The organism is Geomicrobium sp. JCM 19038, assembly GCF_000698125.1.
In the GTDB taxonomy this organism is placed as follows: domain Bacteria; phylum Bacillota; class Bacilli; order Bacillales; family Marinococcaceae; genus Geomicrobium_A.
The window spans coordinates 1-57,671 of record NZ_BAXA01000015.1 but is presented as its reverse complement, the minus strand read 5'-3'; the positions used below and the strand labels follow the sequence as shown (position 1 = coordinate 57,671).

The window sequence follows — 57,671 nt, the reverse complement described above, 5'->3', positions numbered from 1 at the left end:
GTCGTTCTTTGGAACTTCTCATGCAAATAAGACACTGTATAGCGCTCATTAAATGGCTCTGGTCCTACTTTATTCAACGGTGCTCGGTCAAATTCTGTTCCTTTTACGAAGAGATGCATCGTACCGAACTTACGCACATCCCGATAACGAAGTTCAGTTTCATCTGTAAAGAAAAACCGCACATGCGTATGTTTATCAACTTCATCATTAGACGTGTTGTACTTGCCTTCCATTCGTAAATGGGAAACGAGAACATAGTCCGTCAAAATAAACCGTAAAAACTTCCCTGTCCGTTCAATGTCTACGATCGTTTGACCGATCACTTGATCGCGAAATACGCTCACATCGTCTGGCTCTTTAATCATCTTAGGCCAGCCGATTTCTATATCAGCAATCGTCTTACCAACAACTAATGATGAGAGTGTTTTGCGTACCGTCTCAACTTCTGGTAATTCCGGCATTCTCGTTTCTCCTTACTTCGCTTCGTACCATGTCTTTCCGAATTCTACATCAACGACAAGCGGTACATCTAAAGAGATCGTCTGGCTCATCAAATCACTAACGAGCCGCTTCATCGTTTCGAGCTCTGACTCTGGTACTTCGAAGATCAATTCATCGTGTACTTGTAGAAGCAAGCGACTTTTTAATGATTGATCATTAAGCGTATTCGCGACATCTACCATGCTTTTTTTATAATATCAGCGGCTGTACCTTGAATCGGTGTGTTCATTGCAGTCCGCTCTGCGAAGCTACGCAAATTAAAGTTGCGGTTGTTAATATCATGTAAATAGCGACGGCGTTTTAATAACGTCGTTACGTAACCGTGCTCTTTCGCATACGCAATCGATTCATCCATATATCGCTTAACGTTCGGATACGTTTCGAAGTATTTGTCGATGAATGATTGCGCTTCTTTTCTCGTAATACCGAGGTTTTGCGACAATCCATAGTCACTAATACCATAAACGATTCCGAAGTTCACTGCTTTTGCATTGCGACGCATCGTATCGGTGACGTCATCCTTTGAGACATCAAAAACATCCATCGCTGTTTTCGTATGAACGTCTTGCCCTTCATGGAATGCTTCCATTAATTTCTCGTCGCCAGACATGTGCGCTAACACACGAAGTTCAATTTGTGAGTAATCAGCAGCAAGAATGTACCAGTTCTCTTCACTTGGTACGAACACTTTACGGATTTTACGTCCTTCTTCAAGTCGAATGGGGATGTTTTGTAAGTTCGGATCTTGAGAACTTAACCTTCCTGTTTGTGTTAAGGCTTGGTTAAACCGCGTATGAATCTTATTGCTCTTTCCGTGAATGACTTTTAACAAACCTTCCACGTATGTGGAGCGTAGTTCGAGATTTGACGATAATGAAGCAAGTTCGGAATGATGTCATGCTCGCCTTCTAACTTCTCTAAAACGTCTGCTGCTGTTGAATATCCTGTTTTCGTCTTTTTAATGACAGGGAGGTCCAGTTTTTCAAACAAAATCGGTCCTAACTGCTTTGGAGAATTAATGTTAAAATCCTCACCTGCAAGCTCGTGAATATCGCGCTCAAGCTGACCTAAACGCTCGTCTAATTCCACGCCCATTTGCTTTAATTGTTCTTGGTCCACCTTTACACCTTCGAGTTCCATTTCTGAAAGCACGAGAGCTAACGGTAACTCTAACGTTTCAAAGAGTTGCCATTGATCGTTTGTCGTTAACTCTTCTTTTAATAAAGGTTGTAGTTTCCAAATCGTAGCTGTCTTTCTAGCAATGTGATCATTTAGGGCATCTGCCTCTGGCTTTTGCTGTTTTGCCCCTTTCCCATATACTTCTTCATCAAGCAACACACTAGTCATTTCTCTACGCTCCGCAATGTTTGCAAGATCATGGCTCGATAATGACGGGTCAATTAAGTAAGAAGCGATCAAAGTATCAAACACAATGCCCCGTACGTCAAAACTTTCCCAGCCTAACATTACTGTGAGTTTCTTACCGTCAAACACATATTTTTCTTTCGTTTCATCGGCTAACCAAACTTTGAAATCGTCAGATTGTAAGGCAACGTCTATTGGAACGGTATACGAACCGTTTTCATTAACAATTCCTAGTCCCCAAATTTCAGCATGATGATAGTTTTCAGTTGGTGACTCGATGACGATCGCTGCTGGTGATTGCAGCATATCGTCTGTAATTTCTTTCTCGTGGTAAAATGTGAATTCTTCTAGTGCCTGTTCTTTCGCTTCAATTTGTTCTTCATCGTCAACACCAATGTGTTTCATTAGAGAATTAAATCCGTATTCCGTGAAAAGCTTACGTACATCATTCGTTTCGTAACCCGTGTATTCAAGGTCTGACAACGACTCTTCCACCGGTGATTCACGGTGAATAACCGCTAACTCCTTGCTCATCAATGCTTGGTCACGGAATTCCTTCAAACGTTCACGTAACTTCGGTCCAGAAACTTGTTCGGATGAATTGAGAACCTCTTCAATGTTTCCAAATTCTTTAAGTAGCTTAAGTGCCGTTTTCTCACCGACTTTAGGAATACCAGGGATATTATCTGAAGAATCTCCAGCAAGACCTTTCATGTCTGGAATATGAGAAGCTGGGATTCCATAAACCTCTTCCATATGCGCCTCATCAAACCATTCGACATTTGTAATCCCTTTTTTCGTAATGGCAACGTGCGTGCGCTCACTTACGAGTTGAAGTAAGTCTTTATCTCCTGTATAAATGCGAACGTCAAAGCCTTCATCTTCTCCTCGCTTTGAAAGGGTTCCGATAATATCATCCGCTTCATACAGTTCAATGCGTGTTTCTTTAATTTGAAAGGCTTGCAATACCTCTTTTATTATTGGCATTTGCTCTGAAAGCTCAGGTGGTGTTTTTTCACGATCGCTTTTATAGCTTTCAAATTGCTCATGACGAAATGTCGTCTTACCTGCATCAAAAGCAATTAAAATATGGCTAGGTTCTTGGTCTTCTAAAATCTTCATTAACATATTCGTAAATCCATACACCGCATTCGTGTAAACACCTTGGTCGTTAGTAAGTAACGGCAAAGCAAAAAATGCGCGGTATGCAATACTGTTTCCATCGACTAATACTAATTTTTTATTCACTTGGAAACCCCTTTCGTACCGATCAATACACCTAGTTTATCATACCTTATCCAATGATTCTTCTCGTTCGCCTGTATAGTTTTTATGAGTATTGCGAACGGTACTCATATGAAACCAATGATTATGAGCTTCATCTTACTGTTACTATTATTCCCACTTTCACAAGACGTCTATGCGACCCCAAGCATTATCGAATTTCAAGCTGAAATTGTCACGGATACAGAAGACTATGAAATTTGCTATGATGCGTTTCAAGAGCAATATAGTTGTCAAGAAGCAGATAACGACAAAAAAAAGCAATCCACAGAACGCTTCATCTTTCACTTAGGAATCTACCCTGGTGCTAGTAAGGAAGATGTTCAGCTTCGACTAGCAAACGCTTTAGGGATCGATGTTTCTGAGGTCAAACATTGGAATGTTGCTATCACGTTTGATGGAGGCGAGACCATTGAAGTGAAAGAAAAGGGAAAAAGATCACTCTGATCTTTTTCCCTTTTTTAATTTGGTTTTTTTGGAAGCGTGATAGTAAAGCTCGTTCCTTTACCAACTATGCTATTCACGTCAATTCTTCCATGTTGTGCTTCAACTAAGTGTTTAACGATAGCAAGTCCAAGTCCTGTTCCACCTGAGTTGCGACTTCTCGCACGATCAACACGATAGAAACGTTCAAAGATTCGCGGTAACGATTCTTCATCAATTCCAATGCCATTATCTTGAACGACAATGGCTACTTCTTCTGCTTTTTCAATCGTCTTAACACAAACCTTTCCACCTTGTTGTGTATATACGATCGCATTCGTAATCAGATTAATGAGCACTTGCTTAATACGAGCAATATCGCCATCCATCATCGTTGATCCTTCAGAGGACAAGTGGATTGTAATTTCCTTATCATTCGCCTTCTCTTCTAGTAAATGTACAACTTCATTCGTCACCTCACTAAGTTCAAGAGGCATCACGTTTAATTCGAAGCTGTGGTGCTCGATTCGAGAGAGCTCTAAAAGATCTTCAATTAATTCTTGCAATCGACTACTTTCTTTCTCAATAATATGCAAAAACTGAAGCCGGATCGCTTCCTCCTCATGAGAGCCATCCAACAGTGTTTCGGCAAACCCTTTTAAAGATGTAACTGGTGTTTTTAGTTCATGAGAAACGTTAGCCACAAAGTCTTTTCGTGCTTGTTCAAGCCGCTTCAGGTTCGTTATATCATGCAATACGATCACAACGCCTTGCAGTTCACCATGGCTATTCGTAATTGGCGTTCCATACACTTCGTAATATTGCTGAGGACTTCGTTGAGTAAAGCTTATTTGAGAACGCTGATGTTCTTCACTCATAAACACATCTTGAATGAAGGCAACAAGCGTAGGCTCAGCAATTTTCTCATAATATAACCCTTCATAATCTTTTTGATCTTTATAAATGGCCATCCCCATTTTATTCGTTAAGTTAATTTGTCCATGACCATTAATAAAAACGAGACCACTACCCATATGATCGATGAGCGCTTCAAGTCGATCTTGTTGGCGCTTGTAGCGTCGAGTCATTTTATCTAAGTTGTAGGCAAGTACGTTTACCGAGCGGGCAAGCTGACCAAGCTCATCACTCGTGTCATCGTAAGCGCGAGCTTTGTAATTCCCTCTCGCTAGTTGCCTAGACATTTCAGTTAATTCATAGATCGGACGGGTCAATTGTTGTGACACTCGGTAGACGAGAATCATAATGATAATCATTGCTGCTGTGAAACTTAATCCTAAAAACAACCATAATTGCATAGACGCTTCACGCAAATGATCAATGTTTAAGGATGTTCGTACGTATCCTTCTACTTCTCCAGATATAGGAAGTGCGTAATAGAGCATTTCTTCATTTAACGTTTCACTTATTCGTACCGCTGAATGTGTAAAATCTTCAGCGTGAACGATCTCTTCTCGCGATAAATAGTTATCGTCTTGTTCTGATACTTGTTCAATATTACTTTCAGCGAGTACAGATCCGGTCTCATCAATAACCGTTACTCGTAAATTCAACTCACCACTCACTTGATCAACATATTGTTCAATTGAACCTGAATCTGATAACTCATTGATTTGTGAAACCATAAGAGACGTTTCATTTTGGATTCGTTCAATCGTTTGCTCCATATTAATGTCGTTCACTAGTGAGCCAACGAGAAGTCCAAGTGCACTAAGTACGACAAGAATAATGAGACTAAGAGCAAACATAAGCCGTGTTCTAAATGTATTCATCGTAGAGCTGGGTTCTCCATCTTATACCCTAGACCACGTACGGTCTTTATGTACGTCGGCTTTTTCGTGTTTGGCTCAATCTTCTCTCTTAAGTGGCTAATGTGCACATCAACAATCCGCGTATCACCAACAAACTCATAGTTCCAAATAGCTTTAAGTAACTGATCCCTCGTTAGCACTCTTCCTTTGTGGTTAACGAGATATAATAACAATTCAAATTCTTTCGGTGTCAGTTCAAGTGCTTCTTCTTGAAGGTATGCTTCGTGGTAATCAGGATAGATCGTTAAGTCTCCAAGGCTCACATTCACCTTCTCATTTTCTTCTTCTTCGTCGACTTTTCCTGCTTGTTCTACTCTTCTTAAAATCGCTCTAACTCGAGCTATTAATTCTCTAGGACTAAAAGGCTTCGTTAAGTAATCATCTGCGCCAAGCTCTAAACCGAGCACTTTATCAAACTCTTCATCTTTTGCAGTTAGCATAACGATTGGGGTCGTGATTCCACGCTCTCGAAGCTTTCGACAAACTTCTAAACCATCGTAAACAGGCAACATTAAATCTAGAATAATCATGTCGTAATCATTGTTCAAACCAAGTTCTAACGCTTGTTCTCCGTCTGTAGCACTTTCTACAACATATCCTGACTGCTCTAAATTGTAAGTAAGTAATGTTACAATTGACGCTTCATCGTCAACAACTAGCATTTTTAAGCCCATCGAATAACCCCTTTAATTCTTATAATCAGACTGACCACTCTATCTTAATCGTAATCGAACAACATAACCTTCACAAGCTTCTCTCTAATACCTTTACATATTCTTTACAACCTTTGCAAAGAAAACACAAAAAAAGACCAACACATCCGGTGTTAGTCTTCCCTCTTATCAATATTATGCTTGTTTATTTGTCTCAGTTGTTGACGGTTGCTCAATAACGTCCTTCTTATCCGAATCATCATCCATCATGTTGCTTGTGGATTTCTTGAACTCTGTTAGCGTCTTACCAAATGCGCCACCAATCTCTGGAAGCTTCTTCGGTCCGAAAATGAGTAAAGCGAGCAAGAGAATAAGAATTAAGCTTGGGACACCGATATTTAAAGGGCTCATGATGTTTCCTCCTTCAGAACTTGTCTGAATTTCTAAGTATTAACCACAGAAATGTGACTTGTCTACATCAACTACGCGTTCATCATATCACACCCAAAGCTCATGTACAACTATAGAAAAAACCAGCCAAAATTGGCTGGTTTTTCATTTAAAATTCATCAGGAAGTGCATTCATAACGCTCTGAACAGAGGTGACAGAAGTAGCAAATTGATCACGCTCTTCATCTGTAAGATCAAGTTCAATGATTTTCTCAATACCACTTCCACCAAGCACTGTCGGAACACCGACATAAACACCTTCATAGCCGTACTCACCTTCGAGATAGGCAATTGCAGGCAATAAGCGTTTTTTGTCTTTTATGATGGCTTCTACCATTTGCGTAAGCGAAGCGGCTGGAGCGTAGTATGCACTACCATTTCCAAGTAAAGAAACGATCTCCCACCGCCTTTTCGTGTACGTTCCACGATGGCATCAATGCGATCTTGTGATAACAACTTCGTTAATGGCACGCCTCCGACACTTGAGTATCGAATAAGTGGCACCATGTCATCACCATGACCGCCAAGTACAAAACCTTGTACATCTTCTACAGAAAGCTCAAGTTCTTGTGCGATAAAGGTACGAAAACGTGACGTATCAAGTACACCTGATTGTCCAATAACACGATTCTTCGGTAACCCTGACGATTTATAAACAGCATAAGTCATTGCATCCGCAGGATTCGTCAAAACGATGATGTGCGTATTCGGTGAATACTTTACCACTTGCTCTGTCACTGACTTCATGATATTCGCATTGGTATGAACAAGATCGTCTCGACTCATTCCTGGCTTTCTTGCAATTCCAGCCGTAATAACAACGACATCCGAGTCTTTCGTTAAAGCATAATCAGACGTACCAACAACATTTACGTCTACACCTTGTACAGGAGTTGCTTCTAACATATCTAAAGCTTTCCCTTGCACGGGTCCTTCTTGGTCAGGAATGTCGACGAGTACAACATCAGCAAGTTCCTTTTGTGCGACCATCAGTGCTGTCGTAGCACCTGTGAACCCACCGCCAATGACGGAAACTTTTCTGCGCGTGATTGCCATAGCCTAGCCCTCCCAGCAAAATCAATTACATGTTTTTGATAAGTTCATCAGCAAACTCAGAGCACTTCACTTCTCTGGCGTTGTCCATAAGACGAGCGAAGTCATACGTGACAACTTTGCTTCCAATTGTCTTGTCCATTGATTGAAGAACAAGTTCAGCTGCTTCGAACCATCCTAAGTGACGTAACATAAGCTCACCAGAAAGAATAACAGATGATGGGTTTACTTTATCAAGACCTGCATATTTCGGTGCAGTTCCGTGAGTTGCTTCAAAGATTGCATGTCCAGTCGCATAGTTAATGTTTGCACCTGGTGCAATACCGATTCCACCAACTTGTGCTGCAAGAGCATCAGAGATGTAGTCACCGTTAAGGTTCATTGTAGCGACAACGTCAAACTCTTTTGGACGAGTAAGGATTTGTTGTAAGAAGATATCAGCGATCGAATCTTTAACGATAATCTTACCAGCTGCTTCAGCTTCGTCTTGCGCTTTGTTCGCAGCATCTTTACCTTCTTTTTCAACGATAGCATCGTATTGGTTCCAAGTGAAGACTTTGTCTCCGAATTCACGCTCAGCAAGATCATAACCCCAAGACTTAAAGGCACCTTCAGTAAACTTCATGATGTTACCTTTATGAACGAGTGTTAGGCTCTTACGACCCTCAGCGAGTGCATATTCAATTGCTGAACGAACGATTCGCTCTGTACCTTCTTTAGATACTGGCTTAATACCAATACCAGATGTTTCAGGGAAACGGATGTTTTCAGAACCCATTTCGTTACGAATAAAGTCGATCACTTTCTTCGCATCAGCAGTTCCTTCTTGGAACTCAATTCCTGCGTAGATATCTTCAGTGTTTTCACGGAAAATCACCATATCTACTTCTTCAGGACGCTTAACTGGTGATGGTACCCCAGTAAAGTGACGTACTGGACGAAGACACGTGTAAAGGTCAAGTTTTTGACGAAGTGCAACGTTTAATGAACGAATTCCGCCACCGATTGGTGTCGTAAGTGGTCCTTTAATTGCAATCAAGTATTCACGAATTGCGTCAAGGGAATCTTCTGGTAACCATTCACCTGTTTTGTCGTGTGCTTTTCCACCGACAAGGATTTCTTTCCAATCGATTTTCTTTTCGCCGTTGTATGCTTTTTCAACTGCTGCATCAAGAACGCGAGAAGCTGCAGCCCAAATGTCAGGACCGATTCCGTCACCTTCGATATATGGAATAACTGGGTTGTTAGGTACGTTTAGTACACCGTTGTTTACTGTAATTTTTTCAGCCATAGTAAAAACCTCCTGTAAAAAATGATGGATTAGCGATTCTCAATCGAAACGTATTGTTGCTTTCCTGGACCTACGTACTCTGCACGTGGACGGATTAAACGATTATCGCTATATTGCTCTAGGATGTGTGCATTCCAACCAGAAACACGACTAACCGCGAAGATTGGCGTGAATAAGTCATGATCAATGCCTAAACTATGATACATTGATGCAGAGTAGAAATCGACATTCGGAAGAAGTCCTTTCTCTTCTGTTACGATCTTCTCAATTTGAAGACTCATCTCATACCACTTGTCTTCACCCGTAATACCACCGAGTTTCTTGGACATTTCACGAAGGTGTTTCGCACGTGGATCACCGTTTTTATATACACGGTGTCCGAATCCCATGATTTTTTCTTTTTTGTCGAACATGCCTTGAACGTAGCTGTCTACGTTTTCAGGTTGCTCAATCTCACTTAGCATTTGCATAACACGTTCGTTCGCTCCACCGTGCAACGGTCCCTTTAAAGCACCAATCGCCGCTGTAATACCAGAATAAATATCTGATAACGTAGCGACACAAACACGTGCAGTAAACGTCGAAGCATTTAGCTCATGATCTGCATGCAATACGAGTGCTTTATTAAATGCATCTTCTGCAACCTCATTAGGCTCTTCACCGTTTAACATGTACAAGAAGTTCGCAGCAAAGCTCAAGCCTTCTTTAGGTTGTATAGCTCTTTGCCATTACGAATACGCGCAAAACCAGTAACCACTGTTGCAACTTTTGCTTGCAGTTTAATTGCTGATTTCTTTGCTGTTTCCACGTCATTCTTGTCTGCATCTTTGTCGTATAGACCGAGCTGCGAAATTGCTGTGCGTAGCGCCGCCATTGGATGTACATCAGCAATCGGATACGCTTTCATGTAATTGAAAATCTCGTCTGGAACTTGCATGTTTGCAAATAACTCTTTAGAAAAAGCGTCTAGCTCTTGCTTCGTCGGTAATTTGCCATTCCATAATAGGTACACGACCTCTTCAAACGAAGATTGTTCTGCTAAATCATCAATATGGTAACCTTGGTACGTTAACACATCATCAATAATTGAGCTAACACTTGAAGTCGTCGCAACGACTCCTTCTAAACCTCTTGTTTGACTCATTACAATCTCTCCCCTTTGTAACAAGAATCCGATTCTTCATAAATAACAAGGATAACTTGTCTTAACCTTGTCCACATTATGCGTTTTCCATCATGCAGAAATGAAAAACGTATGACTGCTGTTACCAGATAAAACCGTCGCGCGCACCATAATTTCTACAAGATCAACGTGAAGTGAACACGATCATCCTACTATATTGTATTCAATTGTTCCCTCGTCCAATTTGACAAAATTAGACAGTTCTTACCGTATGTTACTATGGTGGTCGTGATTTCTCCAGTTTTTTCAACATCCTCTATTATAAACGTGATTCGTCTTTTTGTGAACGAAAACGCACAAATCTTTTTTCCAATGTTTTTTTGTATACAATGAAAGATCGTTGGAAAACCCTTATGAAATCAAGGCTTTCCCTTTTACATATACATAATTCTCTTAAAAATTACCAAAAAAACACCCCTCTTAGAACACCATCTAAGAGGGGGAACTTTATCTTCGTATAACGATGAATCGGCCACTCGCCACCATCTTTTGAAAAAAATGTCGTAAAAACCCTTTAATGTAAGCTCTTGTAAATGGGATGAGAAGAATAAATCCTATAAGGTCAGTCAAAAACCCTGGAGCTAATAACAACAACCCTGCGAGTAAGATACAAACCCCGTCGATTGCTGAACTTGTCGGAACTTCATGATTGTTCAGCTGCAGGTTAAATACTTGCCAAGCTTGTCTTCCTTCTCTCTAGCCATCCATAAGCCGATTAAACTCGTTAGTAACATTAAACCGAGAGTTGGCCAAAATCCGAGCCAGCGACCAACAAGCCAAATTCCAGCGATCTCTATGATTGGTACGAGTAGCAAACCGACAAGCAGGAATCGTGCCATAATCACTCCCAACCCCTTCCATCAATTACAATACTCGAGCGTGACCTTTGTAGATGTCGCCTCTTGAACTGTCAACGGTTAGTTCTTCACCATCTTTAAAGATCTTAACCGCATCATGAACACCGACAATGACTGGAACGCTAAGCGAAATTCCTACCACTGCAGCATGACATGTTAAGCCACCTTCTTCGGTGATGACAGCCGCTGCTTTTTCAAATGCAGGCATCATCTCTTTGTCTGTTCCTGTCGTAATTAGAATGTTGCCTTCTTCCATCCTAGCATTTGCTTCTGCAGCATCTTTAACAACGACCGCTTTACCACTTGCAGTTGTGCGACCAATTCCTTGACCTTTAGCTGCTACTTCACCGATCACATGGACTTTCATCATGTTCGTTGTACCAATCTCACCGACCGGTACCCCTGCTGTTATAACAACAAGATCGCCGTGCTTCACTTGATTACTCTTGAGTGCAGCACTCACCGTTTCATCGAACATTTCATCTGTCGTCTCGACAGTGTTTCCAAGTAGCGGATGCACACCCCAAACGAGAGTCAAACGTCGTTGCGCACGAATGTTACTCGTCACGGCAACAATGGTCGCTTTCGGACGATATTTTGATACGAGTCTAGCTGTATAGCCACTTTCTGTAGCCGTCAATATCGCAGGTGTATTTAACGTTAGCGCTGTTCTAGCTACTGCTTGACTGATCGAATTCGTAATCGTCGTCTGGCTTTCTTCTGTACGGATGTTAAGCAAACGATCGAAATCTAGTGCAGATTCGGCACGCTTTGCAATGTTACTCATCGTCTCAACAGCTTCAAACGGATAATCACCTGCTGCTGTTTCACCTGAAAGCATAATTGCATCTGTACCATCAAAAATCGCATTAGCAACGTCACTAGCTTCTGCACGAGTAGGTCTAGGGTTACGCTGCATGCTATCTAACATTTGCGTTGCTGTAATGACCGGTTTAGCAAGATCATTACAACGTTGAATGAGTTTCTTTTGAACGAGCGGAACTTCTTCAGGTGGAATTTCTACACCTAAGTCTCCCCGTGCAACCATAAGCCCGTCAGACACTTCGAGAATTTCTGCGATATTCTCGACCCCTTCTTCGTTTTCGATCTTAGGAATAATATAAGTATCGCCTGCGCCATGCGCTTCTAAAAGTTCGCGAATTTCGAGAACATCTGAAGCACGACGAACGAATGAAGCTGCAATAAAATCAACTTCTTCTTCAATTCCAAAACGAATATCGGCTGCATCTTTGTCTGTCATGCCTGGTAGATTTACTTTTACTTTCGGAAGGTTAACTCCCTTTTTGTTCTTTAACACACCATTATTCATTACGGTCGTAACGACGTCTTTGCCTTCAATACGATCAACATGAAGCCCAATAAGACCGTCATCTAACAAAATCGTATTACCGACTGAGAGGTCTTCTGACAAATTCTGATACGTTACACCGATTCGATCCGTCGTACCGACTACTTCTTCACCAGTTACGATGAGTGGCTGACCTTTTTCAAGTGTAATCGCGTCATTTTCCATTGTATACGTGCGAATTTCTGGACCTTTCGTATCTAATAGAATTGAGACGGTCGTTTCAAGTTCTGCTGCTGCTTCTCGAATCGTTTTAATACGACTGCGATGTTCTTCATGTGACCCGTGCGAGAAGTTAAGGCGTGCCACGTTCATCCCTGCTGAAATCAGGCGTTTTAGCATGTCTTTTTCTTCAGATGCAGGTCCGATCGTCGCGACTATTTTAGTTTTTCTCATCGAAAGATTCCTCCTTGTGTTGACTAAATGGACAGCTCTTGAGAGAGCTTGTACATGTTTTGATCTATCTTGTGTTTCTCTTCAAGTGCTGTTTGAATCGGCTTATGGACGACTTGATTGTTTACGAGTCCTACCATCTTGCCTGATTCACCTTCCAATAGAAGTTCAACAGCTCTTGATGCAAGTCGACTTGCCAACACACGATCAAAGGCCGTAGGAGAACCCCCTCTTTGAATATGACCAAGGACTGTCACTCTCGTCTCAAGTCCTGTTTCATCTTGGATTTCCCGAGAGACATCAACACCGCTACCGACACCTTCTGCAACAATGATAATACTATGCTTCTTCCTCTGCGATGACCTCTTAATAAACGTTCAACGATGTCATCAGTCTCTTGAGGTTGCTCTGGGATCATGATTGTTTCGGCTCCATCAGCAAGACCAGACCAAAGCGCTAAATCGCCTGCATCTCTACCCATGACTTCAATGACATACGTTCGTTCATGCGAAGTAGCTGTATCTCGGATTTTGTCAATGGCATTAATGACTGTGTTTAATGCGGTGTCAAAACCAATCGTAAAATCGGTACCTGGTACATCGTTATCAATCGTTCCTGGCACACCGATTGTTGGGTACCCGAGTGACGTCAATGCTTCTGCGCCGCGGAATGAACCATCCCCACCTACGACAACGAGCCCTTCAATGCCCGCTTTGTTGAGGTTTTCAATGGCTTGTTGTTGACCTTCTTTTGTTTTAAACTCTTCACAGCGCGCCGTATAGAGCATCGTTCCCCCACGGTGAATGATGTCGCCAACGTCGCCAACTTCCATTTTCTCTATATGGTTGTTAATGAGTCCCGAATAGCCGTAGTAAATCCCGTAAACCTCAACGTCGTGATAGATCGCCTTACGTACAACTGCTCGGATCGCGGCATTCATCCCAGGGGAATCTCCACCGCTCGTAAGTACTCCGATTCGCTTCATGTTGATCACTCCTACCCTATAACCTGCATGTCTTACATACCAATTTTACTAAACTTTTCGTAGCGTTGGTTTCTTATCTCTTCTTTGGATAGTTGCGTTAATTCGTCCATTTGTTGCTTTAAAACCGAGTCAATATACTCAGCTTGTTGCTTCACATTATGATGTGCTCCGCCTCGAACTTCACGAATCACGCCTTCAATAACACCTAATTCATGCAAATCAGGTGCCGTAATTTTCATCGTCTCCGCTGCACGCTGAGCCTGTGTTGCATCTTTCCAGAGAATTGCGGCTGCGCCTTCTGGTGAAATTACAGAGTATGTGGAGTTCTCAAGCATAAACATGCGATTAACGACGCCAAGAGCCAATGCTCCACCACTTCCTCCTTCACCGATGACAATACCAATTGACGGCACAGTAAAGCTTGCCATTTCTAACAAGTTGCGCGCAATTGCTTCACTTTGTCCGCGCTCTTCTGCCGCTTTACCAGGGAATGCACCTTTTGTATCAATGAGCGTAATAATTGGGCGATTAAACTTATTTGCTTGATGCATCAAGCGTAACGCTTTACGATACCCTTCTGGATGCGGCATCCCGAAGTTCCGTTGAATATTCTCTTTCGTATTCCGTCCACGTTGATGACCAATAACCGTGACCGGTTGTCCTTTATAAAACGCAATTCCACCGACAATTGCATCATCATCTCCATAATAACGATCACCATGAAGTTCAATGAAATCGGTGAATAAATGCTCAATGTAGTCCAACGTTGTCGGTCGCTCTGCGTGTCTTGCGATTTGCACACGCTCCCAAGGCTTTAAATTATCGTAGATTTGAGATTCAACTTGTTGTAAACGTCCCTCAAGATGAGCGATTTCTTCTTCAAGATTAATATCTTTGTCTTGTGTGAAGTTTTTCAATTCATCTATTTTATTTTGGAGTTCTACAACAGGCTTTTCGAATGGTAACTTATGGGTCATGACGAAAGCTCGCCTCCTCGTTGATGCGAAGCTTGATGCATCTTCAAGATCGTTGTTAGTGTTGATTTCATCTCAGAGCGATGGATGACTTTGTCGAGTTGACCGTGTTCAAGTAGAAACTCTGCAGTCTGAAAATCTTCAGGTAAGTCTTCACGAATCGTCTGCTCAATAATTCTTCTACCTGCAAATCCAATTAACGCTCGTGGTTCTGCAAAATTGTAATCACCAAGCGACGCAAAGCTTGCGGAAACACCGCCTGTTGTAGGGTGCGTCATGATTGAGATAAACGGCAACTGTTCTTCGTCAAGTCTTTGCAAAGCGACAGATGTTTTAGCCATCTGCATGAGACTAAGAACCCTTCTTGCATTCTTGCACCACCGGAGGCACTAAACATAATGAATGGCACCCGATCCTCTAGTGCTGTCTCAATTGCGCGCTTAATTTTCTCACCAACGACTGTCCCCATGCTCGCCATACGAAAACGTGGATCCATGACACCGATCACGACCGGCAAGCCTTCCATCTGCCCACGTCCTGTAATGATCGCTTCATTCAAGCCTGTCTTTTGTTGATCACTCGCTAACTTTTCTTCGTAGTCGGGGAAATCAAGTGGATTCCCTGACAGAAGGCTTACATCAAGCTCTTCAAATGAGCCGACATCGATCACGCTATTAATTCGGTCTCTTGCGGTCAACCGGAAATGATGATCACACTTCGTACAAACATAATCATGCTTCTTTAATTCCCTTGAATACATAATCGTTTTACACGTTGGACATTTCGTCATCACACCGTCGTTCATCTTCGTCGGTTGTGTACGTTCAGAAGGGATCGTTGCATACTTTCTTTTCTTTGAAAATAAGTCTTTGAACACCTTATTCACCTCTCGTACCACACTAAAGGCGGCTTTCTCCAATAGGAAATAATAGGGAAAAACGATCGTCCAAAGAGACGATCGCTCCTTATCTTCTTATTCCTCGATCATAGCCATTTTTCTTGTTCGTGAAGCAACCTCTTCTGGATCAGCTTCCTTACGGGCAACACCAGTTTCCATCGCTGTTTTTGCTACAGCCGCAGCGACAGCTGGTGCCACTCTTGTATCGAATGGTGCTGGAATGACGTAATCTCTCGTTAATTCTGATTCAGAAATAAGTTCAGCAATCGCAAAAACGGCTGCTTGTTTCATCTCTTCATTGATATGCGTCGCATTCACATCCAATGCCCCTCTGAAAATACCAGGGAATGCTAGAACATTATTCACTTGGTTAGGGAAATCAGAACGACCAGTACCAATGACTGCCGCCCCTGCTGCTTTTGCATCTTCAGGCATAATTTCTGGGTTCGGGTTCGCCATCGCAAAGATAATTGCATCGTCATTCATGCTCTCGATCATCTCTTTTGTGAGTGCGCCTTCAACAGAAACTCCAATAAACACGTCCGTGTTTTGAATCACGTCTTTAAGAGCGCCTTCTTTCTTCTGGCTGTTCGTTACTTTAGCAATCTCATCTTTAATTGGGTTCATACCGGCTGTACGACCTTCAAAGATTGCTCCCTTACTATCACAAAGGATAATTTCTTTAACACCCATGCTTAGAAGCAGTTTCACGATTGCAATACCAGCCGCTCCAGCGCCGTTTAATACTACACGCACGTCAGATAGCTGTTTGTTCGTTACTTTAAGTGCATTGATCAATCCAGCAAGTGTAACGATCGCTGTACCGTGTTGGTCATCATGGAAAATTGGAATGTTTGTTTCTTTCTTTAAACGTTCCTCGATGATAAAGCAATTTGGAGCTGCAATATCCTCTAAGTTCACACCACCGAAGGTAGGTTGCATTAATTTAACTGTTTCAACGATCTTATCAGGATCAGAAGTGTCTAGACAGATCGGAAATGCATCCACACCTGCAAATGATTTGAACAAAACAGCTTTTCCTTCCATAACAGGCAATGATGCTTCTGGACCGATGTTACCGAGGCCAAGAACTGCACTACCGTCACTAACAACCGCAACCATGTTGCCTTTCATCGTATATTCAAATACCTTTTGCTTGTCGTTAAAAATCTCTTTACACGGTTCTGCAACACCTGGAGAATATGCAAGACTTAAATCTTTACTGTTTCTTACGGGAATCTTAGATTTCGATTCTAGCTTTCCTTGCTTCATTCTATGGATGTGTAGTGCTTCTTCTCTAGTCGTTGGCATTATTCCTGCACACTCCTTAACAAGTGGATCTCATCTTATATTTGATGAATCTTATGTTTGCGACCTATGGGACGCTGTTCGAACTATGAATGAATAAAAAAGGACAAACTGTATTAACTGTACATGTGCAATCTATTATAACAAAGTGTTCTCTTGCATTCACCCTTTTGCGTTCAAAAAGACGATCTCATTTTTTGACAACGTTTTCTTCACCTACAATAAGGGTTAGACGTTCTAGCAATTCTTTTTTGATATGAACATGATAACTTGCATCTAACTCATACAGCTTACGTTTTGATTCATGGTACACCTTCACACCGGCAAATCCAGAATGGTTGCGGAGCTGTCGTTTAATTGCACTTAACGTCTTCGTAGAATTTAAGTGTTCAGGTATTTTGAGGTAGAGAGACGATGTTGATTCAGCCTTAGCATGGTCCGCTAGTTGAGTAAGCTGAGCGAGTATCTTTATTCGATTTGCATTGCCTTCCACTCTTCCATAGACAACGAGAAGTTCTCCTTCAATAAGTTCATCTTTCATGTCACGATAAACATTTGGGAAAACGACAACTTCAATTCGACCTGTATCATCGCTAAGGTTCAAAAAAGCCATTGATTGCCCATTTTTCGTTCGTATAGGCTTCATTGTTTCTAAAGTTCCAGCAATCCAAACGTATTGATCATGATGTTCTTCCGAAACTTCTCCAATGTCTTTTGGCTTTTGCACTTGGAATAAGTGTACATATTCATCAAGCGGGTGGCCACTTAAGTAAAACCCAGTCGCTTCTTTCTCTTGTAGCAATTTCTCGTGTTGGGTATACGGTTCGCGTTCTGCATAACGGAAATCTTCATCGCGGCTTTTGAAAAGGGCACCAACATCATCTTCGAAATCAATGTACTCTCTCGCACGATCAATCGATGCTAGCAAGACTGCGCGGTGTTGTTCCCACTCATCTAGTGCCCCTGAGCGGATGAGGCTGATCAGTTGATTTCTTTGCATGCGAGCAGGCTTCATTCGACGACAAAAGTCTATAAAGTTACGAAACCTACCATTTTCCTTTCGTTCAGAAACAATCGCTTTTGCTATATTTCCTCCAACGTGTGCCACACTTTGAAGTGGGAACCGCACGCCCCGTTCATCTGCGGCATACGTGTAATCACTGTTATTGACAGACGGTCCAAGTATAGACAGCTCTCCGCGCTTCATCTCGGCTGCCGCGCGCTTCATCCGTTCTAAATCGCCACTAATCATCGAAAAATACGCGGCATAGAAAATCCCTGGGAAATGTGCTTTAAAGTAAGCAATTCGATACGCAATTAAACTATAAGCAACTGCATGACTTCTATTGAAACCGTAGTTTGCAAATTGCAAGATCCATTCGAACAACTGTTTAGCTACTGATTGATCGTATCCGCTCGTGACTGCGCCTGCTAGAAAACGCTCTTCCTCTTGCAAGAGTAAGTCTTTGTCTTTCTTACTAATCACGCGTCGAAGAAGATCTGCATCTGCCAATGAATAGTTAGCCACTTGCACGGCAACTTGCATCACTTGCTCTTGATAAACCATAACGCCGTACGTTAGTGATAGCGTCTGACGTAGCGAATCATGCAAATACGTGATATTCTCTGGTGCACGCTTCCCCCGTATAAACGTATCGATATTGTCCATTGGACCTGGTCGATACAGGGCATTAACCGCAACAATATCTTCGAATTGACTCGGCTTTAACTTTCTTAACACCGATTGCATGCCCGCCGACTCAAACTGAAACACTCCTGCGGTTTGACCACTTGCAAGCATTTTCATCGTTTTTTTATCATCTTTTGGCAACTGATTGAAGGATAGGTGTTGTCCTGTTTTTGAGAAGGTATCTTTTTGTAGGCGGTCTAAAAGTGTTAAGTTCCTTAATCCTAGCAAATCAAATTTCAAGAGTCCGAAAGCATCAAGATCTTCCATCGGCAACTGCGTATACGCGAGCGCCCCTCTTTCACGCACAATCGGTACGACCGACGTTAACGGCCGTTACTAAGAACGATTCCTGCTGCATGCAGCGACGTATGCCTTGGCAACCCTTCAATGGCAAGTGCTCGATTAAACCATTCATGTACCTCGTCGTTTTCTTTGTACAACCTTTGAAGTTCAGATGTTTTCTTAATGACGGTGTTTAGTTCACCTGCTGTGCTCGGTATAAACTTTAGCACTCGTTGTAAAAGTGCATCACGAATGCCTTGAACTTTCGCTGTTTCACGTAATGAAGAACGGACGCCAAATGTTCCGAATGTAATAATTTGAGCGACATGCTCACTGCCGTATCGTTTTGCTAAATAATGGAACATTTCATCTCGACGATCATCAGGAAAATCAAGATCAATATCAGGCAGTGATTTTCGTTCTGGATTTAGAAAACGTTCAAAGAGTAACCCATATTCAAGTGGATTCACATCGGTAATAAATAGGCAGTATGCTACGAGAGAACCTGCAGCGGAACCACGACCCGGACCGGTTAACATCCCTTGTTTTCTGGCATAGCGCATATAGTCCCACACGATCAAAAAGTAATTAGAGAATCCCATGTTCTTAATCGTTTGCATTTCTTTTGCAAGACGTTCCTTTACTTCAGTCGTCAGCTCAGGAAAGCGCACAGCTGCACCTTTTCTCACGAGTTGTTGCAAGTGCGTGGTTTCCTCCTCATCACTAACGCTTGGCAATGTCGTTGTTAGCGACTCTAAAGAAACGTCAACGAGATTTGCCACGTTCAAGGTCTCGTGTAGCGCTCTTCGTTCAAAGTCATTTTGCCACGTTGCCATCGCTTCTTCCTCTGACAACAAATGTGACTCAGCACGCCATTCAAATTGGTTGACCTCTGCAACTGGAACATCGTCTCGAATGGCGTGTAAGCATTGCTTCACCCAATCATCACCTTGATTTAACATCGTAACGTTAGCAAGCGCAATTGGCGTTAAGTTCTGCTCGGTGAGAAACGTTACCCAGGCATTGTGCTCATGAAAATCCGTATGTGTACTCGGTAAAAGCCCACACCAGTAATTGTCGTTTGGCAAAACGTGCTGCCATTGGCGAAGCTCTTTTGACGCACGCTCATATTGTTCTAGATTGATCAACTTAGCGATTGGGTGTGTTTGCTCTGGAAAGATAAAAATAACGTCATCCGTTTGAATTTGAGCGAGTTGCTCAACATTAATTCGCTCGTCATTTGAAGTCGCAACAGTGGAGAGTGAGAGGAGTGTTTGGTACCCTTTTGCATTCTTTGCGTAGACGAGTACATCGCCTTCCAACTCATTGCTAACGACATCAAGTTCAAGCCCGATAATCGGTTTAATACCTTCGTTATGACACGCATCGATGAACTTTTTCACGCCATACATGACGTTGCGATCCGTAAGAGCTAACGTCTCATAGCCTAGCGATTTTGCTCTAGCAACAAGCGCATCAATCCGACAAGTACTTGTCAAAAACGAATACTCACTTTTCACTTGTAAATGTACAAAATTAGCCATGACTCTGTTCACTCCGATCGTTTTTAGATTGACTAGTCATAACTTGGACAAAGACTCGATATAAATGAAAGATAAGAGACTAGGTGATTCGTTTCAAGGAGAGGGGCATGCACCATGTTTAGCAGAGACTTTGCCGCTACACTCGTCATTGATTTTTTTGTTGCCTTTGGCGTCGTTCTAGGTGGAGCACTAATCGGTGGAATTGGCGCGTTTATTATCGGAAAGCCACCACTTACGACCATTCAAGAACTTGCGAGCAGTTTAAAGATTTGGGCGCTCGTTGCAGCCATTGGCGGGACATTTGATGCAATCACAAGTCTAGAGCGGGGATTGTTTGCAGGTACACACATTGACGTTTATAAGACCATTTTCATGATATTAAGTGCCCTCTCGGGTGCAAATGCAGGTGCACTTATTATTCAGTGGATTACTCAGGAACAGATGTATCCATGAGGATTCCACCCTATTATAAGCGACCCGGGTGGCAACGTTTTTTAGCAGGTTTATTTATCGGTGTTGTCATCGGTTGGGGGCTTTTCATCTTTCAATATGGCCAAGTCTATGAGCGAACTATTATCGAACTAAGAAAAAATGAACTCACCATTAATCAACTTGAAAGTCAAATTGATCTTTTGCTCGCACGAGAGCAAGAGCAAGAAGATCTTGATGAAGATCAAAAACGTGTGGAAGTAGAGACCATTGAAATTCACTTTACAAATGAAAGAGAGAGCAGGCTCAGTGAACTTGCCCTCTATGACTTACGCCAACAAGCCGTCGATGAGTTAGAGCCTTTGCTCCACCAGAACTTAGAAAGTGTCGCTGAGCAGCAAGAGCTCGTCATTCGAACACTTGAAAATAAACGATTTGTTGTGAACGAACAACAATTCAGTCTCGAAGTAACACGAGCCATCTTCTATAAAAAAATTGACCTTCATACAGAAATTGTTATTGAGTCTTCGAGTTAAACTTTTTTGCAGCTTCATTTAATTCTGCAATGATCGTGTCAATTTCTTCTTTACTATTCGCAGACGCACCCGCAGCAAGCGGATGGCCACCACCGTTATGCTTCTCTGCAATGGTGTTCACAATAGGCCCTTTAGAACGGAGTCGTACGCGATACGTGCCATCCTCTTGTTCTACAAACATCCCCCACGTAAGAAGACCTTCGAGGTCGCTAACGGCGTTTACAAGTGCAGAAGATTCATTAACGGTTACTTCATATTGTTTTAGTTGCTCGTCTGACACACGAATCGCAGCAACACCGTACTCACTTAAGCTCACTGTACGTAACAGCTCCCCTTCAAGGCGTAAAAGTGGCAACGGCTTACGGTATAGATTGCGAAACAGTTCAGGCAAATCAATGCCTTGTTCCATCAGCACTCCTGCCGCTCGAAATGTATGTTCAGTTGTGTTCGGATGGCGAAAACGTCCCGTATCCCCTACAATTCCAGCATACAAAACCCTTGCACTCGTTTGGTTCATCTTCCATCCGTTTGGCTTTGCTGTTTCCTCAAACCATCTTGTTATCATTTCAGACGTTGAACTATAGCTCGTATCGACCATGATGCATCTGCATAATCATCAATTTCTGGATGATGATCGACTTTAAATGTCTCTTTGGCTAATGCGTACCGCTCTTCATCGATCCGTCCACGGTTAGCTGTATCACAGATAATAACGAGGGCGTCTTTGAACGTTCCGGTATCCACTTCATCCATTGTTGCTAGAAACGAAAGGGACCTTTCGTCTTCTCCAACTGTGTACACCGTCTTCGTCGTGTTTTCTCGAATTAATTCTGCTAAGCCAAGCTGCGAACCAAACGCATCTGGATCTGGTCGCACGTGACGACAAATGATAATTTTATCAAAGCGCTCAATTGTTTCTAATAGTTTTTCTTGCACTGTCACTTCTCCTCTGTTGTACATCGAACCCTTATCCTGTAAACTAATAACGAATGAAAAAAAGGGGGATATTCGATGGGATTTATTTCAATTGTCGTTACGTTGATTCTAACCCTAGCTCTTGCATTGTATGTTTATTATAAATATAAACGTTTCCGCGTAAAAGGCGAACGTTTAAAAGAATGGTATCAAACGAAAGCAATGACTGCTCTTGGGATCTTTATACTATCACCAGGTCTATTGTTCATGTTCTCGTACCGAAGTTGGGTCGATATTGTTGTTGGACTCGTTTTTGCAATTCTCGGAGCTGTGTTCGTCTACTATGGAATTAAAGCAAATCGAATCATCACACCATTTGCAAAAGAAGAGTTACGCTCTCAAGAGAGTTAATGAAACAGCTGCCGTTGGCAGCTGTTTTTTTAACGTTCGAGCAGTTGAGCAGTCATGAGGCCTTTGCCAACAAGTTCATCACTTGAGTACAATTCAACATCGACTTTACCACTCTTACGACTGACTTCAAGGATCTTACCCTTCATCTCAATCTTGCTTTCAATTTGAACTGGCTTTAGGAAATAGAGTGATAAGTTCTCGACAACCACATCTCCACGTTTATGACGTCTTAACAAGCGACTGCCTACTTCAGTGATCAACGTGGATAAAACTCCGTACGAAATCATACCAATCGGATTTGTCATTTGCGGCGTTAAATGACATACGTAATCATAAACTGTACCTGTTGGCGCTTCTTCCACTTGTCTCGTTACAACATCATCAAGTGTGTCCCCAACATGTGGTTGTCGTTGAGCCATTTGCAAAGCTTTTAACACATCTTGGCGGCTGATGACCCCAACAAGTCTAGCCTCATCATCAACGACCGGTAATAACTCAATACCTTCCCAAACCATAACGTGAGCAGCGGATGCAAGCGACATCGTCGCATGAACGGTTATCGGCTCTTTCGTCATCACCTTTTCCACTGGCGTACTTTCTTTCATTGAAAGAATGTCTTTCGCCGCAACCATACCTTGAACTTGCATTTCATGATTAACGACTGGATATCGACTATGGCTCGTTTTTGCATTTAATTGATGCCAACGTTCAACCATATTATCTGTCGTTAAAAAGTACGTTTCATTGAGGGGAATGAGAATGTCTTCTACGATGACAATTTCTTTCTTTATCAATTGATCATAAATCGCCCGGTTAATCATACTGGCGACCGTAAATGTATCATAACTCGTCGTTATGATCGGTAGCGATTGTTCATTGGCATACTGAATGATTTCTTCATTCGTACCGAAGCCACCCGTAATTAACACAGCTGCTCCGGCTTCAAGTGCCAACCGGTGTACTTGATAGCGATTTCCGACGATTAATAAGTTTCCCGGTTCTACGTATCGCATCATCGCTTCCATCTTCATTGCGCCAATAACAAACCGTTGAAGCGTTTTATGTAAGCCACTTCTTCCACCTAGAACTTGTCCATCTACGATGTTAACGACTTCAGCAAATGTCAAATGATCAATGTTTTCTTTAAGTTTCTGTTCAACGCGGATCGTCCTACTCGTTCAATCGTCGTAACGAGACCTTGGTTCTCCGCTTCCTTAATGGCTCTATATGCTGTCCCTTCACTAACATGTAGGGCTTTGGCAATTTGACGTACAGAGATCTTTTCTCCAACGCTCAGTTGAGCTATGTAATCTAATATTTGTTCATGCTTCGTACTCATACGGGTCACTCCTTTTAGAAAAAGGATAATTACGATACAAAAAACTTGGCATAAAGCCAAGTTTTCGACTAAAGTCTCTTTAATTATATCGGTGTCGTTCGTGGACTTCAAGCTCGAAGACGAGCTGCTTTACGTTCAAGTTCCCGCTTGTAGATCCGTCGTGATGGGTGTACTTCACCTTCATAAACCCGTGTGCGCTCATAAGCAAGCACTGCAAGATTTCCCCCAATAACGAGGAAACAAAACAAAAACCAAGCAACAGAGAACCATCCATGAAGTCCAACAGTACCGATTGTAAATTGCTGTAAACCAAGATACAAAAGGAACGCGGCAACTAAAAAAGAAATCCAAATTCTTAACCGACGCATCTTCTAACCTCCCAAATAAACCATAGCTTGTAAACAGTTTATTCAAAAGGACGAGCCAATATGACTTGTCTACCTCTTCAGTTACGCCACAAAAAAAGATACCAGGTGATCTCGATGACTTCACCTGGCTCTTTATGCATTACACTTCTGTAGACTCCCCTGGCTTTAAAGCATTTCCTTTAAGTGGCGCAATTGAATCTACGAAAGCATCTCCGTCTTGTTCAATTAATGGGAATGTGTTGTAGTGAATCGGGATGACTAATTCAGCTTGCAACCATTCAGCAGCAACCTTCGCATCGTCTGGTCCCATCGTAAAATTGTCTCCGATTGGAAGTAAAGCAACTTCCAGGTCATGACGCTCTGCAATCAGCTTCATATCCGAGAATAACGATGTGTCTCCGGCATGATAAATCGTTTTCCCTTCAGCTGTAAACAAAATTCCGTTCGGCATGCCAAGATAGATAATTTGTCCATCTTCTTCTTGGAAGGAAGAACTATGAAACGCTTGCGTTAATCGCACGTGACCAAATGGGAACTCATAACCTCCACCAGTATTTAACGGGTGTGTCTCAAGCCCTTTTCCACCTAAATATGTGGCAAGCTCATGAGTCGCTACGACGAGTGCACCACTACGCTTTGCAATCGCCTCTGTGTCTCCAAGATGATCCGCATGTCCATGCGTTAATAGAATCGCATCAGGGTTTACGTCTTCAGGTTTAATTTTGCACGTATCGTTGCCAGTAATGAACGGATCAATTAATACGGAATACCCTTTCGTTTCAATTTCAATAAACGATTGTCCATGGAATGTTAGCTTCATTGTTTATCCACCCTTCATCGACTTTCGATTCACTAGACCTATTACCGATTTTGGCTAACGTTAAACGTTTTCTGAAGGTAAAACGGCTTCAATTGGCGTAAATGGTAAGTCCATTGCAACGGCAACCGCCTCATACGTTAATTTACCATCAATCGTATTCAATCCCTTTTTAAGGTTCAGATCTTGCTGAAGCGCAGGTACTAAACCTTTGTTCGCAATCGCTGACACGTAAGGCATCGTTACGTTTGTTAAAGCGATTGTTGATGTTCTAGGAACAGCACCAGGCATGTTCGCTACGGCATAATGCAACACATCATGTTTTGTATAAACTGGATCATCATGTGTCGTAATGCGATCTGTCGTCTCGAAGATTCCGCCTTGGTCGATTGCAATATCAACGATCACTGAACCTGGCTGCATCTTCTTTATCGTTTCTTCTTTTACGAGCTTAGGCGCTTTCGCCCCTGGAATGAGGACTGCCCCAATTACAACATCTGCTTCAATAACTGACTGTTCAATCGTGACCGGATTTGAAACGAGTAAGTTCACAGAAGAACCGAACAGATCATCAAGTTCACGTAGTCGTTGTGGACTTAGATCCAAGATCGTTACATTCGCCCCAAGTCCTAATGCAATCTTGGCAGCGTTCGTTCCTGCAACACCCCCGCCGATAATCGTTACTTTTCCACGACTAACTCCAGGTACACCTGCAAGTAAAATTCCTTTTCCACCTTTTGTTTTCTCTAGGTATTGAACACCCATTTGCGTTGACATTCTTCCAGCCACTTCACTCATCGGTGTTAGTAGTGGCAATGAGCGATCGGGTAACTGCACCGTTTCATAAGCAACTGCCGTCACTTTGCTCTCAAGTAACGCTTTCGTTAGTTCCTCTTCCGCGGCCAAGTGTAAGTATGTAAACAACTGTTGACCTTCTTTGAAATAACCGTACTCCGATTGAACCGGTTCTTTTACCTTGACGATTAATTCTTGGTCCCAAGCTTCTTGAGCAGAATCAACGATTACAGCACCTGCTTCGATGTACTGTTCATCCGTAAATCCTGATCCAATCCCTGCAGACGTCTCAATAAACACTTGATGCCCGTCACGCTTTAAAAGCACAACGCCTGTTGGTGTCATTGCGACACGATTTTCTTGGTTCTTAATCTCTTTGGGTACGCCAATATTCATAAGCCCCACGCCCCTATTCTAGTTATGGTATAAAATAAAAAATTAGTCTACCTCAAAGATAGACTAACAGTAGTGATTAATCAACCAACACTTGCTCACTTTTCCACCGCCACGTATAAAGCTCACCTTCTCCGTTTTTCCAACGAACGTCCATCTTGCGTAGCTTTGGAAAATGTTGCTTAATTCTTTCTGCTAATTGATCTGCTGTTACCTTTTCATTCACATGCAATTGTTTACTCATATTCTCGACATGTTCTTTCGCATCTTCTGAGCGCAGTACCCGATCACCATCTTGAAATTCATAAAGATCTGGGCTATCAAATCTCCATTGATATCCCCCATCTTTCGTTTCAATGGTCACACGAAGCGCAAAGCTTTCCATTAATTCATCCGCTTCTGCTCTCTCCAACGTTCCCACACTTACCATCATAACTAGCGCCAACACAGCTATAAGTACCTTTCTGATGACCGATCACCTCACCCATAGCATGGCTTTGAAATGACTTCCTATTCGTGTCGGTTTTGGTGTAGAACATCAACGCCACCAGTCACTTCAATAATGGCACCTGTCACAAGGTCTGCGTGTTCATCAGCGAGAAACATAACCGTACGTGCAATGTCGCCACCGGTCCCAGGTCTACCGACCGGAGTCTCGTCATCTTGATGCATTTTGCCAGTCTCTATTGAAGCTTCTTTCATGTCACCAACGATCTTTCCAGGGCAAACCATGTTCGCTGTAATACCGTATTCTGCTTCTTCAACGGCTACTGACTTAATTAAGGACGCAAGCCCTGCTTTTGCAGCGCCATATGCGCTGCGGTACAACCATGCAGGTGCATTTCCTACATCTTGAAAACCGTAAGCAATAATTCGACCATAGCGTTGTTTACGCATGATTGGCAAAGCTTCTTTTAATAGATAGAACATACTTGAAAGATTTCCTTCAATCATCGCATGCCATTCGGATGGCTCGTAATCATAAAGCTTCTTTCGTTCAAAAATGTATGGACCTGCGTTATTGACGAGTACATCAAGACGGCCAAATGTCTCATTTGCCCGTTGAACGAGTGAGATCACATCTTCACGGTTCGTCACATCCGCTTGAACGGCAAACAATTGCTTTTCATCAATGCCTAACTCTTCACGCAACCTCAGAACAGATGCATAATCACTTCGATAACTAACCGTGACAGAATAGCCCTTTTTTATGAACGCTTCAGTTACTTGTTTCCCTAATCCTTTTGATCCCGCTGTAATAAGTGCGTGTTTCATACAGAAAACCTCCAGGTCCTGTTCGTCTATTTGATCTTACTATTTTTTTTGAGAGACGAAAAGCAAGTCGCTCATTTCTTTCGTTAGACCCATACTTAATTTTCGACAAATTCGTTAACACAGGGTAAAATGGTCTTAAATGAGGTTTAGAATATCCCTTTAAAGGAAACAGCTATTCTGAAGAGATATTCGATTGCTTTTATCGATTTATACTTATGTTACGAACCATTTGAACAAAGGAGGAGACCATTATGCGTCGTTACCAGAAAATTCTAGTTGGGTAGATGGTTCAACCGAATCCAACTACACGTTTGACCAAGCTTGTGAATTTGCAATTGATCAAGGAGCCAAGCTTTTTATCGTGACTGTGATTGACACGAAATCGTTCGCTACGATTGAACGTTTTGACCGCCAAATCGTAAAGCGTGCAGAAGAACAAGGAAAACAAACGCTTGAGAACTACAAACAACAAGCATTGGATAAAGGTGTCGAAGAAGTCGAGACAATTCTTGATTTTGGATCACCTAAAGTTCGCATCACTCGTTATATCGCACCGAAATATGAAATTGACTTAATCATGGCTGGTGCAACAGGTGCCAACAAAGTAGAACGTATCGTCATCGGTAGCGTTTCTGAAGCGATTGTACGCCAAGCAACTTGTGACGTTTTGATCGTTCGTCGTAAGTAACGAAGATGGTTTTAAAAGCGCCCACCAAAGTTTTCACTTTGGTGGGCGCTTTTTGACTTGAAGCCCTCCTCAATACGTAAAGTATGAATTGGACAAAGAGAAAATGACATCACTCGATCACGAGCCATGTCATTTTCTAATCTTTAAAATCTATTGTAACTTTGCTTTTTGGAATGCAATGCTCTCTTTCACTTTCGCAAAGCCTGTACCGCCTGCGCTCACTCTTCTAGCCACTGCTTCATAAGGGTCTAACGCAGTATAGATATCTCCTTCGAAGTAGTGACTTGCCTCTTTAAACGTTTCGAGTGAGAGCTCACTTAACACTTTATTTTCTTGAATGCACTGTAAGACGAGCTTCCCGACCACTTCATGCGCCTCACGGAATGGCATGCCTTTTGTCGCTAAATAATCCGCAAGCTCTGTGGCATTCGAAAAGTCGGACTTTGTCGCTTTTTCAGTTTCTTCTTTTTTGACAGTCATGGACTCAATCATACCGATAAAGATCTTTAATGATCCTTTAACAGTCGTTACAGCATCAAAGATTCCTTCTTTGTCTTCTTGCATATCTTTGTTATACGCAAGGGGAAGGCCTTTTAACGTTGTGAGTAACCCGACCAAACTGCCGTATACACGCCCTGTTTTTCCTCGAACGAGTTCAGCCATGTCTGGATTTTTCTTTTGTGGCATAATGCTACTTCCCGTTGCAAATGCATCATCCAACTCAATAAAATTAAATTCATGACTTGACCATAAAATGAGCTCTTCAGAGAACCTAGAAAGGTGCATCATAATTGTTGACGCAATACTTAGAAATTCAATGAGAAAGTCACGATCACTGACCGCATCCATACTGTTCATATAAACATCGTCAAACCCGAGTGCCTCTGCTGTTTCGTAGCGATTAATTGGAAACGTTGTCCCTGCTAATGCCCCAGCTCCAAGTGGAGATAAATTTACACGTTTTAAACTATCTTGTAGCTTGTCATAGTCACGATCAAACATCGATACATAAGCGAGCATATGATGGGCAAAAGAAATTGGTTGAGCACGTTGCAAATGAGTGTAACCAGGTAAGAGCGTTTCAACATGCTCTTCGGCTTGCTCTAATAAAACGAGCTTTAAATTGTTCAAAAGTGTCATCAACTCATGCGTTTCTTTTCTCATGAATAGATGGATGTCCGTTGCGACTTGGTCGTTACGACTACGCGCCGTATGCAACTTTCCAGCTACGTCTCCAATCTCGTCTTTTAGGAGCTTCTCTAGATTCATATGAATGTCTTCGTACTTCACGTCAAAAACGAGTTCATTACGCTTCGCTTTTTCTAAAAGGGATTTTAAGCCTTTTTGAATGAGTAATTCATCATCGGCTGATATGATGCCACAATTCGCAAGCATTGCCGCATGAGCCATGCTACCTTCGAGATCTTCAAAGACGAGCTGTTGATCGAAGCCGATGGATGCACCAAATGCATCCACCCACTCTTCTGCTTCTTTTGTAAATCTGCCGCCCCAAAGCTTGGTCATAGTTTCACACCGTTCTTCATTACTTGGCTGTGCACCTTCGTTGGAAGTCCCCAAAGCTGCGTAAACCCAACTGCTGCGTTGTGATCAAACTCATCTTCTTTCGTATACGTAGCAAGCTTCTCATCATAAAGTGAGAATGGTGATTTACGTCCTTCTACAATCGCATGACCTTTAAAGAGCTTCACACGTACTGTTCCTGTTACGGACTTTTGTGATTCCTTCAAAAACGCTTCAAGCGCTGGACGAAGTGCAGAGAACCAAAGACCTTGATAAATGAGTTCCGTTAATTGCTTAGAGACGATCGGTTTAAAGTGCGCAAGTTCTCTTGGAAGTGTTAAGTCTTCTAATTCCTTATGCGCTTTAATTAACGTTGTTGCACCTGGTGTTTCATACACTTCACGTGATTTAATCCCAACAAGACGATTCTCAACGTGATCAATCCTTCCGATCCCATGTGCACCCGCAATTTTGTTTAGATGCATAATCAATTCATCTAATTCATAATGAACGCCGTCAACTGCGACTGGCTTACCTTGTTCGAATTCAATTTCAATCGTATCTGGCGTGTCTGGTGTTTCTTCAAGTGGTTTTGTCAGATCATACGCACCTTCTGGTGGTGTGGCCCACGGATCTTCAAGAATTCCACACTCATTACTTCTCCCCCACAGGTTCTGGTCAATCGAATACGGGTTATCCAAATCAATCGGGATCGGAATGTTATGCTCTTTTGCATATTCAATTTCTTCGTCACGGGACCAACCCCACTCACGAACAGGTGCTAATACTTCAAGATCTGGATTTAGCGCTTGAATTGACACTTCAAAACGAACTTGGTCGTTTCCTTTACCGGTACACCCGTGCGCAACTGATCCTGCACCAGTTTGTTCAGCAATCTCAACGAGCTTCTTTGCGATGAGTGGTCTTGATAACGCTGATACGAGTGGATATTTATCTTCATACATTGTACGCGCTTGAAGTGCAGGCAATACGAACTCTTCTGCAAATTCTTTTTTTGCGTCAATTGTATACGACTGGCTTGCGCCGACATTAATCGCTTTTTGTTTTACTGTTTCTAAATCTTTACCTTCACCAACATCTAAGCCAACTGCAATGACTTCATATCCTTGATCCATTAACCATCTAACTGCAACTGACGTATCTAAACCACCTGAATAGGCTAAAACGACTTTTTGTTTGTTCATATTGATTGAAAGGGATCTTTTCCCCTTCATTCACCTCCGTGTATAAAGTTTCGGTACGAATAAACATGCTATCGATATTATTATTATGCATTAATTAGTAAAAAATATAAGAGGATCGCCCTCTCTCAATATCTAAATATACTGTAACACCATCTTTAATGAACATCAATAGTTATACATACATTTTATAAAATGTAATAACGTGACGTTCGCGATTCAACGATTTGTTTTAAAAAAAGGACCAAGATTTATATAATTTCCATTACTGGCGGTTGCTTTCACGCTTCGCACTAGGAAAACACAGTTCAGCGTGTTTTCATTACCATTTGTGACAACCTTAAACTCTTCGGTCAATTACAACGTTAAAAAAATTGTACTTATGAATATAGCTCATTCAACGTTGTTATCGTAGCTAAAATATGCAAAACAAAAGCGGCTGTTGTGGAAATGACGCCTGCGAGAGTATAGTTAGCTAAAGTCCATCAGCTGACAACACTCTTGGCAAGCGTAACCACATAAGCCGCATCATCCATTTATTAGTTTTCATTTATTAACAGCCTGAAGCAACGAATACTAGCTACTTTCTTCTATTGTAAGATTTCTTCTAAATAACGTCGCTCATAATAATGTCCTGCAATCGTTGACACTTGCCTTGCCAATTGATAATTGCTGTACGCCCCCACTGCAATTCCTGCAATAGGAATGCCTTGAACCATCTTCTTTCTTAAGACAGAAATCATCATTAACTTCGCAATTTGGCGCAACGGTTGTTGGAACCACTCTACAGATGTAACTTCCTCATTGCCACCATAAAAGACAGGAAAGCGCCCCATCCATATTTCTTTCTCGGCTTGTAGCTCAGTCCAACCTTCATATTGCGATTTTCTCGGAAGCGTAGCAACGTGGAAGGCTTTTAAGGCAATCATCATTTCTCTTGGATGTCTAAGGTCATTGCCAAACGACATTGCTGCCAATTGAACCGTGCGTAAGTTAGTAGCAAGCATTAGCGGTAAGTCTGCTGCTAATAAAAACGGTCCACCAAGACCCGTCAAGCCACCTTGTCCAAACGACAATAAGCGTTGTTTGGCCGTTTGTTGTTCAAGGATGAACTTGTTCTGTTCAAACGAAAGTTGATTCAACTCAGAAATGTGTTCAATGCGATGATTAAACACTTTTGCAGTGGATAAGATACGTTGCTCCGCTTCAACTTGTGCACTCGAGTTCAAGATGAGTGTTTGTGTATAAAACATAAAGCGATCAACAAGTTCTACGAGCTTTTTTTCATAACGCTTTGGTAACACATCTTGACTGTTCGTTAACTTACGATGTCGAATCTCTTCAGGGAAATATACATCTTCCCATTCATACAACTCACGAAGTCTTTCGTGAAGCTTTGCTTCATCCATGCCATCACCTTCAGTTATAAATGTGATCAAACCATTCGTTAATTTTAGCCATCATGTCTGTCATCGCTTCTGCACGCGTAAACGATGGAAGTTCTGCGAATAAAGCTTGTTGTGGTGCCACAACATCTTGGCCTTGCTTTTGTAGCATCCAAATGCTCTTACCATGCCGTTCAGCTTTAAACATCGTATCAGGAAGTTGCAACATTCCAAGCGTAATCGTCTCTTTTCTCATGAATGTACGGAACGCTTCCGAATGTTCTCTTGTAAACATATCATTTGGAATTAATAAAAGCATAACTCCACCTGGTTTTAATGCACGTAAGCTGTTTTCAATGATTGCATATTCTGCCGGCATTCTTCCTTCACTAGGTTTCGTATTGAACGACTCCACGACCTCATCGTTCGTATAAATCCCATTTGGAAGGTCTGATACAATCACATCAACCGTTGGTATACCTTCTTCTTTCACACTGTCCATATTGTACAGTTCTAGTTCATATTGCTGTAAGTTCGACATAACGAACGCAAGGCGGATTAGTGACTCATCCACGTCCGCTCCAATTGCACGTTCGATGCCTTCAGTATGGTTCATCATAGCAGTAAGCATGTTTCCTGTTCCTACAGCAGGGTCGTAAACACTCACCCCTAATTGATCTTTTAATAAACGCTTTAACAAATACGACATAAAAATAGCAATACCATCAGGTGTCATCGCATGATGGGGTTGTACGGCTTGCTTCATCCCTTTTATAATCGCAAGTTGAAATGCCTTTCGAACGGTTTCGCGTTCCATTGTCATTTGATCAATCTTTTTAAATTGCTCTTCCATTTTCTTAAAGGCAACATCGGAGAGCGGTTGTTGCATAATGCTTCCTTGGAATAAATTATCTCCAGCAAGCGCAAGTGTCTCCAAGTAACTGCCATGCCCTTCATTACTTAGCGTTTCAGCCATTTCATCCAATACGTGAAACAACTGATCTGTATCTATTTGACGTTCCATCTTTTCACCTCGAATACAATCTTGTTCCAGTTTATCACGTTCGTTCCCTACATCTCTACCTTCAGAAGAGGAGCACACAAAATAATCCATTTTCATACAATGATTACGCATTGCATGAAATGACATTCTGTGACAAGATAAAGGTCTGACTGTCCACATGTAAAATGACGTAACGAGGTGCTTCCATGTTGAAATCTAATAAAGTCCGCCATTTAATGCTCGGCACAATGAAATCTGCGAAATCTGCTCATTTATTGATGCACGGGTATCAATTAGATGAACAAGGGAAGAAGGTTTAACGTTAAAACCAGAAACAGACCTTCGAGATGGCGCTTTCGTTTCTTCACGAGCACTACATACGAAACGCCCCGCACACATTATCCCAAAGTACGATGAAGGATCTTATGTACAATCGATTATTGAGACTGAACGGCTGAAGTGATTCTTGTGGATGAATTACAATTTTTCACAGATGAACAAGTTGAAGCGTTAGCGAAAGCTTCCATTCGCTTTGATGTAGCCATCCAAGCGTACGGCTCATGATTTCATATACAGGTGAAATGTTCTCTCCGATTAAGCGTGCGATGGAATGTGGATTTACGATCCACCACCTTTCCATGCCATGTGCTCATTGTTCTCAAGATGCGACTCACCACCTTCTCTATTTAGATGGTGTTTTGCAAACGTCTGGTTCACCCATTAATGTTGAAGATTATGCGGATGCAACCCAAATCTATGAATCTGTTTGTTATGACTGTTATACAACGGCCATTCAAGCAGCTTATGCTTAACAACCACTGAAATGTTCTTCAGTGGTTTTTTTGTTATGGATTCTTTCCGCTAGAAAAAAACGGACTTTTGTGTCATAGTAAATAAACTTACATTATTTCACGAACGGTGATCTTGACTTTATTTGCAGAGGAGATGGGCGTGTTGGTTCGTATTCAAAAAGGTACAGTTATCGTATTACACCGAATGCAGCCAGATACGTACAGAATTGAAACAACGTACGGGGAAGTTCTCATTGAAGAAAGTCAGAATTATACGATTTATCTAACCGATGCGAAACTCTATCGCAATGGAAGCATTCGCGGGGTCTATTTAGGTCAAGGTGGGAAAGAGCTTATACGTGGGTCTAGTCGAACGCTTTTCTATGACCCTGTCTATGGGTATACGCTTCGAAACCGAACGGTCGTCCATAAAGGCCGTCTGCTTACGGTTGAGAACAAGCAACTTGCTGTGATGATCTTGCAAGATCCACCAACGAACAATTTCGCTTATGTTCTTCCTTATGACATACCGACCATTACACGGTTCCGCGTCGGTGATCAAGTAACTGTCCGGTCGAACCTCGTCGTTGGATGTGACTATTACAATGAAGATTCCAATACGTATGATACGTTCACTTCTCATATGGAACCTTTTAAAGGGCAACCTGGAAACGTAACTGAAGTCGATCGTAATGGGAAGTACCGACTCACGCTTTCAAGCATGTACCAATTTACAGATGAGATGCTCGTTGATGCTCTTGCAAAGAAAACGTACACACAAAACGTTGAAGTGGAAGAAACCATTCATACGGTTCAATCAGACATGATTAACGCAAAAATTGACCAAGCACTTGATGAGCGTCTTTACCTTACTGACCCAAGCGCTTTTCAGAAACTCGTTGACGAAAAGAAAGGGCTCACTTAAACATGACTCTGGGGTAGGTAAGGCAATGACAACGTAATCCATTGTTCTGTCGTGAAAACGTTAAACGTCTTTATCGTTACGCTGCTACTATTCATGCTATTCGTTGCTTGTACTAATTCTAATGCTGATCCAACAGATCACGATGAGACGCTTTTGTATATCGAGGGTGTAACCTCAGACATCAATAGGATGGGCTTTTCCTTTACGATTGATATTGAAGAAGATCCTCATTTATCAGACACTGTAATCGTGCGAATTCCAGCGAGTACTGTTTTTAAATTCGCTCAAGTTAAAAAAGGCGCTTCGATTAGAGTCGGGTATGATGGTGTAATGATGGAAAGTTATCCTGTTCAAATGACTGCAACAACTTTTGAAGTCATTGATCATTAGCATAAATTATATAGGAGCAACGACTCTAGATCTGTTTTCAAATAAAAAGGCTGTTTACTTATGACAATGCATTGTTATAGTCGGAATGCAATATTCTCAAGTATCGGTAACTCTTTGATCGTACTGAACCGACTCTTTTATCGACTAAATTTTTCCTAATGAATATACAGCTGTATTCAACATCTCGTCCATCTCTTTTGCCATTAATAGAACTTAGGTTTATTACTTTATTTATCTTTATTGATTAAAAGTGGCTTATGACTTACGATTATACACACCTAAGTTACTGCTTAATATTACTATTTTTTCAATTGAATTTTCTTTTATACTATTACAGAAAGAGGAGAAAATATTTGCATACTGTTGAATCTGTTAAGCACCGTTTTAAAGAAGTAGGGATCAGCGATACCTTCGGAACTAAAAAAGAAATAAAAGAGCTTCCTAAAATTCTTCATGATAATGAGGTTGTTAATTACGCTACCAGTGGATTTTTAGAAGGGAACACTTGGCTAGTCGTCTCAACGAACCAAAGGGTTATTTTTATAGATAAAGGTATGGTTTATGGCATTAAACAAAAAGAAATATTATTAGAAAAAATTAATTCTATCGCTCAAAAAAGAGGGATGGTGTTCGGCGAAATTCACATTTGGGATGGAGCAGATAAATTTATAATTAAACAGTGCATGAAAGCCACTGTACAACCATTTATTGATGCGACAAACGAAGCTATTAAAAAAGTTAAAGGGGCAACTATAAATTCTACTCATGAAATAGAATTAAGTAATTACGCTAAAATAAAAGAATTGAAAGAGCTATTGGATATTGGGGCAATTTCAGATGAAGAGTTCCAAACGGAAAAAAAGAAACTATTAGGATAATTAATATACTTAATACATAACTTTTCTTAACATCCTTTAAGACGTAAGAAAAACGACACATACAAGTATACGTCGTCAGAATGTCAAAATGGTGTTGTTCTAGTATAAATAAGAAGTGGAAAGTTAATGAACTTGTAGAGTTTAAAGCATCAAAGTAATACATTTTAACTTAGCATTTGTAAAACTTCAACATGTCATAGTAAAGCGGCTGTCGTGGCGAAGACGCCTGCGGGAGAAGCGTTAGCAGAAGATCATCGTGCGTAGCACGATAGCTGAGGCAACGCCCGCGGCAAGCGTAGCCACAGAAGCCGCCTACTCATTTACGAGAACATTTTCTAAACAGCGTCTGGCTCATCATTAGATGATGAGCCAGTTTATTGTGTGCTATTACTTAATAAGACTATTCACTTGTGCCAATGCATTGTCATAGTCAGGGTGATTGGTTGCCTCTTCAACATACTCAGCGTGTTGAATTGTTCCTTTATCATCAATGACGAAGACAGCGCGAGCAAGTAAGCGGAGTTCTTTCATGCCTAGACCGAAGCTTTGTGCAAATGAAAAGTCACGGTGGTCTGAGAGCATTTCAAGATTGTCAACGCCTTCTGCTGCACACCAGCGCTTTTGTGCAAATGGAAGATCTGCGCTAATTGTTAGGACTTGAACGTTATCTAATTTAGCTGCTTCTTCATTAAAACGTTTCGTCTGTTGTTCACAAACGCCTGTGTCGATGCTTGGAATCACACTAATTACGATCGTTTTACCTTCGTAATCTGCAAGTGTTTTCTCTTGTAGACTTGAATCAAGTACGGTGAAATTCGGCGCTTGTTCGCCTACTTTAACTTCATTTCCTACTAGCGTCATTGGGTTGCCTTTAAACGTTACTTTTGCCATGTATAATCCTCCTAGAGTAGATCCTTTACATCTAGTCTAATCGGAATTGGCAATGTCTGCAAATTTAAAAAGGCGGAGTTTCTTTTTTTGTGACATCGATTGGCGATAAACTTTGGTCTTCAATGTGCTCATTTCCTTGAATGAGATCCTTAATTTTCTCTACAACTTGAGGAGTAAGTTCAAGTAATTTCTCATAGAAGTGTGTGCCATTGTTCAAATGGATCATCTTAACGCCATGTGTTCCGACAATTAGAAAGGCAACCGGCGTAATGGACACACCACCACCACTACCTCCTCCAAACGGATGACGTTCTTCTTCATCCATCGCATGTCCAACGTTCATTTCTGTACCACCTGCTGCAAACCCAAAGCCTACTTTGGAAACAGGGATGATGACATTGCCATCTGGTGATTCAACGGGATCACCAATAATCGTATTCACATCGACCATTTCTTTAATGTTTTCCATTGCTGTTTTCATTAAACCTTGAATAGGATGTTCTGCCACGGCACGTTATGCCCCTTTCGTTACATGTTCCGTACGTTCATTCCGAGAGGATGTTTTTTGTAGCTTTTTGCTATGCATCCACATTTTAAGTAATGCTCGTATAGCGTGTCCGATTTGGAAAGTAACTATGCAACGAACATCCATATAAAACACCGGCGCCTGATAAAAGGGTGTCACGTGGAAATGTGGTCTAACTTGTAATTGTGTATAGGACGAAACGAGTTGAAGAATAAAAGCTTTTAACGTCCAAGCAATTCCAGCAGCAATGCCCGTTACCGCAGCATCCCCTGTCCCAAACGTTGTTGACCATTTCCATTGTTCAACGCGAACCGTCGCTAAAAACTTTCGAACGATCGTTCCAAGATGGGAAATGCCCTCAATCAATTCTTTAGAATCTTTCAGCCGATTCTCAATATCCCTCGGTGTCTCTTCTTTCACCTTTTTCTGTTTACGCTTTGAAAACAGTTTTGTCTCATCTTCCACAAAAACAAAAGAAAGGTTCTTTTCATCAAAACGAATGGCGGGTACGTCCCACGTTTTTTTTAGTAAGCCGCGCAACAGCTTCACTTGTAGTTCGCCGTTTGTATGTAAATTGGCTTGGAGGATGTGAATATGGCACGAAACACGAAGGAAGTACGTCACAACCCCGAATCCTAGCAATATGAGCGTTACGGCACTAACGATCAACCAAACCATTTTTTCCCTCATTTCTTAGACACTACTGTTGATAGTATCGACAAAACACTAATCGTATAAACGAAAAAAACCGGTGCAACGTCATTGCACCGGTTTCCAAACTATTCATCTTCTTCGTCTTCGTCTCGATCGGCAGGAATTTTCGTATCACGAATCACTCTCGTATCAGCAAGTAAATCATGAACGCCAGCCTTTTCTGGATGCACACCTACGACGATGTACATCAGGTTTGTAATGACAAGTACTCGGTGAATCATACGCCCCGGCACTTCACGGAAAAACACATCTGACCAACGCACCTTCGCTCCGTCTGCTCGAACAACTCGTAATCCAAACGCCATCTTACCGAGCGTTTGACCGAGATATCTCGTCATAACTGCAAAGTATACGTAAGCCATCGTTGCCGTTAACAATCCTTGAATTGTAAAGATGCTTAACAACGTAGGATTTGAGTCCATAAACATAAAGATTGGCGTAATGAGTATTCCATTTACTGCACCAACAATGAGCAAGTCTAATAAATACGCCCATAGACGAATCCAAAAACCTGCATAAATGCTCTCTTCAACCGTTTTTTGCATTGCCTCTTGCTTAGGAGGTTCATGATCGGTTTGATGAGGCTGTCGATCGTATCGATTTTCTTCATCGTATGTGTAATCCATCATTCCACTCCTTTAGTCTTGATAGAGATACATTAAGCGTGGTGCATTTGAATGTGTAATCAATTGCTCGAGTTGATTCATCGTTACACGCTCACTTGCAAGTGTTTCCGCCGCAAGTCCCCAAATTGAACCGACTCCAAAATCTGTCGTGTAATGTACGACTGTCGCATTAAGATCTAAGTTCTCTTGCATTTGATCAATTGTATGTTCAAGATCACCAACGCCATCAATTAAGCCGTTTTCTAGCGCTTGATTTCCAGTGAATAATTGCCCTTGAGCAAGTTCTCGCACTTCGCTTTCAGTAAGATCATCGCGACCGTTGACGACAACCTCGACAAACTCTTCAAACATGTCATCGACCATGTCCTGTAGCAGTTGCTCTTCTTCTGATGTCATTTCACGAGTGGGACTCATGATGTCTTTGTACTCGCCAGATTTAATAACGTTGTGGCTAATTCCCCACTCTTCAGCAAGTTCGGCAAAGTTGATGCTGTCCATAATAACACCAATTGAGCCGGTAATCGTGCCCGAATGTGCCGAGATGTAGTCTGCAGGTGCAGCAATATAATAACCACCAGAAGCTGCCATACTACCCATTGATACATATACTTCTGTATCAAATTCTTCTTGTGCTCGCACAATTCGATCATGAATCGCTGCACTTTCAACGACGCCTCCACCTGGCGTGTTTACGTTAATGACAATACCATCGACGCTTGCGTCTTCGGCAGCGACTTCTAACATTTGCATAAACACACGGTGATCATAGCCGCCTCCTGCAAAAAGACCTCCTTGAGAACCTGTATCCATAATCATGCCATCTAAGTCAATGACGGCAATTTGACCGTTCGTTCCTGTTTCCATAATCTCCTGACGAAAATCGCCTCCATCAAGTTCGAACATGTCAGATAAATTCGTTGAAGCAATTGCACTAAAAAATTGAAACATCGATGAAACGACTAGTACAATTGCTGCAACAGCAAGAGCAATCCAACGTTTTACTGTCACAGTATTTCCTCCTCTAAGTTAAACCTCTTTTGCAAACACGACTTTGTCGTTAACGATCGTATAAGCGACCTTAAGATCTAAAAGCTCATCGTACTGATCCTCCGTAAATTGAAAAGGATCTTCATGAAACACGGTAAAATCACTTGCATACCCAGGAGCTAATTGTCCAAACTGCTCTTCTTTCCCAATTGCAGACGCACTACCGGACGTATAAAGGCGAAACGATTCGTAAATGGATAAGCACTGTTCAGGCTTAAAACGGGCACTCGATTCTCCTCTTGCTCTCCTTGTCACAGCAGCGTGAATGCCAATTCTAGGGTCTGGAATTTCAATTGGTGCATCAGAACCCCCTGCACAAGCAATTTTATTCGCTAATAGCGTTTTCCATGCATACGCGTGCTCAAGCAACGCTTCATCGACAATCGTACGGACCCACGGAAAATCAGAAACTGTAAATTGTGGTTGAAGATCAAGCACAACTGGCATCGCTTTTAATTCTTCCATAAGGTCGGCTCGAACGATTTGCAAATGAATCAGTCGATCTTTTTCCGGGTAGTTCGGTGGATGCTTTTTAAGTATACGAATCGTTTGGTCAAGAGCCTGATCTCCAATTACATGTACGGCGATCGTCATCGATAAGTTTCGCGCTTTTACAATTAACGCTTCTAATTCATCATCTCGATGAATGGGCACTCCTACATTACTTTCTTCTCCAACGTAAGGTACTGATAGCCATGCCGAATGTCCACCAAGAGAGCCGTCCGCAAAAATCTTCATGCTCCCAAAAGTTTGGTATTCATTTGCAAGTTTCGTTCCCCGTTTTAATTCAAGCCACTCATCCACCGCATCATGATGTACGAGGTGGTGAACGCGGAATTTGCGGGTGTCTCCTTCAATTACCTCACGATATGTGTCAATGACAGACGCAGGAGAATTGTAATAAGCTAAGTCTTCAGTATGTACCCCAGTTAGGCCCATTGTAACCATTTGCTCATACGCTGCTGTTAACGCACGGTTCATCGTGTCGTTCGTATACCTTGGGCGCACAGCATGTATTATATCTTGCGCCTCTTCAAGAAGCAAACCATTAAGCCCATCTTCATCACGACCAATAACCCCACCACTTGAATCCGGAGATTCGTTGGTTAACCCAGCAAGCGCTAACGCTTTTGAATTAACAATCATCGCATGACGACAAATGCGGGTGAGCATAACTGGCCGATCTGGAAACCGTTCATCAAGTTCTCGTCGGTGAATAACCGTAGCAACCTCCCACTCATTCTCATTCCAACCTTCGGCAATTAACCAGTCGCCTGATTGTAGCGTTTGTGCCTTCTCTTCTAACTTCGAAAACACTCCCTCACGACTTTTCACTTGAGAAAGATCAAGGCGTAGTTGTTGAAAACCATACCCTAACATATGTGCATGACTGTCTACGAGACCCGGAATAATCGTTTTTCCTTTGTAGTCAAAGTACTCGGTCACTCTGTCATGATATTTCGCTTGAAGGTCTTCTTTCGATCCGAGTTCTACAATTGTTCCGTCTTCTGAGAACAACGCATCAAATCTAGAATGTTCTGACGTTAATGAATAGAATTTACCATTAAAATACAACGTACCCATCATTTCCTCCTCAATGTAAGGTGCTTGGCAACCAAAAAGGTCGCCAAGCTACTCACCTTTTATAACAAATCATCAAACTCATCCGTGCTGTCTTGGTGTTTAATGAGCATCGTTTCTTTTCCTGCAAGCGATTGACTTACTAAATCTTCAATATCAAGGTTCGTCTCAAACATTTTTGCTTTTTCAAGCTTCGGCTTTGTTTTCGATTCTTGAGGTAAGAAAATTGTACAACAATCTTCATACGGCAAAATCGACGTTTCATACGTGCCGATTTCCATCGCGATGTCCATCACTTCGGTTTTGTCCATTGTAACGAGTGGACGCAACACCGGAAGCGAGCTTGCTTCTTCAATGGCGTGGATGCTTTCTAGTGTTTGTGATGCGACTTGACCGAGCTCTCGCCATTTACGAGCGCGAGTGCTCGCTGTTCATGCGCGACTTGTTCTGAGATTCTCATCATCATCCGTCTCGTGATTGTCATCGCATAATAAGATGGAATTTTTTGATGGATTTCTTGTTGCACCTTTGTAAAGGGAATAAGGTGCAACCGAACGGCACCACCGTAAACAGCCATCTGTTTCGCAAGATCTATCACTTTTTGTTTCGCTCGCTCATTCGTATACGGAGGACTATGAAAGTGAACGGCTTCTACAACCGCACCGCGCTTCATGGCTAGGTATCCTGCAACTGGACTATCAATACCACCAGACAATAGAAGCATCGTTTTACCTGAACTTCCGACAGGAAGGCCTCCTCTTCCCATCACACGACCTGCACTCAAGTACGTACCGTGCTCGCGCACCTCAACGTGCAATTCAACATCGGGGTTATGAACATCGACCGTTAGATGTTCTGTGTTTCTTAAGACATACGATCCGATTTCGTAGTTCATTTCTTGTGAGTTTAATGGCGTTTGTTTATAGGAACGCCTTGCCGTCACTTTAAATGTTTTTGCGGTCAAGTCTTCGTTCATCATATAAAGCGCTGCTTTTTGAATATCTTCAAGTTCTCTCGTCGTTTTTACTGCTTTTGATAACGAGACGATCCCGAATATATTTTGAAGACGCGCCATGATCTGGTTAGCATCGTCTTCATCGCCCACTTCAACGATCAAACGGCCAAAAATTCGCTTTGCACGTGCAGAACCAATTTCCCGTATTGCTTGATTTATGTTCCCTTTTAAAATTTGTTCAAACTCATTACGATTTTTGCCCTTAAGGGCAATTTCACCGTAACGAACGAGTATATGATCGACTTTCACAACTTCACTTCCTTTATCGTTCGAACTTCAGCTACCATTTCATCAAGAGCTTCTAGAAAGGTCACGATTTCACTTCTCGTCGTTTCATACGATAGGCTCATGCGTAGTGCCGTAGAAGCCCTTGTTAGATCTTGAAACTGCTCATATAGTACAGCACTTGCACTTTTTTGCTTTGATGAGCATGCCGACTTTGAAGAAACATAGATGCTTTGTTTGCTTAATGCTTGAATGAGTACTTCTGGTTTTGTTCCATCAATTGATACGTTTACGATATGAGGCGCACTCGGCTCGTTTGGCGTGTTCAAATGCATACCCATACGTTGTCGCAATTGCTCCATTAAGAATGTTTTTAGTGTTTGTACATGTTGAAGCTGTTCGTCACGCTTCATTAAAGACAAGCGAATCGCCTTCGTTAATGCCGCAATCGCAGGAACGTTTTCGGTTCCAGAACGTACACCAAATTCTTGACCGCCACCGTGGATAAGAGGAACGAGCGTAACAGTATCTCTCACAAATAAAAAGCCGCTTCCTTTCACACTGTGAATCTTATGACCAGATATCGTGCATAGATCGATTCCGGCTGTATGAAAATTAAGAGGGACTTTTAAGAAACCTTGCACATGATCAACATGAAAGCGTATCTTTTCAATGTCTTTTAGCTTTTGTCCAATCGCTTCGATTGGTTGAACGGCTCCAGTTTCATGATTCACATGCATGATGGATACGAGAATCGTTTCTTCTGTGATTGCATCCATAACAGATTGAACGGATACAAGACCTTCACGATTAACCGGCAAGTACGTAACTGTAAAGCCTAGCGATTCTAGGTATTGAAACGTTTCTAATACCGAAGGATGTTCAATTGCAGTTGTAATCAAGTGCTTTCCACGATCTTGTCTTGTAAAAGCTGCCCCTTTAATCGCGAGGTTGTTCCCTTCTGATCCTCCAGAAGTAAACACGATCTCTTGAGGGAAAATTGATAACTGCTTTGCGATCGATCGCCTTGCTTCTCTAATTAGTTGCTCGCTCTTTGACCCTTGATTGTGTAATGAAGAAGGGTTCCCAAAATAGTCGATGCTTGCTTTCGTAAATGTATTCATAACCTCAGCGTACGGTTTCGTAGTTGAGCTATTATCTAAATATATCATTGTGAAGCCACCTCACAAATGTCGCTTTCTATCCAGCAGAACATTATAGCACACTTTTTAGTCAAAGATAAGCGCGGGACGAATGGCCCCGCGCTACGTTTATACGTTTTGATATTGTTTCGTTTCTTCTTTGTCTGTTTCTTCATCCCATGCTGATTCTAATTGGCTTAGTGCAACTGGTACGTGGCGATTTAAAACATCTGTTAATCGTTCAATTGCCTCTTCATAGAACCCATTTCTAAACTCCCATTCACCAGAATGCAGTTCATCTAATAGCGCTGGGTATTGATTGCGGTACCGGTTTCCAAATTGCAACAAGCGCTCTGCCCACGCAGCCGACTGAATGGTAGTTTGCACCGTCATAACCGCTTTTCCTACTTGATGTTGACCAAGCTCTAAAGCGTCCTTTACAGCCTTCATCTCAAGTGGAGTCATCTCAAGCAAAGCAGTTGCCTTCTCTAATTCTCTCTTGGCTTGATCAAGTTCTGATACGAGCACCTCAGGTACGGCTGGTAAGTGGCTTTTTTGTATCTTCATTTGCACTTCCATAATTTTCTTCCGAAGAAGGGCAAGCTCTTCATAAGCTTTCAATTCATCGCTTCGTAACTCTTCCAATCGAACCATTGATTCTTTCACATCGTTTTCAATCGTTACAATTCTCTCTTCATGACGAGAAAGTGTTGCTTTTAAGTCAATGAACGACTGTTTACGATGTTCATGAAGATCTTGAAATACACGTTGCTCTTTTTCAGTATCTTGTAGTTCTTTAAGAACTTGCTCGTACACATTGTGTTCTCGTTCGGGCAAATGGTAGCTTTCTTTCACCCTACTTTGTTCTTGCTCTAACTGCACGATGCCCTCATTCACTTGAATGAATCGCTTACGAAGCTCTTGTACTTGCTTTTCAACTACGCTTCTAGCATCTACTTCTTGCTCAAGTGTATCGTACATTTCTTCAATCTGTTGTTTAACAACTTTAATCTTCTCTTCGGCATAATCAACGTGCAACTTCTCCGTTTCATCTTTGATGTTCGGTAGAAGTTCACGTAATTCCGCTACGTCTTCTTTGAGCGTGAAATGGCTTAAATCAAAACCGTTCTCTTCCATCTCATCCATTCCAGCAACGATCTGATTCAATTCACTAGGAATGTTGACATTAATTTCGACTAATTGACCGGGAATGGTTTCTAACCACGTATTCACTTGTTCAATCTGTTCTGTTATCGCAATAAGACGTTTGCGGGCACTCATATAGTTCCCAGCCTTCGTATCTTCGAAATACGCTTCAAGCTCTTCTTTGCACTGTTCAACGTGTTCTTGAATCGTAGCACCCGCTTCACCTAAGGCGCGGCTTTGTCTTGATAGTAACGCTCTTGTATCTTTAAGGCGATCAGATACATCATCAATTTCATTGCGATTTTGTTGCTCACTACTTACGAGCTCATCGACTTCACTTCGAATTAAAGCGATCTCGCTTTCAACATGGTCGAGATTCTCTGATGCGCGGTCAATCGCTTCATTCGCTTTTTTGAATTGGTATTTGTTAGCCGCTTCTTCAATATCAAAAAGCTGAAGCTCTATTTCTTGAAAACGATCTTCGACAATCGTATCCCAAGCACTACGCCAGCGTTCAAAGTTCTGCTCGGTTTCTCCAGAAATCGTTAGTCCTTTCACACGACTAATCTCATCTGCAATTGGCTCATTCATAACTGCATTCTTCCGCTTATCAAGCGCATCAACACGTTGATAGATTTTCCGTCTAAACCAAGCGCCATAGGCAATTCCAGCAACTAAAAGGAGTCCGATGGCGATGACTATAATCGTAAACATTTCGCTCACCCCAATATGTTCATACAACTGATCGTTGTGTGATGTTCAATCGTACTTTATTCCGTTTTATGTAATTATAAAAACCCTACTTATCATTATCGTTAATGAGAATCATAGAAATCTTTTATGGTAATCTTTGTGTCTATTTACTATATTAACATGTAAGCCTCATAAATAGGAAAACAAAAGCCGAATAGGAGGAAATTTTCATATGTATGATGGACATGTTCATACACCTTACTGCCCCCATGCAGTTCAGCTTCTTTTATAGATTATGTTGACGCGTTGAGACGTCAAGGGTTTCAAGGGGCTACTTTCTGTGAACACGCTCCTTTGCCTCACTCATTTGTTGACCCGACGCCAAAACAAGATAGTGGGATGTCACTTGCACAACTTCCTCATTACTTAGAGGACTTGCAACAGATCAAGAAAGAATATGAACATCATTTCACGATTAATATCGGATTAGAAGTCGATTTTATTGAAGGGTATGAAGAAGAAACGAAGGAATTATTGGATGAATACGGGCCTAAGCTTGATGACGCAATTCTATCCGTCCATTTTGTAAAAACGAAAGATCACTACCACTGTATTGATTTTAGTGAACAAGCTTTCCAACTTTTCTATGAACAAGCAGGGTCGGTCGAACGGGGCGTTCGTCGTTATTATGAAACTGTCACGAACTCTATTCATGCAAATTTAGGTCGTTATAAACCGACCCGAATTGGCCACCCGAGTCTTGTAAGAAAATTCCAGCGAAATTTCACCCTTCCAAATGACGAAGCTTGGCTTTTACAAGTGTTATACCAAATCAAAGCATACAATTACGCAATTGATACCAATGGGGCAGGCACAATCAAACCAAAATGCTTAGAGCCTTATCCTCCGACGTTTATTCTGAATGAAGCAACGAAACAGAGGATTCCACTCGTTTATGGCTCTGATGCCCACCATCCAACTGGCATTGCCCAAGGATACGAAACGTTACGTACTTTCCCACTTGGCTCACCGACACTGTATTAAATCATCATCGGTAGAGGCAAGTCCTTCGTTTTATGATCTTTACACAATTGCAGTTCGATGAACTGCTTCACGTGTTTCATGTAGTGTATAACAAAGGTGTCGTCATTTGGTTCTAGATGAAACACTTCACGAATGTATTGCGCATGAAGAAATGGCATCGTAATCATGCCACGTAAATGTAGAATTGCCCATTCTTTACGCATTTGTGTAAAAACACCTTGCTTTCGACCTTGTTCATATACAAGCGAAAAATAATGTTTTTCTTTCATAAAATAACTTGCCATCACTTCGCGAACGAGCATTGAATCGAGTGTCATTTCGCGTAAAACAAGTCTTGCTTTGCGGTGATGGGTTCGTTGGTATTCCATTGCCGACTCGACCATGGCGAGCAATCGATCAAAGCTTGATGTCTCACGTCGAATTCCATCTTCAATGGCTTCTAAATAGCCAATTAAATAGTCATTTAAAATCGTTTCTAACAGACCTTTTTTCCCGCCAAAGTAATAGGAGATTAATGCGACATTGACCTTCGCTTTGTCTGCAACCGCTCGTACAGAAGTTCCGTTGTACCCTCGCGTCATAAAGAGGTCTACTGCGGCTGTAATCACCGCTTCTTTTGTTTTCGTGCTTGCAGCATTCGTCAATTCAAACACTCCTCTCAATAGATGACCGTATCGTTAATCATTCTTTTTGAAAGGCATACTTCCTGCAAAAGCTTTACGACTATATGTCTGCTCGTTCTACATGTTATAATTCCTTTAGACAAGAAAGAAATGGAGAGGGGTACTTTTTATGTTTGAACCTGTCACTTATGATGGAAGTTTGCAAAAGAAATACGAAATGCTTTACAAGCAATTAGATGCATTACTTGAAGATGAGACGGACAATACTGCCAACATGTCAAACGCATCAGCACTGTTAAATCAATTTCTAGATCGTACGAATTGGGTCGGGTTCTATCTAATGAAAGACGGAGAACTTGTATTAGGTCCTTTCCAAGGCTTACCTGCTTGCGTACGCATTGCTGTCGGTAAAGGTGTTTGCGGAACAGCTGCAGAAACGAAAGAAACGCAAGTCATTCAAGATGTTCATCAGTTCCCTGGCCATATTGCCTGTGACGCTGCTTCACAATCGGAAGTCGTCGTTCCGATCGTCGTAAATGATGAGGTAATTGGTGTACTTGACATTGATTCTCCAGAAAAATCACGCTTTACTGAAGAAGAAGGCGAACTACTCACACGCTTTGTTGAACGCTTACTCCCACACATTACTCATTAATTCTTGATTTGAACCGAAGTGATCGACAACACCTTGGCATCGATCACTTCTTTTGTGTCAACGCTTAGTAGGTAACGCTGTAGAAATGACGTGCTCCCACGTCTCTTCTTTTGTTTTATAACTCGCAAATTCATCGGAACGCTCAGCTAATTTTAGCGCTGTTGTAGCGTTAAACACCGTCGTCAACGGTTCTAACAGACCGTTCATCGCTAAGTATCCTTCAATCGGCTTCGTGTTCCCACTTTCTTTTTCTTTAAATGCATAGGAAAGATAATGTCGCAAGTAATTGTGGGCAAATGTTGGATCGCTCAACTCTCCATCACCTACATAGTGCACGCCAGACCATTGCAAATCAGACAATCCACTCGTCCACCACGCAGGAGCAATGACACGTTGCTGCATTTGCTCAAAAACATGCTTCGTCCACTGAGGTGTTTGTACTTTCAAGCATTCATCTAACACTTCAGCTTCCATTGCCGCAACGCTAATCCCTTGCCCAAACAAAGGGTCAAAATTACAAAAGGCGTCTCCAAGAGCAAGTAAACCTTCTGGTCATACGTCTTCACACTCATAGTGTTGCCTCACACACTCTTTAATACGATAGCTTAGTGGTGCTGACTCCGAAACAAAGAATCCGGAAAGTTCAGCAACCTTCGAGCTTATAAGCTCGTTAATTTCATTTTCGAATGCCTCTTCATCCGTAGATGGATAACGCGCACCTCCTGCAAAGTAAAGAATAATCCTGCGCGACCGTTTTCTTGATGAGATAATAATCACTGCGTAGCGGTTTCACCAATATTCTAGAGGAATAGTGCAATTATCGATATAGGTACATCCGGCAATCTAAGTAAGGAGATACTCAAACCTCCCAACAAAAAGAACCGTCTGCCTGAAAGCGAGACGGTTCCTTATGAGCGATCACTCTATAACCCAGACATGCCGGACATGCCGTAGTATTTATTTATTCCCTTTTTATGCTCATCTGTGAGTTGCTCATGAGTTGGGGCATCTTTAAGCTTCTCCAAATCAATATCAACGTGTGCACGTTCTGTGGTTGGATCAAACTCTTTAAACTTCTGTACTGGAATGAGGTGGTGGGTTTTCTTCAGTGCCGTACCCGTGTTCACTTCAATAAATTCAACTTGCCACGTTCTACTATCGAACACAATATCATCAATTTTGCCGATCTTCTCCCCACGGGCATAGACCGAATAAGACGTTAAATCTTTAGAGCTTTGTAAATGATAATTCACGTCTTCCGTCGTTTCTTCTGAGATTTGAGCTTCTTCGCTCTCAATGACAGCCTCGACTGCAACCGGGGATAGGGGACCTACAGTCGGATAAGGGTGTGTGCACTTTGCGCCATACCGCCTGGAGCCGTCCAATAATAAGGTAGCCCGTAATGACTTAAAATCCTCTCTTCATGCGTCCTTGAAATCGGTTCTTTTTCATCGGGCTTAGGGCTGTCTTTAATTTCTTCTTTTGTCGCAGAAAGGTGGAGAAGCTGAGCGTCTATCTCCATTCGCTCCACACTGTCAGGACTTAGTATTACTTTGCCTCCGAAAAACCAAGGCCTTGTATCTGCAATGATATAACGTACTTTCCAATTTCCAACGCTGTCAAAATAAACATCATTTACCGTTCCAAATTCATCGTCAGTCGTTGATAAAGCAAACTGTGTGAACGCATCGACTCGGAAATTCAAAATAAAAACCTCCTAGTATACTTACATAGTAGTCAATACCTCTTTTGGTTGTCCTTTAAACCAATGAACAAACTGACTCATAATCGCACAAAAAAGGCTCCACTAACTTCGTTAGCAGAGCCTGTGTAATTAATAAGTTGATTGTGATTGTCCACCTGTCACAATTGCAATTCCTGAGCTTGTTCCAATGCGATCTGTTCCTGCATCGATGTATTCTTTCGCATCATTTGCGTTCTTCACTCCGCCTGATGCTTTTACTTTTGCAAGGCTACCGACTGTTTCTTTCATTAAACGAACATCAGAAAGCGTCGCTCCACCTGTATGGAATCCAGTAGATGTTTTCACAAAGTCTGCTCCAGCTGCAACGGCACGCTCACAAGCCACTACCTTTTCTTCATCCGTAAGTTGACTCGTTTCAATGATAACTTTTACGACTGCACGTTTGTTACTCGCCTTAACGACAGCTGCAATATCTTCTTCCACTTCATCAACGAGGCCAGACTTCAACGCACCAACGTTAATGACCATATCAACATCGGATGCTCCGTGTTGGATCGCTTGCTCGGTTTCAAATGCTTTCACTTCTTTTGTTGTCGTGCCGTGCGGGAACCCGATTACTGTCGTCACGCCAACCTCTGTGCCTTCAAGCGCTTTCACTGCCGTCTTCACCCAGTACGGATGAACGCATACCGTTTTAAAGTGGTAATCTTTCGCTTCCTGACATAATGCTACGATGGCCTCTTTCGTTACTTCTGGCTTCAATAGCGTATGATCAATATAAGATGCTAGCTCATTAGCATTCATTCAGGTCACACCTTCCTTAACAGTTTCCTACCTACTATATCATGATTTCCATCGTAATCGAGAGGTTGACTTTTCATCCTGATCTTTATACAATGGTAGTTGTGTTAAAAGGCAGCCTAGGTGAACTTATACGTGCTCATTTTGTTCCTCAACTGTATTTCTATACACGAAGAGGTGCATCACTAACTCCTCGCTGTCGGAGCGAAGATGTGTGAAAGCAAAATGTCCGAATAAGAGATTGCCACTGTCCGTCTTTTTCACGCAAATTTATCGTGATGAAGGAGGAGCTATTACTATGGCTCGTTATACAGGTCCAGCTTGGAAAAAGTCACGCCGTCTTGGAATCTCTCTTAGCGGTACTGGCAAAGAATTAGAAAAGCGCCCATATGTTCCAGGTGAACATGGTCCAACTCAAAGAAAGAAACTTACTGAATACGGTGTTCAGCTTCAAGAGAAGCAAAAACTTCGTTTCATGTACGGTTTGAATGAGCGTCAATTCAAACGCACATTCGATAAAGCAGGTAAAATCGACGGAGTACATGGTGAGAACTTCATGATCCTTCTTGAATCTCGTCTTGACAACCTCGTTTACCGCGCTGGTCTTGCTCGCACTCGTCGTGGAGCTCGCCAACTCGTTAACCACGGACACATCACTGTTGATGGTAAGCGTGTAGATATTCCTTCTTACACACTTAAGCCAGGACAAGTATTCGGTGTTCGCGAAAAGTCTCAAAACCTCACTTCAATCAGTGAAGCACGTGAATCAATTGCTTTCACACCAGAATACGTAAACGTAGACGGTGAAAAGCTTGAAACTACATTCACTCGCCTTCCTGAGCGCTCTGAGCTTTCTTCTGAAATCACAGAAGCGTTAATCGTTGAGTGGTACTCTCGTTAATGATTGCTTAAAAACCATCCTAATCTCAGTGATTAGGATGGTTTTTTAGTGAGTAATCTGCTTTTTCATCGTATAGTTACTAAGCTTCATCCACGAATTGTTGCCATTTGACGCCTCACTAATTTAAACCCATGCGCATCAAAAAACGGTCGCGCATTCTCACTAGCATCCGTTGTCATGAATTTATGACCAGCTCCCTTAGTAAATTGCTCTAATTGCTTAAGCAGTTGACTCGCAATGCCTCGACGTTGCATCGTTGGCAGCACAAAAAGCCGATCGACGTAGCCATCACCTCTAAGATCTGCAAAGCCTACGACTTGATATTCGTGCAAAGCAACGAGCGTTCTATTCTCTTTGAACATTTCAGACCACCGAGATGCCTCGTATTCTTGCTCTTCAAGCGGTGCCCAAGCTAGGCGTTGTGCTCTTGAGTAGAATTTTTCTTCGGAATAGTGAACGGCTTGAATGAAACAATGAATTATACCTTTTCGATCACTTTCCTTATCGCATCGTAGCTTTATTACGTTCGCCTCCAAACGTAAAAAAGGACAACGCATTCGTTGCCCTTCTTTTTATGTGTGTTAGACTTGCTGTACTAATGAGTTACTCTAACACGTTTACGGAACGCACTCAAGGTTATTGCCGAATTTTTATGAATCGTACGCATTTAAAGCGTTGACGCCGTGAGCGAGTGCAGAACCTGCTTTTAGTGCCGTTGCAACCATTACTGCTTCTGCTACTTCTTCTTTTGATGCTCCTGCTTTTTTGACACCATCTGTATGCAATTCAATGCAATACGGACATCCCGTCGTATGCGCGACCGCAATTGCAATTAATTCTTTTTCCTTCTTCGTAAGTGTACCTGGCTTTAACGCTTCTTGGTCAAACTCAATAAAGGTCTTGAATGCGCCAGGACTAAGTTCTTTTAGCTCTGGTAATCGTTTAAAGTAGGAAGATTCATAAAGCGAATCTTCAGTAAAATCATCGTACGCGTTTAAAGCATTCACACTATGTGCAATCGCTGAGCCTGCTTTAAGTGCTGTTGCGACCATCACTGCTTCTGCCATCTCACCTTTTGTTGCTCCTTTTTGTTTTACTTGGTTTACATGCAGCTCAATACAATAAGGGCACCCCGTCGTATGAGCAACAGCAACAGCGATGAGTTCCTTTAACTTCCCATTTAATTGACCTTCTCGTAGCGCTTGTTGATCAAACGCCATAAATGCTTGAAAAGCAGCCGGAGCAAGTTCTTTAAATTCTCCTAAGCGACTAAAATATGATTTGTTATACATTCGTCTCACTCCTAAATAATAGCTTTGTCGATCTATTCTTACAATTTACCATAAAATACGCACCGGGGACAGTCCCCCGGTACGTTAAAGGGCTGGGGGACTGTCCCCAGTGTTTTATACAGTTAGTTTCGCGAATTTACGTTTTCCTACTTGAACGATCATCTCGTCTTCTACGGTTATTGTCGTTTGAATATCCTCTTGCTTCTCTTCATTAATCTTCACGCCACCGTTTTTGATCATTCGGCGCGCTTCCCCTTTAGAAGGTAGCATGTTCAATTCAACGAGAAGATCAATCAGTGAAATCTCACGATCTTTTTCCCATTTCACGACCGGTAAATCTTCCGGGAGCGCGCGCTTTGTGAAGACCGTTTGAAAGTAACGTTGCGCTTCTTCTGCCGCTTCATTGCCATGGTACATTTCAACAAAGTGTTTTCCGAGGTTTTGCTTTGCATCTCTTGGATGGACTGAACCGTCCGCTAATCCTTTTTCAAGAGCTTCGACTTCTTCTAATGGAATGTCAGTCGCAAGCTTGTAGTATTTAATCATTAATTCGTCTGGGATACTCATTGATTTACCAAAAATCTCGTTAGGCTCTTCGTCAATGCCAATGTAGTTGTTCAATGACTTCGACATCTTACGTACGCCGTCTAGCCCTTCAATTAATGGAAGCGTCAAGGCAACTTGCTTTTCTTTCCCATATGCGTCTTGAAGTTGGCGCCCCATCATTAAGTTAAACGTCTGATCCGTACCGCCCACTTCAATATCTGTATCCATCGCAACCGAATCATACCCTTGCATTAATGGGTAGAAAAATTCATGAATTGAAATCGGTAAATTGTTTTTGTAACGGTTATTAAAATCTTCACGCTCGAGCATCCTTGCAACCGTTAAGTTCCCCGACAACTGAATAACATCTTCAAAGTTTAGCTTACTTAACCACTCAGAATTGTAGTAGAGTGTCGCTTTATCCATATCAATAATCTTACCGTATTGCTCTACATACGTTTGTGCGTTTGCAGCAACTTGTTCGCTCGTTAAAACTTTTCTCGTTTCTGACTTTCCACTTGGATCGCCAATTCGTCCGGTGAAATCCCCGATTAACATTTGCACGTGATGACCGTATTCTTGGAATTGACGTAATTTGTGTAGCACAACCGTGTGACCGATGTGTACGTCAGGTGCTGAAGTCCATCCCTAATTTAATATTTAGTGGCTTACCTGTAACGACACTTTTAGCAATTTTATCTCGAAATGCCTCTTTTGGGACGATCTCAACGATACCACGCATCAAATCTTCCACTTGACGGTCAACAAGCTCGGTTTGTTCTGGTGTTAAGCTCCATTGCTCTGACATGTAACTTCCTCCTAATTAAAATTAAACATAAAAAAAAACGCCACCCCCAAAAAAGGGACGAACGTGTCGCGGTACCACCCTTGTTGAGAATAGCAACTCTATTCTCCACTCGGCTCTTTAACGCAGAGTTCACGTTCACTTACGGGAAAGTTCGGGCAATGTAATTCATTTAACGTTCTGGATCGACTCGCAGCAACCGTCGACTTTCTGTACCAATAAGCGCTAAACTACTTCGTTACCGTCATGACTTTTATGTTATAGCGATGCTTCATGTTATATCACGAGGAATTCATCATGTCAACTGTATGCTCTATCGCCTTTATGGAAAACTAACGGGAAATCGGTAAGAGGAAAATATCTAACATTATCGAATTTGTACTAGAGCTGTTGATTAGTATGTTAAAAAGTATGCTATAATATGCGTGATTTTGTATGGAGGTGAGTGATGAAGTCTCGTATTCAGCAATTGAATAACTGGCTTGATTCTTTACGCGATAAACGGTATATCCAACGTATTAATTTGACAAGTCTAGTTCTATGGAATTTATTTATTATCATAACCGTCACGTTACTACTCGGAACAACCTTTGTAGGAGCAGCTGGAGCTGGATATTTTGTTTCTCTCGTTGAAGGAGAACCTGAATATACAGAAGCACAAATGAAAGAAGAAGTATATAACTATGAAGAAACGAGTGAAGTATACTTTGCCAATGACGTTTACTTAGGTGAGCTTCCTTCTATATTAGAACGCCGGGAAGTCGAACTTGAAAACGTTTCAAACTATGTACAAGCAGCACTTATTTCTACAGAAGATGAATACTTCTATGAACATAACGGAATTGTTCCTAAAGCAATCATGCGAGCGACGTTCCAAGAGTTTGTAGACACTGGCATGCAAACTGGAGGAAGTACGCTCACACAACAAATTGTCAAAAATCAAATGCTATCCAGTGAAGTTTCTTTTGATCGAAAGGCAAGAGAAATGATGATCGCCATGCGTCTTGAGAATTATCTTGATAAAGACGACATTTTAGAAGCGTACTTAAATATCGTTCCTTTCGGACGCAATGCAGGGGGGACTCAGATTGCTGGAATTCAAGCAGCTGCCAACGGCATTTTCGACGTTGAGGCTTCTGAATTAAATTTACCGCAATCTGCGTTTATTGCAGGAATTCCTCAAAATCCATTTTCTTACACACCTTTTGATGGAAATGGAGATTTAAAAGAAGACCTCACGGCGGGTCTTAGTCGAATGAATACCGTTCTTTATCGAATGGTCGATGCGGGTATGATTACCGTAGAAGAGTACGAAGAAGCGAGAGACTATGACATTGTCAGTGATTTCACAGACTCAGCACCTCGCAACAGCTTTGAACGGTATCCTTACATTACGAATGAATTGGAACGACGTGCGATTCCAATCTTACGTGATTACTTTTTGGAAAAAGATGGCGTTGACTTAAGTGAGTACGAATCAGAAGAACGTGAATCCATTCGCAGTGATTATTACGCCAGAGCTGAGACCCAACTTCGATTAGGTGGGTATCGCATTCATTCCACGATTAACAAAGACATTTATGATGCAATGGAAGAAGCTGTTGAAAACGGCAATTTATTCGGTCCGAATTCGAATGATGGATCATCGAGCAAGTCGGTGCCGTTATGCAAGATAATGAAACGGGGGCCATTTTAAGCTTTGTTGGTGGTCGTGACTTTGAAGAAGAATCGTTTAACCTTGCTACGCAAGCAAGGCGCTCTGTCGGTTCAACGGTAAAACCGTTAATGCCTTTTGCTTCGGCTATGGAGCGAGGCATCGTGCAGCCTGGTGTTGTTGTTCCAGATGTACCGACAAATTACCGTGGCGGTGGAACATTTAGCAACTTTGGCGGTGGCTATGCAGGCATCCCATCCGTGCGAGATACGATTACAAACTCTCGAAACACCCCTTCTGTACGAACGCTATGGGAGTTGCCTGAAGAAGAAACGTACGATGAACTTCTACAACTCGGATACAGACCACAAGAAGATCATCTTTTGCAATCCTATGCACTCGGGGCCTTTACCGCAACGGTAGAACAGAACACGAATGCGCTGTCAACGCTCGCGACTGGGGGAACTCGGAATCATTCCTACATGATTGATCGGATTGAGACTCATACCGGTGATGTCATCTATGAACATGAGTCAGAACAAACTGAGGTCTTCTCACCTCAAACGGCGTACCTAGCCATAGACATGATGCGAGATGTCGTTTCAAGCGGTACAGCATCTAGAATCCCTGGGCTTACGAATTTTGGCGGTGACTGGGCTGGTAAAACCGGAACGTCTCAAGATACGTACGACTATTGGTTTGTCGGCATGAATCCTAAAGTAAGCTTTGGCGTCTGGCTCGGTTATTCTGAGCATCGATCACTACAAGGCGATTACGCGCCTCGGAATCAACGATTATGGGCCACACTAATGAATGCTGCAGTTGAAGCAGATTCTGATGCAGTTCTTTCGGATGATCGCTTTTCACAACCCGATGGTATCGTGCGTCAATCAATCTGCGGAATAAGTGGATTGCTTCCGTCACAAGCGTGTTATGATGCAGGCCTCGTCAATACAGACCTCTTTAACAGCGCCCATTTACCTTCAGAATATGACGATTCCTTAAGTGGCACTCGTTACGTTACAATTAGCGGTCAAAGCTATCTTGCGTATGACGATACGCCGAGTGAATTTACAGATACTGGCTTCTCCGTTAATTCCACATTTTTTAGTGGTGTTGACATTAGTAACTACTTGCCAGAAAGCTTGAGCGGTAACCTCGTTCCAGAACGGGATGCCCCAGTCGTAGATGGAAATCCATCTGAAGTAACAGGTGTTAGTTCTAGCGGCGGCACGATTAGCTGGGCTCAACATGGAGCAGGAGATATTGTCGGCTATCGAATCTATACAGCGAGTGGTGAACATGTCGCTAGCGTAAAAGGCAACACAACAACAAGCTACTCCGGGGTATCATCTGGTCAAAGTTACTATGTAGCTGCCGTAGATACACTAGGACGCCAGTCAGGCGCTTCATCCGTCACGGAAACCGAACCTGATGAGCCTATTGAAGAAGAGGAACCACCAGAGTCTGATCTTCCAGAAGAAGACGCTCCTAGTGAAGGCGATAATGGGAACGACGAGGACACCGAACCACCAGAAGAAACACCTCCTAACGGAGATGACGGTGACGATGAGCCAACTGAACCTGAGCCTGAACCTGAACCAGACGATCCACCTACAACGGATACGTAAAATAAAAACCGCACCCTC

The 57,671-nt window shown here is 42.1% G+C and carries 51 protein-coding genes, 9 pseudogenes and 1 other annotated feature (1 of these 61 running past the window's edge); of the genes and pseudogenes, 14 read left to right on the top strand and 46 right to left on the bottom strand.

Annotated elements, in window-relative coordinates; genetic code table 11:
- Together mutM and polA are read right to left on the bottom strand one after the other, a co-directional pair.
- A protein-coding gene (gene mutM / locus JCM19038_RS16630) for a DNA-formamidopyrimidine glycosylase (protein ID WP_042420239.1) crosses the window boundary here: on the bottom strand, positions 1-461 show its 5' portion. 358 nt of this gene lie to the left of the window's left edge; the window shows 461 of its 819 coding nt (coding positions 1-461); the start codon lies at positions 459-461; its stop codon lies off the left edge, out of view.
- Positions 462-473: 12 nt separating this feature from the next.
- Positions 474-3,114 (bottom strand): annotated as a pseudogene (gene polA / locus JCM19038_RS16625) (DNA polymerase I).
- A gap of 108 nt (positions 3,115-3,222) precedes the next feature.
- Here polA and JCM19038_RS16620 point away from each other — a divergent pair.
- A complete protein-coding gene (locus tag JCM19038_RS16620) occupies positions 3,223-3,597 on the top strand; it encodes a hypothetical protein (protein ID WP_042420236.1) in 375 nt (124 codons plus the stop codon).
- Positions 3,598-3,611: 14 nt separating this feature from the next.
- Here JCM19038_RS16620 and pnpS read toward each other — a convergent pair whose 3' ends face one another.
- The 14 genes and pseudogenes from pnpS to JCM19038_RS21240 all read right to left on the bottom strand — a co-directional run bounded on the left by pnpS (position 3,612) and on the right by JCM19038_RS21240 (position 20,329).
- Positions 3,612-5,363, bottom strand: a complete 1,752-nt coding sequence (gene pnpS / locus JCM19038_RS16615; protein ID WP_042420233.1) for a two-component system histidine kinase PnpS — start codon at positions 5,361-5,363, stop codon at positions 3,612-3,614.
- On the bottom strand, positions 5,360-6,076 hold the full coding sequence (locus JCM19038_RS16610) for a response regulator transcription factor (protein WP_042420230.1): 717 nt from the start codon (positions 6,074-6,076) through the stop codon (positions 5,360-5,362). Before JCM19038_RS16610 ends, pnpS begins: the two co-directional genes overlap by 4 nt.
- Before the next feature lie 174 nt (positions 6,077-6,250).
- Positions 6,251-6,466 (bottom strand): twin-arginine translocase TatA/TatE family subunit, encoded by a 216-nt coding sequence (gene tatA, locus JCM19038_RS16605; protein ID WP_042359654.1) that lies wholly within the window; start codon positions 6,464-6,466, stop codon positions 6,251-6,253.
- 148 nt (positions 6,467-6,614) lie between these two features.
- Positions 6,615-7,561: pseudogene (mdh, locus tag JCM19038_RS16600) on the bottom strand (malate dehydrogenase).
- 25 nt (positions 7,562-7,586) lie between these two features.
- On the bottom strand, positions 7,587-8,849 hold the full coding sequence (gene icd / locus JCM19038_RS16595) for an NADP-dependent isocitrate dehydrogenase (protein ID WP_042420227.1): 1,263 nt from the start codon (positions 8,847-8,849) through the stop codon (positions 7,587-7,589).
- Between the two features lie 29 nt (positions 8,850-8,878).
- Positions 8,879-9,993 (bottom strand): annotated as a pseudogene (gene citZ, locus JCM19038_RS16590) (citrate synthase).
- A gap of 486 nt (positions 9,994-10,479) precedes the next feature.
- Positions 10,480-10,871 (bottom strand): annotated as a pseudogene (locus JCM19038_RS23935) (FxsA family protein).
- A 25-nt stretch (positions 10,872-10,896) separates the two neighbouring features.
- Positions 10,897-12,651 carry a pyruvate kinase gene (gene pyk / locus JCM19038_RS16580; RefSeq protein WP_042359656.1) on the bottom strand — a complete coding sequence of 585 codons (1,755 nt, stop codon included), beginning with the start codon at positions 12,649-12,651 and terminating at the stop codon, positions 10,897-10,899.
- A gap of 23 nt (positions 12,652-12,674) precedes the next feature.
- Positions 12,675-13,633: pseudogene (pfkA, locus tag JCM19038_RS16575) on the bottom strand (6-phosphofructokinase).
- A gap of 32 nt (positions 13,634-13,665) precedes the next feature.
- On the bottom strand, positions 13,666-14,610 hold the full coding sequence (accA, locus tag JCM19038_RS16570) for an acetyl-CoA carboxylase carboxyl transferase subunit alpha (RefSeq protein ID WP_042420223.1): 945 nt from the start codon (positions 14,608-14,610) through the stop codon (positions 13,666-13,668).
- A pseudogene (accD, locus tag JCM19038_RS16565) lies at positions 14,607-15,484 on the bottom strand (acetyl-CoA carboxylase, carboxyltransferase subunit beta). Before accD ends, accA begins: the two are co-directional and overlap by 4 nt.
- 96 nt (positions 15,485-15,580) lie before the next feature.
- Complete coding sequence (locus JCM19038_RS16560; protein WP_042420222.1) at positions 15,581-16,816, bottom strand: NADP-dependent malic enzyme; 1,236 nt, start codon at positions 16,814-16,816, stop codon at positions 15,581-15,583.
- 187 nt (positions 16,817-17,003) lie between these two features.
- Positions 17,004-18,809: a DNA polymerase III subunit alpha gene (gene dnaE / locus JCM19038_RS21245; RefSeq protein ID WP_193745159.1), complete on the bottom strand. Its 1,806-nt coding sequence runs from the start codon at positions 18,807-18,809 to the stop codon at positions 17,004-17,006.
- A gap of 17 nt (positions 18,810-18,826) precedes the next feature.
- Positions 18,827-20,329: a PHP domain-containing protein gene (locus JCM19038_RS21240; RefSeq protein ID WP_052361856.1), complete on the bottom strand. Its 1,503-nt coding sequence runs from the start codon at positions 20,327-20,329 to the stop codon at positions 18,827-18,829.
- Between the two features lie 114 nt (positions 20,330-20,443).
- Here JCM19038_RS21240 and JCM19038_RS16550 point away from each other — a divergent pair, with 114 nt between their 5' ends.
- Together JCM19038_RS16550 and ytrI are read left to right on the top strand one after the other, a co-directional pair.
- Positions 20,444-20,782 carry a YtrH family sporulation protein gene (locus tag JCM19038_RS16550; protein WP_042420219.1) on the top strand — a complete coding sequence of 113 codons (339 nt, stop codon included), beginning with the start codon at positions 20,444-20,446 and terminating at the stop codon, positions 20,780-20,782.
- The gene (gene ytrI / locus JCM19038_RS16545) at positions 20,779-21,294 is read left to right on the top strand and encodes a sporulation membrane protein YtrI (protein ID WP_042420216.1); all 516 of its coding nucleotides are present in this window, start codon (positions 20,779-20,781) and stop codon (positions 21,292-21,294) included. Before JCM19038_RS16550 ends, ytrI begins: the two co-directional genes overlap by 4 nt.
- Here the strand turns inward: ytrI and JCM19038_RS25605 are convergent.
- Positions 21,275-21,892 carry a bifunctional oligoribonuclease/PAP phosphatase NrnA gene (locus JCM19038_RS25605; RefSeq protein WP_373903243.1) on the bottom strand — a complete coding sequence of 206 codons (618 nt, stop codon included), beginning with the start codon at positions 21,890-21,892 and terminating at the stop codon, positions 21,275-21,277. The two genes, ytrI and JCM19038_RS25605, sit on opposite strands and share 20 nt — an antisense overlap.
- Positions 21,856-22,230, bottom strand: coding sequence for a bifunctional oligoribonuclease/PAP phosphatase NrnA (locus JCM19038_RS25600; RefSeq protein WP_373903241.1), 375 nt, complete (start codon positions 22,228-22,230; stop codon positions 21,856-21,858). The genes JCM19038_RS25605 and JCM19038_RS25600 overlap by 37 nt, the downstream gene beginning before the upstream one ends.
- A 75-nt stretch (positions 22,231-22,305) precedes the next feature.
- On the opposite strand from JCM19038_RS25600, the gene JCM19038_RS16535 reads away from it, so the two are divergent.
- Complete coding sequence (locus tag JCM19038_RS16535) at positions 22,306-22,620, top strand: YtpI family protein (protein WP_042359661.1); 315 nt, start codon at positions 22,306-22,308, stop codon at positions 22,618-22,620.
- A gap of 29 nt (positions 22,621-22,649) precedes the next feature.
- Here JCM19038_RS16535 and JCM19038_RS16530 read toward each other — a convergent pair.
- From JCM19038_RS16530 to JCM19038_RS16505, 6 genes and pseudogenes are all read right to left on the bottom strand, one after another.
- Positions 22,650-23,959 (bottom strand): annotated as a pseudogene (locus JCM19038_RS16530) (DRTGG domain-containing protein).
- A 107-nt stretch (positions 23,960-24,066) separates the two neighbouring features.
- A complete protein-coding gene (locus JCM19038_RS16525) occupies positions 24,067-24,327 on the bottom strand; it encodes a hypothetical protein (protein WP_042420213.1) in 261 nt (86 codons plus the stop codon).
- Positions 24,328-24,466: 139 nt separating this feature from the next.
- Positions 24,467-25,147: a metal-dependent hydrolase gene (locus JCM19038_RS16520; RefSeq protein ID WP_042420210.1), complete on the bottom strand. Its 681-nt coding sequence runs from the start codon at positions 25,145-25,147 to the stop codon at positions 24,467-24,469.
- A gap of 60 nt (positions 25,148-25,207) precedes the next feature.
- On the bottom strand, positions 25,208-26,335 hold the full coding sequence (ald, locus tag JCM19038_RS16515) for an alanine dehydrogenase (protein WP_042420207.1): 1,128 nt from the start codon (positions 26,333-26,335) through the stop codon (positions 25,208-25,210).
- Between the two features lie 76 nt (positions 26,336-26,411).
- Positions 26,412-26,765, bottom strand: a complete 354-nt coding sequence (locus JCM19038_RS16510) for a hypothetical protein (protein ID WP_152549489.1) — start codon at positions 26,763-26,765, stop codon at positions 26,412-26,414.
- Between the two features lie 77 nt (positions 26,766-26,842).
- On the bottom strand, positions 26,843-27,607 hold the full coding sequence (locus tag JCM19038_RS16505; RefSeq protein WP_042420202.1) for an SDR family oxidoreductase: 765 nt from the start codon (positions 27,605-27,607) through the stop codon (positions 26,843-26,845).
- 193 nt (positions 27,608-27,800) lie between these two features.
- On the opposite strand from JCM19038_RS16505, the gene JCM19038_RS16500 reads away from it, so the two are divergent.
- Entirely contained in the window at positions 27,801-28,295 is a 495-nt protein-coding gene (locus JCM19038_RS16500; protein WP_307190053.1) for a universal stress protein, read from the top strand.
- 150 nt (positions 28,296-28,445) lie between these two features.
- Here the strand turns inward: JCM19038_RS16500 and argH are convergent, their stop codons facing one another.
- The 4 genes from argH to JCM19038_RS16480 all read right to left on the bottom strand — a co-directional run bounded on the left by argH (position 28,446) and on the right by JCM19038_RS16480 (position 33,427).
- Positions 28,446-29,819, bottom strand: a complete 1,374-nt coding sequence (gene argH, locus JCM19038_RS16495) for an argininosuccinate lyase (RefSeq protein WP_042420200.1) — start codon at positions 29,817-29,819, stop codon at positions 28,446-28,448.
- Positions 29,816-31,021 carry an argininosuccinate synthase gene (locus tag JCM19038_RS16490; RefSeq protein ID WP_042420193.1) on the bottom strand — a complete coding sequence of 402 codons (1,206 nt, stop codon included), beginning with the start codon at positions 31,019-31,021 and terminating at the stop codon, positions 29,816-29,818. The genes argH and JCM19038_RS16490 overlap by 4 nt, the downstream gene beginning before the upstream one ends.
- Positions 31,022-31,608: 587 nt before the next feature.
- Positions 31,609-32,427 carry an EcsC family protein gene (locus tag JCM19038_RS16485; RefSeq protein ID WP_042420190.1) on the bottom strand — a complete coding sequence of 273 codons (819 nt, stop codon included), beginning with the start codon at positions 32,425-32,427 and terminating at the stop codon, positions 31,609-31,611.
- 10 nt (positions 32,428-32,437) lie between these two features.
- Positions 32,438-33,427 (bottom strand): class I SAM-dependent methyltransferase, encoded by a 990-nt coding sequence (locus tag JCM19038_RS16480; protein ID WP_042420187.1) that lies wholly within the window; start codon positions 33,425-33,427, stop codon positions 32,438-32,440.
- Between the two features lie 539 nt (positions 33,428-33,966).
- Here JCM19038_RS16480 and JCM19038_RS16475 point away from each other — a divergent pair.
- The 4 genes from JCM19038_RS16475 to JCM19038_RS16460 all read left to right on the top strand — a co-directional run bounded on the left by JCM19038_RS16475 (position 33,967) and on the right by JCM19038_RS16460 (position 36,390).
- Positions 33,967-34,218 carry a hypothetical protein gene (locus tag JCM19038_RS16475; RefSeq protein ID WP_042420185.1) on the top strand — a complete coding sequence of 84 codons (252 nt, stop codon included), beginning with the start codon at positions 33,967-33,969 and terminating at the stop codon, positions 34,216-34,218.
- Between the two features lie 142 nt (positions 34,219-34,360).
- On the top strand, positions 34,361-35,122 hold the full coding sequence (locus JCM19038_RS16470; RefSeq protein WP_042420183.1) for a hypothetical protein: 762 nt from the start codon (positions 34,361-34,363) through the stop codon (positions 35,120-35,122).
- 51 nt (positions 35,123-35,173) lie between these two features.
- Positions 35,174-35,512: a DUF3221 domain-containing protein gene (locus JCM19038_RS16465; protein WP_042420181.1), complete on the top strand. Its 339-nt coding sequence runs from the start codon at positions 35,174-35,176 to the stop codon at positions 35,510-35,512.
- A 353-nt stretch (positions 35,513-35,865) separates the two neighbouring features.
- On the top strand, positions 35,866-36,390 hold the full coding sequence (locus tag JCM19038_RS16460; RefSeq protein WP_042420180.1) for a PH domain-containing protein: 525 nt from the start codon (positions 35,866-35,868) through the stop codon (positions 36,388-36,390).
- A 387-nt stretch (positions 36,391-36,777) separates the two neighbouring features.
- On the opposite strand, the gene tpx is transcribed toward JCM19038_RS16460, so the two are convergent.
- From tpx to JCM19038_RS16415, 9 genes and pseudogenes are all read right to left on the bottom strand, one after another.
- Complete coding sequence (gene tpx, locus JCM19038_RS16455; RefSeq protein ID WP_042420177.1) at positions 36,778-37,281, bottom strand: thiol peroxidase; 504 nt, start codon at positions 37,279-37,281, stop codon at positions 36,778-36,780.
- A 64-nt stretch (positions 37,282-37,345) separates the two neighbouring features.
- Positions 37,346-37,789, bottom strand: coding sequence for a GerW family sporulation protein (gene ytfJ / locus JCM19038_RS16450; RefSeq protein WP_042420174.1), 444 nt, complete (start codon positions 37,787-37,789; stop codon positions 37,346-37,348).
- 6 nt (positions 37,790-37,795) lie between these two features.
- Positions 37,796-38,485, bottom strand: coding sequence for a DUF2953 domain-containing protein (locus tag JCM19038_RS16445; protein WP_042420171.1), 690 nt, complete (start codon positions 38,483-38,485; stop codon positions 37,796-37,798).
- A gap of 101 nt (positions 38,486-38,586) precedes the next feature.
- A complete protein-coding gene (locus JCM19038_RS16440) occupies positions 38,587-39,147 on the bottom strand; it encodes an RDD family protein (RefSeq protein ID WP_052361854.1) in 561 nt (186 codons plus the stop codon).
- Between the two features lie 12 nt (positions 39,148-39,159).
- Positions 39,160-40,155, bottom strand: coding sequence for a signal peptide peptidase SppA (sppA, locus tag JCM19038_RS16435; RefSeq protein WP_052361852.1), 996 nt, complete (start codon positions 40,153-40,155; stop codon positions 39,160-39,162).
- A gap of 18 nt (positions 40,156-40,173) precedes the next feature.
- Entirely contained in the window at positions 40,174-41,778 is a 1,605-nt protein-coding gene (locus JCM19038_RS16430) for an amidohydrolase (protein ID WP_042420170.1), read from the bottom strand.
- 59 nt (positions 41,779-41,837) lie between these two features.
- Positions 41,838-43,039 (bottom strand): annotated as a pseudogene (thiI, locus tag JCM19038_RS16425) (tRNA uracil 4-sulfurtransferase ThiI).
- Positions 43,036-44,187 (bottom strand): cysteine desulfurase family protein, encoded by a 1,152-nt coding sequence (locus tag JCM19038_RS16420; RefSeq protein ID WP_042420168.1) that lies wholly within the window; start codon positions 44,185-44,187, stop codon positions 43,036-43,038. Before JCM19038_RS16420 ends, thiI begins: the two are co-directional and overlap by 4 nt.
- A gap of 99 nt (positions 44,188-44,286) precedes the next feature.
- Positions 44,287-46,017 carry a septation ring formation regulator EzrA gene (locus JCM19038_RS16415; RefSeq protein WP_042420166.1) on the bottom strand — a complete coding sequence of 577 codons (1,731 nt, stop codon included), beginning with the start codon at positions 46,015-46,017 and terminating at the stop codon, positions 44,287-44,289.
- A 285-nt stretch (positions 46,018-46,302) separates the two neighbouring features.
- Here JCM19038_RS16415 and hisJ point away from each other — a divergent pair, with 285 nt between their 5' ends.
- The gene (gene hisJ, locus JCM19038_RS16410) at positions 46,303-47,040 is read left to right on the top strand and encodes a histidinol-phosphatase HisJ (RefSeq protein ID WP_238554471.1); all 738 of its coding nucleotides are present in this window, start codon (positions 46,303-46,305) and stop codon (positions 47,038-47,040) included.
- Here hisJ and refZ read toward each other — a convergent pair.
- A complete protein-coding gene (refZ, locus tag JCM19038_RS16405; protein ID WP_052361850.1) occupies positions 47,037-47,684 on the bottom strand; it encodes a forespore capture DNA-binding protein RefZ in 648 nt (215 codons plus the stop codon). The two genes, hisJ and refZ, sit on opposite strands and share 4 nt — an antisense overlap.
- A 148-nt stretch (positions 47,685-47,832) precedes the next feature.
- On the opposite strand from refZ, the gene JCM19038_RS16400 reads away from it, so the two are divergent.
- Positions 47,833-48,318: a GAF domain-containing protein gene (locus JCM19038_RS16400; RefSeq protein WP_042420163.1), complete on the top strand. Its 486-nt coding sequence runs from the start codon at positions 47,833-47,835 to the stop codon at positions 48,316-48,318.
- Between the two features lie 57 nt (positions 48,319-48,375).
- On the opposite strand, the gene JCM19038_RS21235 is transcribed toward JCM19038_RS16400, so the two are convergent.
- The 5 genes from JCM19038_RS21235 to deoC form a co-directional block, all read right to left on the bottom strand.
- The gene (locus JCM19038_RS21235) at positions 48,376-48,792 is read right to left on the bottom strand and encodes a hypothetical protein (protein ID WP_152549488.1); all 417 of its coding nucleotides are present in this window, start codon (positions 48,790-48,792) and stop codon (positions 48,376-48,378) included.
- 78 nt (positions 48,793-48,870) lie between these two features.
- A complete protein-coding gene (locus JCM19038_RS21230; protein WP_052361846.1) occupies positions 48,871-49,095 on the bottom strand; it encodes a hypothetical protein in 225 nt (74 codons plus the stop codon).
- 146 nt (positions 49,096-49,241) lie between these two features.
- The gene (locus JCM19038_RS16390) at positions 49,242-49,703 is read right to left on the bottom strand and encodes a PRC-barrel domain-containing protein (RefSeq protein WP_081831866.1); all 462 of its coding nucleotides are present in this window, start codon (positions 49,701-49,703) and stop codon (positions 49,242-49,244) included.
- Positions 49,649-50,023 carry a PRC-barrel domain-containing protein gene (locus JCM19038_RS16385; RefSeq protein ID WP_052361843.1) on the bottom strand — a complete coding sequence of 125 codons (375 nt, stop codon included), beginning with the start codon at positions 50,021-50,023 and terminating at the stop codon, positions 49,649-49,651. Before JCM19038_RS16385 ends, JCM19038_RS16390 begins: the two co-directional genes overlap by 55 nt.
- 129 nt (positions 50,024-50,152) lie before the next feature.
- The gene (gene deoC, locus JCM19038_RS16380; protein WP_042420161.1) at positions 50,153-50,827 is read right to left on the bottom strand and encodes a deoxyribose-phosphate aldolase; all 675 of its coding nucleotides are present in this window, start codon (positions 50,825-50,827) and stop codon (positions 50,153-50,155) included.
- Positions 50,828-51,122: 295 nt separating this feature from the next.
- Between deoC and rpsD the strand changes: the two genes are divergently transcribed.
- Positions 51,123-51,725 carry a 30S ribosomal protein S4 gene (gene rpsD, locus JCM19038_RS16375; RefSeq protein WP_042359683.1) on the top strand — a complete coding sequence of 201 codons (603 nt, stop codon included), beginning with the start codon at positions 51,123-51,125 and terminating at the stop codon, positions 51,723-51,725.
- Between the two features lie 86 nt (positions 51,726-51,811).
- On the opposite strand, the gene JCM19038_RS16370 is transcribed toward rpsD, so the two are convergent.
- The 3 genes and pseudogenes from JCM19038_RS16370 to tyrS all read right to left on the bottom strand — a co-directional run bounded on the left by JCM19038_RS16370 (position 51,812) and on the right by tyrS (position 54,371).
- Entirely contained in the window at positions 51,812-52,282 is a 471-nt protein-coding gene (locus JCM19038_RS16370; protein ID WP_081831865.1) for a GNAT family N-acetyltransferase, read from the bottom strand.
- A gap of 93 nt (positions 52,283-52,375) precedes the next feature.
- Positions 52,376-53,017, bottom strand: a complete 642-nt coding sequence (locus JCM19038_RS16365) for a carboxymuconolactone decarboxylase family protein (protein ID WP_042420160.1) — start codon at positions 53,015-53,017, stop codon at positions 52,376-52,378.
- A 114-nt stretch (positions 53,018-53,131) separates the two neighbouring features.
- Positions 53,132-54,371: pseudogene (gene tyrS, locus JCM19038_RS16360) on the bottom strand (tyrosine--tRNA ligase).
- 50 nt (positions 54,372-54,421) lie between these two features.
- Positions 54,422-54,625, bottom strand: a binding site (T-box leader).
- A gap of 191 nt (positions 54,626-54,816) precedes the next feature.
- Here tyrS and JCM19038_RS23930 point away from each other — a divergent pair.
- The gene (locus tag JCM19038_RS23930) at positions 54,817-56,064 is read left to right on the top strand and encodes a transglycosylase domain-containing protein (protein ID WP_052361842.1); all 1,248 of its coding nucleotides are present in this window, start codon (positions 54,817-54,819) and stop codon (positions 56,062-56,064) included.
- Complete coding sequence (locus JCM19038_RS23925; protein WP_052361840.1) at positions 56,034-57,653, top strand: penicillin-binding transpeptidase domain-containing protein; 1,620 nt, start codon at positions 56,034-56,036, stop codon at positions 57,651-57,653. The genes JCM19038_RS23930 and JCM19038_RS23925 overlap by 31 nt, the downstream gene beginning before the upstream one ends.
- Positions 57,654-57,671: the final 18 nt, after the last annotated feature.

Excerpts from the sequence above, each read along its gene's own strand:
- JCM19038_RS16620 (WP_042420236.1), top strand. The coding sequence starts at position 3,223 with ATGAAACCAATGATTATGAGCTTCATCTTACTGTTACTATTATTCCCA.
- pnpS (WP_042420233.1), bottom strand. The coding sequence starts at position 5,363 with ATGAATACATTTAGAACACGGCTTATGTTTGCTCTTAGTCTCATTATT.
- JCM19038_RS16610 (WP_042420230.1), bottom strand. The coding sequence starts at position 6,076 with ATGGGCTTAAAAATGCTAGTTGTTGACGATGAAGCGTCAATTGTAACA.
- tatA (WP_042359654.1), bottom strand. The coding sequence starts at position 6,466 with ATGAGCCCTTTAAATATCGGTGTCCCAAGCTTAATTCTTATTCTCTTG.
- icd (WP_042420227.1), bottom strand. The coding sequence starts at position 8,849 with ATGGCTGAAAAAATTACAGTAAACAACGGTGTACTAAACGTACCTAAC.
- pyk (WP_042359656.1), bottom strand. The coding sequence starts at position 12,651 with ATGAGAAAAACTAAAATAGTCGCGACGATCGGACCTGCATCTGAAGAA.
- accA (WP_042420223.1), bottom strand. The coding sequence starts at position 14,610 with ATGACCCATAAGTTACCATTCGAAAAGCCTGTTGTAGAACTCCAAAAT.
- JCM19038_RS16560 (WP_042420222.1), bottom strand. The coding sequence starts at position 16,816 with ATGCCAACGACTAGAGAAGAAGCACTACACATCCATAGAATGAAGCAA.
- JCM19038_RS21240 (WP_052361856.1), bottom strand. The coding sequence starts at position 20,329 with ATGGCTAATTTTGTACATTTACAAGTGAAAAGTGAGTATTCGTTTTTG.
- JCM19038_RS16550 (WP_042420219.1), top strand. The coding sequence starts at position 20,444 with ATGTTTAGCAGAGACTTTGCCGCTACACTCGTCATTGATTTTTTTGTT.
- ytrI (WP_042420216.1), top strand. The coding sequence starts at position 20,779 with ATGAGGATTCCACCCTATTATAAGCGACCCGGGTGGCAACGTTTTTTA.
- JCM19038_RS25605 (WP_373903243.1), bottom strand. The coding sequence starts at position 21,892 with ATGGTCGATACGAGCTATAGTTCAACGTCTGAAATGATAACAAGATGG.
- JCM19038_RS16535 (WP_042359661.1), top strand. The coding sequence starts at position 22,306 with ATGGGATTTATTTCAATTGTCGTTACGTTGATTCTAACCCTAGCTCTT.
- JCM19038_RS16525 (WP_042420213.1), bottom strand. The coding sequence starts at position 24,327 with ATGCGTCGGTTAAGAATTTGGATTTCTTTTTTAGTTGCCGCGTTCCTT.
- JCM19038_RS16520 (WP_042420210.1), bottom strand. The coding sequence starts at position 25,147 with ATGAAGCTAACATTCCATGGACAATCGTTTATTGAAATTGAAACGAAA.
- ald (WP_042420207.1), bottom strand. The coding sequence starts at position 26,335 with ATGAATATTGGCGTACCCAAAGAGATTAAGAACCAAGAAAATCGTGTC.
- JCM19038_RS16510 (WP_152549489.1), bottom strand. The coding sequence starts at position 26,765 with ATGATGGTAAGTGTGGGAACGTTGGAGAGAGCAGAAGCGGATGAATTA.
- JCM19038_RS16505 (WP_042420202.1), bottom strand. The coding sequence starts at position 27,607 with ATGAAACACGCACTTATTACAGCGGGATCAAAAGGATTAGGGAAACAA.
- argH (WP_042420200.1), bottom strand. The coding sequence starts at position 29,819 with ATGACCAAGCTTTGGGGCGGCAGATTTACAAAAGAAGCAGAAGAGTGG.
- JCM19038_RS16490 (WP_042420193.1), bottom strand. The coding sequence starts at position 31,021 with ATGAACAAACAAAAAGTCGTTTTAGCCTATTCAGGTGGTTTAGATACG.
- JCM19038_RS16485 (WP_042420190.1), bottom strand. The coding sequence starts at position 32,427 with ATGGATGAAGCAAAGCTTCACGAAAGACTTCGTGAGTTGTATGAATGG.
- JCM19038_RS16480 (WP_042420187.1), bottom strand. The coding sequence starts at position 33,427 with ATGGAACGTCAAATAGATACAGATCAGTTGTTTCACGTATTGGATGAA.
- JCM19038_RS16475 (WP_042420185.1), top strand. The coding sequence starts at position 33,967 with ATGATTTCATATACAGGTGAAATGTTCTCTCCGATTAAGCGTGCGATG.
- tpx (WP_042420177.1), bottom strand. The coding sequence starts at position 37,281 with ATGGCAAAAGTAACGTTTAAAGGCAACCCAATGACGCTAGTAGGAAAT.
- JCM19038_RS16445 (WP_042420171.1), bottom strand. The coding sequence starts at position 38,485 with ATGGTTTGGTTGATCGTTAGTGCCGTAACGCTCATATTGCTAGGATTC.
- JCM19038_RS16440 (WP_052361854.1), bottom strand. The coding sequence starts at position 39,147 with ATGGATTACACATACGATGAAGAAAATCGATACGATCGACAGCCTCAT.
- JCM19038_RS16430 (WP_042420170.1), bottom strand. The coding sequence starts at position 41,778 with ATGGGTACGTTGTATTTTAATGGTAAATTCTATTCATTAACGTCAGAA.
- JCM19038_RS16420 (WP_042420168.1), bottom strand. The coding sequence starts at position 44,187 with ATGATATATTTAGATAATAGCTCAACTACGAAACCGTACGCTGAGGTT.
- JCM19038_RS16415 (WP_042420166.1), bottom strand. The coding sequence starts at position 46,017 with ATGTTTACGATTATAGTCATCGCCATCGGACTCCTTTTAGTTGCTGGA.
- JCM19038_RS16400 (WP_042420163.1), top strand. The coding sequence starts at position 47,833 with ATGTTTGAACCTGTCACTTATGATGGAAGTTTGCAAAAGAAATACGAA.
- JCM19038_RS21235 (WP_152549488.1), bottom strand. The coding sequence starts at position 48,792 with ATGGAAGCTGAAGTGTTAGATGAATGCTTGAAAGTACAAACACCTCAG.
- deoC (WP_042420161.1), bottom strand. The coding sequence starts at position 50,827 with ATGAATGCTAATGAGCTAGCATCTTATATTGATCATACGCTATTGAAG.
- rpsD (WP_042359683.1), top strand. The coding sequence starts at position 51,123 with ATGGCTCGTTATACAGGTCCAGCTTGGAAAAAGTCACGCCGTCTTGGA.
- JCM19038_RS16370 (WP_081831865.1), bottom strand. The coding sequence starts at position 52,282 with ATGCGTTGTCCTTTTTTACGTTTGGAGGCGAACGTAATAAAGCTACGA.
- JCM19038_RS16365 (WP_042420160.1), bottom strand. The coding sequence starts at position 53,017 with ATGTATAACAAATCATATTTTAGTCGCTTAGGAGAATTTAAAGAACTT.
- JCM19038_RS23930 (WP_052361842.1), top strand. The coding sequence starts at position 54,817 with ATGAAGTCTCGTATTCAGCAATTGAATAACTGGCTTGATTCTTTACGC.
- JCM19038_RS23925 (WP_052361840.1), top strand. The coding sequence starts at position 56,034 with ATGCAAGATAATGAAACGGGGGCCATTTTAAGCTTTGTTGGTGGTCGT.